The 56,658-nt window shown below is 45.8% G+C and carries 58 protein-coding genes (1 of these 58 only partly in view); 17 read left to right on the plus strand and 41 right to left on the minus strand.

Features of this window, described 5'->3' with window-relative positions; translation table 11 throughout:
• Positions 1 to 109: 109 nt before the first annotated feature.
• The 4 genes from MTN95_RS06835 to MTN95_RS06850 form a co-directional block, all read right to left on the minus strand.
• On the minus strand, positions 110 to 1,621 hold the full coding sequence (locus tag MTN95_RS06835; protein WP_105991486.1) for a class I adenylate-forming enzyme family protein: 1,512 nt from the start codon (positions 1,619 to 1,621) through the stop codon (positions 110 to 112).
• A 210-nt stretch (positions 1,622 to 1,831) separates the two neighbouring features.
• Complete coding sequence (locus MTN95_RS06840) at positions 1,832 to 3,916, minus strand: BglG family transcription antiterminator (RefSeq protein ID WP_105955187.1); 2,085 nt, start codon at positions 3,914 to 3,916, stop codon at positions 1,832 to 1,834.
• Between the two features lie 190 nt (positions 3,917 to 4,106).
• A complete protein-coding gene (locus MTN95_RS06845; protein WP_095714100.1) occupies positions 4,107 to 5,009 on the minus strand; it encodes an aldo/keto reductase in 903 nt (300 codons plus the stop codon).
• A gap of 97 nt (positions 5,010 to 5,106) precedes the next feature.
• Positions 5,107 to 7,113, minus strand: coding sequence for a penicillin-binding transpeptidase domain-containing protein (locus MTN95_RS06850; RefSeq protein WP_227598991.1), 2,007 nt, complete (start codon positions 7,111 to 7,113; stop codon positions 5,107 to 5,109).
• Between the two features lie 150 nt (positions 7,114 to 7,263).
• Here MTN95_RS06850 and MTN95_RS06855 point away from each other — a divergent pair, with 150 nt between their 5' ends.
• Positions 7,264 to 7,554 (plus strand): antibiotic biosynthesis monooxygenase family protein, encoded by a 291-nt coding sequence (locus MTN95_RS06855; RefSeq protein ID WP_024120249.1) that lies wholly within the window; start codon positions 7,264 to 7,266, stop codon positions 7,552 to 7,554.
• A gap of 2 nt (positions 7,555 to 7,556) precedes the next feature.
• Here MTN95_RS06855 and MTN95_RS06860 read toward each other — a convergent pair whose 3' ends face one another.
• The 9 genes from MTN95_RS06860 to MTN95_RS06900 form a co-directional block, all read right to left on the minus strand.
• Positions 7,557 to 7,802 (minus strand): YczI family protein, encoded by a 246-nt coding sequence (locus tag MTN95_RS06860; RefSeq protein ID WP_010333057.1) that lies wholly within the window; start codon positions 7,800 to 7,802, stop codon positions 7,557 to 7,559.
• Between the two features lie 171 nt (positions 7,803 to 7,973).
• Positions 7,974 to 8,615, minus strand: coding sequence for a spore germination lipase LipC (lipC, locus tag MTN95_RS06865; protein ID WP_248337478.1), 642 nt, complete (start codon positions 8,613 to 8,615; stop codon positions 7,974 to 7,976).
• A 63-nt stretch (positions 8,616 to 8,678) separates the two neighbouring features.
• Positions 8,679 to 9,431, minus strand: a complete 753-nt coding sequence (locus MTN95_RS06870; RefSeq protein ID WP_248337691.1) for an IclR family transcriptional regulator — start codon at positions 9,429 to 9,431, stop codon at positions 8,679 to 8,681.
• A 16-nt stretch (positions 9,432 to 9,447) separates the two neighbouring features.
• Positions 9,448 to 10,455, minus strand: a complete 1,008-nt coding sequence (locus tag MTN95_RS06875) for a 5-oxoprolinase subunit C family protein (protein WP_105955233.1) — start codon at positions 10,453 to 10,455, stop codon at positions 9,448 to 9,450.
• A 2-nt stretch (positions 10,456 to 10,457) separates the two neighbouring features.
• Positions 10,458 to 11,180, minus strand: coding sequence for a 5-oxoprolinase subunit PxpB (pxpB, locus tag MTN95_RS06880; RefSeq protein ID WP_248337480.1), 723 nt, complete (start codon positions 11,178 to 11,180; stop codon positions 10,458 to 10,460).
• Between the two features lie 44 nt (positions 11,181 to 11,224).
• Positions 11,225 to 12,016, minus strand: a complete 792-nt coding sequence (locus MTN95_RS06885) for a putative hydro-lyase (RefSeq protein WP_312842972.1) — start codon at positions 12,014 to 12,016, stop codon at positions 11,225 to 11,227.
• A gap of 5 nt (positions 12,017 to 12,021) precedes the next feature.
• Positions 12,022 to 13,236, minus strand: a complete 1,215-nt coding sequence (locus MTN95_RS06890) for an NRAMP family divalent metal transporter (RefSeq protein ID WP_095714098.1) — start codon at positions 13,234 to 13,236, stop codon at positions 12,022 to 12,024.
• An 18-nt stretch (positions 13,237 to 13,254) separates the two neighbouring features.
• On the minus strand, positions 13,255 to 14,022 hold the full coding sequence (pxpA, locus tag MTN95_RS06895) for a 5-oxoprolinase subunit PpxA (RefSeq protein ID WP_105991491.1): 768 nt from the start codon (positions 14,020 to 14,022) through the stop codon (positions 13,255 to 13,257).
• Positions 14,023 to 14,227: 205 nt separating this feature from the next.
• Positions 14,228 to 14,977, minus strand: coding sequence for a Cof-type HAD-IIB family hydrolase (locus tag MTN95_RS06900; RefSeq protein WP_024120241.1), 750 nt, complete (start codon positions 14,975 to 14,977; stop codon positions 14,228 to 14,230).
• A 132-nt stretch (positions 14,978 to 15,109) separates the two neighbouring features.
• On the opposite strand from MTN95_RS06900, the gene MTN95_RS06905 reads away from it, so the two are divergent.
• Positions 15,110 to 15,274, plus strand: a complete 165-nt coding sequence (locus MTN95_RS06905) for a hypothetical protein (RefSeq protein WP_024120240.1) — start codon at positions 15,110 to 15,112, stop codon at positions 15,272 to 15,274.
• A gap of 35 nt (positions 15,275 to 15,309) precedes the next feature.
• Here the strand turns inward: MTN95_RS06905 and MTN95_RS06910 are convergent, their stop codons facing one another.
• The 7 genes from MTN95_RS06910 to MTN95_RS06940 form a co-directional block, all read right to left on the minus strand.
• A complete protein-coding gene (locus tag MTN95_RS06910; RefSeq protein WP_024120239.1) occupies positions 15,310 to 15,702 on the minus strand; it encodes a 3-hydroxyacyl-ACP dehydratase FabZ family protein in 393 nt (130 codons plus the stop codon).
• Between the two features lie 48 nt (positions 15,703 to 15,750).
• On the minus strand, positions 15,751 to 16,311 hold the full coding sequence (gene sipU, locus MTN95_RS06915; protein WP_105991492.1) for a signal peptidase I sipU: 561 nt from the start codon (positions 16,309 to 16,311) through the stop codon (positions 15,751 to 15,753).
• Positions 16,312 to 16,435: 124 nt separating this feature from the next.
• On the minus strand, positions 16,436 to 17,500 hold the full coding sequence (locus MTN95_RS06920; protein ID WP_248337482.1) for a tartrate dehydrogenase: 1,065 nt from the start codon (positions 17,498 to 17,500) through the stop codon (positions 16,436 to 16,438).
• A gap of 88 nt (positions 17,501 to 17,588) precedes the next feature.
• On the minus strand, positions 17,589 to 18,710 hold the full coding sequence (locus tag MTN95_RS06925) for a mannitol-1-phosphate 5-dehydrogenase (RefSeq protein ID WP_248337484.1): 1,122 nt from the start codon (positions 18,708 to 18,710) through the stop codon (positions 17,589 to 17,591).
• A 1-nt stretch (position 18,711) separates the two neighbouring features.
• A complete protein-coding gene (locus tag MTN95_RS06930) occupies positions 18,712 to 19,143 on the minus strand; it encodes a PTS mannitol transporter subunit IIA (RefSeq protein ID WP_059291950.1) in 432 nt (143 codons plus the stop codon).
• A 24-nt stretch (positions 19,144 to 19,167) separates the two neighbouring features.
• On the minus strand, positions 19,168 to 20,601 hold the full coding sequence (locus MTN95_RS06935) for a PTS mannitol transporter subunit IIBC (protein WP_024120234.1): 1,434 nt from the start codon (positions 20,599 to 20,601) through the stop codon (positions 19,168 to 19,170).
• Between the two features lie 167 nt (positions 20,602 to 20,768).
• Entirely contained in the window at positions 20,769 to 21,122 is a 354-nt protein-coding gene (locus MTN95_RS06940; RefSeq protein WP_105955197.1) for a hypothetical protein, read from the minus strand.
• Positions 21,123 to 21,284: 162 nt separating this feature from the next.
• On the opposite strand from MTN95_RS06940, the gene cutR reads away from it, so the two are divergent.
• From cutR to MTN95_RS06955, 3 genes are read left to right on the plus strand one after another with little or no spacing between them, the layout of a single operon-like run.
• Entirely contained in the window at positions 21,285 to 21,857 is a 573-nt protein-coding gene (gene cutR, locus MTN95_RS06945; RefSeq protein ID WP_227598998.1) for a copper uptake transcriptional regulator CutR, read from the plus strand.
• A 34-nt stretch (positions 21,858 to 21,891) separates the two neighbouring features.
• Positions 21,892 to 23,517 (plus strand): copper resistance CopC/CopD family protein, encoded by a 1,626-nt coding sequence (locus tag MTN95_RS06950; protein WP_248337486.1) that lies wholly within the window; start codon positions 21,892 to 21,894, stop codon positions 23,515 to 23,517.
• A gap of 13 nt (positions 23,518 to 23,530) precedes the next feature.
• Entirely contained in the window at positions 23,531 to 24,151 is a 621-nt protein-coding gene (locus MTN95_RS06955; protein WP_248337488.1) for a YcnI family copper-binding membrane protein, read from the plus strand.
• Between the two features lie 42 nt (positions 24,152 to 24,193).
• On the opposite strand, the gene gdh is transcribed toward MTN95_RS06955, so the two are convergent.
• The 4 genes from gdh to gabT all read right to left on the minus strand — a co-directional run bounded on the left by gdh (position 24,194) and on the right by gabT (position 28,759).
• Positions 24,194 to 24,979, minus strand: a complete 786-nt coding sequence (gene gdh / locus MTN95_RS06960; RefSeq protein ID WP_105991496.1) for a glucose 1-dehydrogenase — start codon at positions 24,977 to 24,979, stop codon at positions 24,194 to 24,196.
• An 18-nt stretch (positions 24,980 to 24,997) separates the two neighbouring features.
• Positions 24,998 to 25,861, minus strand: coding sequence for a glucose uptake protein GlcU (gene glcU, locus MTN95_RS06965; protein ID WP_024120228.1), 864 nt, complete (start codon positions 25,859 to 25,861; stop codon positions 24,998 to 25,000).
• Between the two features lie 125 nt (positions 25,862 to 25,986).
• Positions 25,987 to 27,375: a succinate-semialdehyde dehydrogenase gene (gabD, locus tag MTN95_RS06970; RefSeq protein ID WP_248337490.1), complete on the minus strand. Its 1,389-nt coding sequence runs from the start codon at positions 27,373 to 27,375 to the stop codon at positions 25,987 to 25,989.
• A 70-nt stretch (positions 27,376 to 27,445) separates the two neighbouring features.
• Complete coding sequence (gene gabT, locus MTN95_RS06975) at positions 27,446 to 28,759, minus strand: 4-aminobutyrate--2-oxoglutarate transaminase (RefSeq protein WP_248337492.1); 1,314 nt, start codon at positions 28,757 to 28,759, stop codon at positions 27,446 to 27,448.
• 105 nt (positions 28,760 to 28,864) lie between these two features.
• On the opposite strand from gabT, the gene gabR reads away from it, so the two are divergent.
• Positions 28,865 to 30,304: a MocR-like transcriptional regulator GabR gene (gabR, locus tag MTN95_RS06980; protein WP_248337494.1), complete on the plus strand. Its 1,440-nt coding sequence runs from the start codon at positions 28,865 to 28,867 to the stop codon at positions 30,302 to 30,304.
• A 1-nt stretch (position 30,305) separates the two neighbouring features.
• On the opposite strand, the gene MTN95_RS06985 is transcribed toward gabR, so the two are convergent.
• Entirely contained in the window at positions 30,306 to 30,620 is a 315-nt protein-coding gene (locus tag MTN95_RS06985) for an ArsR/SmtB family transcription factor (protein WP_024120224.1), read from the minus strand.
• Positions 30,621 to 30,760: 140 nt separating this feature from the next.
• Between MTN95_RS06985 and MTN95_RS06990 the strand changes: the two genes are divergently transcribed.
• From MTN95_RS06990 to MTN95_RS07005, 4 genes are all read left to right on the plus strand, one after another.
• Positions 30,761 to 31,048 carry a putative quinol monooxygenase gene (locus MTN95_RS06990; protein ID WP_024120223.1) on the plus strand — a complete coding sequence of 96 codons (288 nt, stop codon included), beginning with the start codon at positions 30,761 to 30,763 and terminating at the stop codon, positions 31,046 to 31,048.
• Positions 31,049 to 31,064: 16 nt separating this feature from the next.
• Positions 31,065 to 31,814, plus strand: coding sequence for an NADPH-dependent oxidoreductase (locus tag MTN95_RS06995; protein ID WP_202853236.1), 750 nt, complete (start codon positions 31,065 to 31,067; stop codon positions 31,812 to 31,814).
• 162 nt (positions 31,815 to 31,976) lie between these two features.
• Positions 31,977 to 32,855 carry a TetR/AcrR family transcriptional regulator gene (locus MTN95_RS07000; RefSeq protein WP_105955205.1) on the plus strand — a complete coding sequence of 293 codons (879 nt, stop codon included), beginning with the start codon at positions 31,977 to 31,979 and terminating at the stop codon, positions 32,853 to 32,855.
• A gap of 18 nt (positions 32,856 to 32,873) precedes the next feature.
• Positions 32,874 to 34,292: an MDR family MFS transporter gene (locus tag MTN95_RS07005; RefSeq protein WP_248337496.1), complete on the plus strand. Its 1,419-nt coding sequence runs from the start codon at positions 32,874 to 32,876 to the stop codon at positions 34,290 to 34,292.
• Between the two features lie 48 nt (positions 34,293 to 34,340).
• On the opposite strand, the gene MTN95_RS07010 is transcribed toward MTN95_RS07005, so the two are convergent.
• Genes MTN95_RS07010 through yclN form a run of 4 tightly spaced genes read right to left on the minus strand, consistent with a single transcriptional unit; the run spans position 34,341 to position 37,958 of the window.
• Positions 34,341 to 35,294 carry a siderophore ABC transporter substrate-binding protein gene (locus MTN95_RS07010; RefSeq protein ID WP_248337498.1) on the minus strand — a complete coding sequence of 318 codons (954 nt, stop codon included), beginning with the start codon at positions 35,292 to 35,294 and terminating at the stop codon, positions 34,341 to 34,343.
• 21 nt (positions 35,295 to 35,315) lie between these two features.
• Positions 35,316 to 36,074 carry an iron ABC transporter ATP-binding protein gene (yclP, locus tag MTN95_RS07015; protein WP_248337500.1) on the minus strand — a complete coding sequence of 253 codons (759 nt, stop codon included), beginning with the start codon at positions 36,072 to 36,074 and terminating at the stop codon, positions 35,316 to 35,318.
• Positions 36,068 to 37,015: a petrobactin ABC transporter permease YclO gene (gene yclO, locus MTN95_RS07020; RefSeq protein ID WP_024120217.1), complete on the minus strand. Its 948-nt coding sequence runs from the start codon at positions 37,013 to 37,015 to the stop codon at positions 36,068 to 36,070. The genes yclP and yclO overlap by 7 nt, the downstream gene beginning before the upstream one ends.
• Positions 37,008 to 37,958 carry a petrobactin ABC transporter permease YclN gene (yclN, locus tag MTN95_RS07025; protein WP_010333025.1) on the minus strand — a complete coding sequence of 317 codons (951 nt, stop codon included), beginning with the start codon at positions 37,956 to 37,958 and terminating at the stop codon, positions 37,008 to 37,010. Before yclN ends, yclO begins: the two co-directional genes overlap by 8 nt.
• Positions 37,959 to 38,342: 384 nt before the next feature.
• Here yclN and MTN95_RS07030 point away from each other — a divergent pair, with 384 nt between their 5' ends.
• The 3 genes from MTN95_RS07030 (at position 38,343) to MTN95_RS07040 (ending at position 40,208) form a co-directional block, all read left to right on the plus strand.
• Complete coding sequence (locus MTN95_RS07030; protein WP_105955209.1) at positions 38,343 to 39,707, plus strand: aspartate kinase; 1,365 nt, start codon at positions 38,343 to 38,345, stop codon at positions 39,705 to 39,707.
• Positions 39,708 to 39,858: 151 nt separating this feature from the next.
• Positions 39,859 to 39,969, plus strand: a complete 111-nt coding sequence (locus MTN95_RS07035) for a YjcZ family sporulation protein (protein WP_069684662.1) — start codon at positions 39,859 to 39,861, stop codon at positions 39,967 to 39,969.
• Positions 39,970 to 40,115: 146 nt separating this feature from the next.
• Positions 40,116 to 40,208 (plus strand): YjcZ family sporulation protein, encoded by a 93-nt coding sequence (locus MTN95_RS07040; protein WP_083504413.1) that lies wholly within the window; start codon positions 40,116 to 40,118, stop codon positions 40,206 to 40,208.
• A 105-nt stretch (positions 40,209 to 40,313) separates the two neighbouring features.
• Here the strand turns inward: MTN95_RS07040 and phrC are convergent, their stop codons facing one another.
• The 4 genes from phrC to yclJ all read right to left on the minus strand — a co-directional run bounded on the left by phrC (position 40,314) and on the right by yclJ (position 43,834).
• Positions 40,314 to 40,436, minus strand: coding sequence for a phosphatase RapC inhibitor PhrC (gene phrC, locus MTN95_RS07045; RefSeq protein ID WP_024120213.1), 123 nt, complete (start codon positions 40,434 to 40,436; stop codon positions 40,314 to 40,316).
• Entirely contained in the window at positions 40,420 to 41,568 is a 1,149-nt protein-coding gene (gene rapC, locus MTN95_RS07050; protein WP_024120212.1) for a response regulator aspartate phosphatase RapC, read from the minus strand. The genes phrC and rapC overlap by 17 nt, the downstream gene beginning before the upstream one ends.
• A gap of 180 nt (positions 41,569 to 41,748) precedes the next feature.
• Positions 41,749 to 43,164, minus strand: coding sequence for a two-component system sensor histidine kinase YclK (yclK, locus tag MTN95_RS07055; RefSeq protein WP_248337503.1), 1,416 nt, complete (start codon positions 43,162 to 43,164; stop codon positions 41,749 to 41,751).
• Positions 43,151 to 43,834 carry a two-component system response regulator YclJ gene (gene yclJ, locus MTN95_RS07060; RefSeq protein WP_024120210.1) on the minus strand — a complete coding sequence of 228 codons (684 nt, stop codon included), beginning with the start codon at positions 43,832 to 43,834 and terminating at the stop codon, positions 43,151 to 43,153. Before yclJ ends, yclK begins: the two co-directional genes overlap by 14 nt.
• Before the next feature lie 211 nt (positions 43,835 to 44,045).
• Here yclJ and MTN95_RS07065 point away from each other — a divergent pair, with 211 nt between their 5' ends.
• Both MTN95_RS07065 and MTN95_RS07070 read left to right on the plus strand, forming a co-directional pair.
• A complete protein-coding gene (locus tag MTN95_RS07065; RefSeq protein WP_248337505.1) occupies positions 44,046 to 45,500 on the plus strand; it encodes an ABC transporter permease in 1,455 nt (484 codons plus the stop codon).
• A gap of 15 nt (positions 45,501 to 45,515) precedes the next feature.
• Positions 45,516 to 46,196 (plus strand): ABC transporter ATP-binding protein, encoded by a 681-nt coding sequence (locus MTN95_RS07070; RefSeq protein ID WP_105955212.1) that lies wholly within the window; start codon positions 45,516 to 45,518, stop codon positions 46,194 to 46,196.
• Between the two features lie 102 nt (positions 46,197 to 46,298).
• On the opposite strand, the gene MTN95_RS07075 is transcribed toward MTN95_RS07070, so the two are convergent.
• The 3 genes from MTN95_RS07075 to gerKA are packed head-to-tail and all read right to left on the minus strand — an operon-like array spanning position 46,299 to position 50,287.
• Positions 46,299 to 47,423: an endospore germination permease GerKB gene (locus MTN95_RS07075; RefSeq protein WP_024120207.1), complete on the minus strand. Its 1,125-nt coding sequence runs from the start codon at positions 47,421 to 47,423 to the stop codon at positions 46,299 to 46,301.
• 22 nt (positions 47,424 to 47,445) lie between these two features.
• A complete protein-coding gene (locus MTN95_RS07080; protein ID WP_248337507.1) occupies positions 47,446 to 48,669 on the minus strand; it encodes a Ger(x)C family spore germination protein in 1,224 nt (407 codons plus the stop codon).
• A complete protein-coding gene (gene gerKA / locus MTN95_RS07085) occupies positions 48,659 to 50,287 on the minus strand; it encodes a spore germination protein GerKA (RefSeq protein ID WP_248337509.1) in 1,629 nt (542 codons plus the stop codon). Before gerKA ends, MTN95_RS07080 begins: the two co-directional genes overlap by 11 nt.
• A gap of 126 nt (positions 50,288 to 50,413) precedes the next feature.
• Here gerKA and MTN95_RS07090 point away from each other — a divergent pair, with 126 nt between their 5' ends.
• Entirely contained in the window at positions 50,414 to 50,635 is a 222-nt protein-coding gene (locus tag MTN95_RS07090) for a YczF family membrane protein (RefSeq protein WP_105955215.1), read from the plus strand.
• A gap of 16 nt (positions 50,636 to 50,651) precedes the next feature.
• Here the strand turns inward: MTN95_RS07090 and MTN95_RS07095 are convergent, their stop codons facing one another.
• Complete coding sequence (locus MTN95_RS07095; protein WP_105955216.1) at positions 50,652 to 52,406, minus strand: right-handed parallel beta-helix repeat-containing protein; 1,755 nt, start codon at positions 52,404 to 52,406, stop codon at positions 50,652 to 50,654.
• Positions 52,407 to 52,685: 279 nt separating this feature from the next.
• On the opposite strand from MTN95_RS07095, the gene MTN95_RS07100 reads away from it, so the two are divergent.
• Positions 52,686 to 54,164: a peptide MFS transporter gene (locus MTN95_RS07100; RefSeq protein ID WP_105955217.1), complete on the plus strand. Its 1,479-nt coding sequence runs from the start codon at positions 52,686 to 52,688 to the stop codon at positions 54,162 to 54,164.
• A 35-nt stretch (positions 54,165 to 54,199) separates the two neighbouring features.
• Here the strand turns inward: MTN95_RS07100 and MTN95_RS07105 are convergent, their stop codons facing one another.
• The 4 genes from MTN95_RS07105 to bsdC all read right to left on the minus strand — a co-directional run.
• Positions 54,200 to 55,045, minus strand: coding sequence for an alpha/beta fold hydrolase (locus MTN95_RS07105; RefSeq protein ID WP_105955218.1), 846 nt, complete (start codon positions 55,043 to 55,045; stop codon positions 54,200 to 54,202).
• Positions 55,046 to 55,120: 75 nt separating this feature from the next.
• Positions 55,121 to 55,585 carry a pyridoxamine 5'-phosphate oxidase family protein gene (locus MTN95_RS07110; RefSeq protein ID WP_024120200.1) on the minus strand — a complete coding sequence of 155 codons (465 nt, stop codon included), beginning with the start codon at positions 55,583 to 55,585 and terminating at the stop codon, positions 55,121 to 55,123.
• Positions 55,582 to 55,809 (minus strand): phenolic acid decarboxylase subunit BsdD, encoded by a 228-nt coding sequence (gene bsdD, locus MTN95_RS07115; protein ID WP_044161900.1) that lies wholly within the window; start codon positions 55,807 to 55,809, stop codon positions 55,582 to 55,584. Before bsdD ends, MTN95_RS07110 begins: the two co-directional genes overlap by 4 nt.
• A gap of 17 nt (positions 55,810 to 55,826) precedes the next feature.
• On the minus strand, positions 55,827 to 56,658 hold the 3' portion of the coding sequence (gene bsdC, locus MTN95_RS07120; protein ID WP_024120198.1) for a phenolic acid decarboxylase BsdC. Its footprint extends 590 nt past the window's final position; the window shows 832 of its 1,422 coding nt (coding positions 591-1,422); its start codon lies beyond the right edge, outside the window; its stop codon occupies positions 55,827 to 55,829.

Below are 56,658 nucleotides of genomic sequence, written 5' to 3' on the forward strand. Positions count from 1 at the left end.
GAAACTAAACAGCCAATCACCGATAAGCTATCGGCAATTGGCTGTATAAAAGGTGTTTTGATCCCTGTCTCAAAAACGGGGGTCAGTCCCTAAATGACGGGCTTTTCTTTTATGAATGTACGGCTTGCTTGCGCAAGACGTCTTTTTTCACTTTGCCGAGATTATTTTTCGGAAGTTCCTTTACGAATTCGATTTCAGGAATTTTGTAAGCGGACAAGCGTTCTTTACAGAATGCAATGACATCCGCTTCTGTTATTTCCTGAGTTCCGTTAGTGACGATAAAGGCTTTTGGTTTTTCTCCGTACAGCGGGTCTGGTATCCCGACCACTGCTGTTTCAAGGATGCCCGGGATCTGCTGGATGACTTCTTCCACCTGATCAGGATAGACATTGTCGCCTCCGTAAATAATGACATCCTTGTAGCGTCCGGTGATGAAGATAAAGCCGTCCTCATCCACGTAGCCTGAATCTCCGGTTCTGAACCAGCCGTTTTGCAGCACTTTTGCTGTCGCTTCAGGGTTTTCCTCATAGCCTTTAAATAAGAATGGGCTGTGCACAACGATTTCTCCGATTTCACCTTGCGGCAGCTCTTCTCTCGTCTCAGGATCTTCTACCTTGACTTGAACATCAGCAACGGGTTTACCGGCAGAGGCCGCTTTATCCATTCCCATTTCAGGAACCCATGTGCTGATTCCCCAAGCCTCTGTGCTTCCGTAACCGTGAGCGAGCTGGATGCCGATATCAAGATACCGCTGAATCAGGCTGCTAGGCACTTTTGTTCCGCCTGTCATCAAAATGATGAGCGAGGACAGATCGGTTTGATGTTCTTCCCACGCCTCAAGCAAATATGTGTAAAACACAGGAAGGGCCATAATCGTTTGAATTTTTTCTTCTTCAATGACCTTCAGCATACGAACGGGATCTTGATCCTTTGTAAAAATAAACGTGGTCCCCGCAAACGTTCCAAGCATGATACAAATAAGCGCGCTTGTATGATAAATCGGATGGCACGCAAGAAAACGCAGATTTTTCATTCGTGCGCTTGAGCTATTTGACTTTGATACGTAATTGTATATACCGCCATGGGTGATCATGCATCTTTTCGGGTTTCCTGTTGTCCCTGACGTAAACATCAGAAGCGCTGTATCATCCGGAGAAACCGTTTCTGCTTCCGGCAAATGATCAGGTCCTGCAAAAAGCGCTTCAAACACTGGAGACGTCTCATACGCTGTTCCTGTTTCCATGATCAAACGGACAGAAGACAGCTCAGGCAGCACTTCATCCATTATCTCTTTAAATTCCGTTCCGTAAAACAATGCTTTCGGTTTACTTGCTTTTAAAATGCCTGTCATCTCGTATGGTTTCAGCTGCCAGCTGACGGGCACTACAACGGCCCCGATTTCAAGTGCGGCAAACATAATGGTTGATGCGGGGTGGCCATTTTTGCAAAGCAAAGCCACATGGTCGCCTTTTTGAATTCCTTTTTGAAGCAGAGCATTCGCCAGCTGATTGATCCGTTTGTGATATGCTGCATATGTCAGTGTGTGGGCTCCGCTTTTTACAGCTTCTATTTCTTCGCTATCCGGCATGTCATGCAGAATCAGATGCTGTAATGTTTCCATATTGTCATCTCCTATATTCTCTTGAATCTTCAATAATTTGTTAGATTGTCTTCCTTACCTCACCCATTTTAACCCAAAAAAGATAACTTGTAAAACTATTTCATTTTGGAATTATTCCATTACAGAATGATAAAATAGTCCCGCATTTTTTTATTTTGTGCTGCATCCATACAAAAACACACGCCTTTTTTTGGCGTGTGAATTGGGTGATTACGGGATGTTTTTTTCTTTCATCCATGTGAAAAAGATGCGGTTTAAACGCTGATACAGTTCTCGTTCCCCTTCCTCCTGAAAGCCCGCCATGCTTTCTCCGCTTTCAATAATGGCAGAGCTGATCGCACTCAAAATCTCTGATCCTTCAGCTGATAATGTGGCCGGCGCCATCATGACGAGAATTCTTGTCATATCGAGGGTATTTCCGTCCATGCCATTGACTTCAAAAGATGTGCTGAGGTCATACATTTTGAAAAAAGGCAGGACGATATGATCATTTTTGAGATGATAAAGCGCCATGTTTGTACCCGGTATGCCCAATCCCCCTTGTTTTTCGCGTTCTGCAAGGCAATCCGCCGCTTTTTTCGGATCTCGGATGAGGCCATCCTTTTTCAGCTGTTGAAAAAGCTCAAACAGCAGCATGCCGTGATCCGGCTTTGTTTTCATTTCAGTGAGTGAAAAATGGCGCAAGACGTCTTGAATCACCGCCATATATCGTCCCACGCTTTCCGCCGCTGCCAGCATGTCAGGGATGTCGGCTTGCCGCGTTTCTTCCTTCGGGCTTCTTTTTTTCTCAAGAATGAGCGGGATTTTCCGCTTGATATACTGCTTTACCTGGTTTGCGTCTTCCTCATTTAAAAGCGGGCTGACCATAATATAGTCGATGTTTTGATAAGGGATCGGCACAGTGGAGACAATCATATCATAGGCATGAGTGTCGCGGTCCTTCAGCTCGATCAGTGATGACATATCAAACGATTCAATTTCAGGCAGCTCTTTCTTCAATCTCGAAGCAAGCATTTTCGAAGAACCGATTCCGCTTGAGCAGACAACAAGCGCTTTCACTTTTGCTTCTTCTTTTTTGATTTCAAGCGCTGAACCGAAGTGAAGAACGATAAAGGCGATTTCATCATCAGAAAAGGACATGTCCGGGAAAAATTTTTCCACGCCCTCTTCTATCGCCATATACAGCAGAAAATAATCGCGCTTGATCTGTTCCTTCATTGGATTATAGATGTCGATGTTTTCTTTCATGCGGCTGATGGCCGGCTCCAAATGGGCAATCAAGCCTTCATATAAAGAGTAGTTTTTCGTCAGATCCATTCTGATTTTTTCTGAAATAAAAGCGATCAGCCGTTTTGTTTGCAGGGCTGTTTCAAGCTCTATTTCCTGCGCTCTGTATTCTGTTTTGTATTTGCGGTTGGCGCTTCGCAGGTGGATCGTAATATAGCCGACCTCCGCTTCCGGGATCGTCACGCCGAAAGCACGTTCAAGCTCGCCCGCGATTTCCAGAGCTGAGCTGTATTCTTTAGCACTCTTGAGTTCATCAAGCTCGCTCTCTTCCATGCTGATCGTCTCACCCAGTTTAATGCGTTCGATCGCAAACGTCAGATGAACGACAAGCGCTATATAGGAGCTGTCAGATAGAGAAAATGCGATTTTTTCTTTCAGCTGGAATAAAATCCGCTCCATTTTTAACAGCTCGCCTTTGCTGACAACCCCGAACATCTTCTCGGAGGAATCGGCTTTTCCTTTAATGTTTAATTCAACCGCTTCCAAAAACATTTGGATATCGAGGCGGTTCACAATCAGATTGCCGACAATTTTTCGTTTCGCGTTCTCCGGCCCCATGAGCTGGATGCCAAAGCCTCTTTTTCGGATCAGTGTTAACCCGAACGGAGAAATCCATTTCTCCAGCTCATCTAAATCGTAGCTGACCGTAGCATTGGTGACCTGCAGATCATGAGCGAGCGTGTACAGTTTCACCGGTTCTTGGGACTCTAATAGCGAACAGAGAATCAGCAGTTTTCGTTCGTCGGCGCTGTATTCATGCTGTTCATGTGACAGCTCGGTGAGCAGCTTTTGTTTATCTTCGGGACTTCCTACCGCCTTCAAGCCTTTGCCGGGCTGTTTATCGAGCTTGAGCCCCACAGTCTCCATCAGCGGCTTGATTGATTTCAGCTCCCTGTGAATGGTTCTGGTGCTCACTTCCATCAGCTCAGCCAGCTCCGTTACGGTTACATATCGGTTCAGTAATAATAAATGCTTTAAAAGCTTTTGTTCTCTTGCAGTCATATACATAAAAAGGCCTCCAGACATTCGTGATGTGCGGATGAAGTCGCATGGAGATATAGGAAGAGGAAAAAAAGAGGTTTTCTTTATTAATATAAAACGCTTTCAAACAGGATTCAATCACTTATAAATGGGAATTTGGCACTAATCGGTGTGACAATATTGAAAAAGCATCAGCCGTTATGCTGATGCTTTTTCTTTATGGTATATCGTGGCCTTGTACGGCTGTATAAATACGGAACCACTGATCCTGATCAAGCTTATACGCCAAGGCGTTTACCGCGGCGGAAATACGCTCGCGTTTTCCGCTTCCGACAATCGGCATGATGCCGGCCGGATGCGTGAACAGCCATGCGTACATCACCTCGTCCAATGAGGCAGCACCGATTTCAGCCTGAACAGTTTCAAGCGCCGTGCGAATGCGCCGGTCTTTTTCCGTGTTTCCGGCGAATACTTTACCGCCTGCAAGCGGCGACCAGGCCATCGGGGAAATCCGTTTTTCCTGACACAGGTTCAATGTGCCGTCCTGAATATTTTCTAATTCATATGCGGATAGCTCAATCTGATTGGTGACAAGCTTTTCAGGCAGATACGATTCCAGCATCCGATATTGATGGCCTTTAAAGTTCGACACACCGAAATATCTGACCTTCCCGGAGCTTTTCAGCGCATGAAACGCCTCAGCCACTCCTTCCGGGTCCATGAGCGGGTCCGGTCTGTGAATCAGCAGCACATCGATATAATCCGTTCTGAGATTCAAAAGCGACTGTTCAACAGACGCGAGAATGTGTGTTTTGCTTGTATTATAATGGTGCGATCTGTGAGCAGGGCGCTCAGGTGATTCAAGAACGATGCCGCATTTTGTGACCAGTTCTATGTTTTCCCTTAATCCGGGTGAAAGAGCAAGAGCATTTCCAAACCCTTTTTCGCACGTGTAGCCCCCGTAAATATCCGCATGATCAAAGGTGGTGATGCCTTGATCGACACACCACTCAATGAGACTGAGCAGCTCAGCGTCTGAATAGTTCCATTCATTCAGACGCCAAAGCCCGTGTATCACTCTTGAAAATTGAAGATCCTCCGCCAAATGAATACGCTGCATGCAAAATCCCTCTTTTCTTTATAAACCGGGTTTTTGCCCCTTACTAGATCATTCGGCCTCAGACGCCCTTTTTCCTTTCACTCCCGTTAAAAAGGTTTTATTTCGATTGAAATTGCTTTTTTGCTTTTTCGACTACGTAGTGACTGCCGCCGTGATCTTGAACATTTTGAATCATCATCGCGACAAGCAGGTCTTTGTTTTTATAGTCATAGCCGACGAACCAGCCATTTTCGGTGCCGTCTTTATCATCTTTTGATTTTTTCAGCTCGGCTGTTCCCGTTTTTCCAGCCACAGTGATTCCTTTTACGACAGGCTGATACGCTGACCCGCGCTCATCTTCGACTACGCCTTTCAATCCTTTTGTAATATCGGCGGCTCCTTCTTTCGTGAGCACTTGTTTGTGCCAGACATCAGCGGTTTGTGAGTCTTTCTTGATAAGCGTCGGTTTCACGAGGTCTCCATTATCGACAAATGGCGTGTAAGCTGCCGCTAGGTGAAGCGGAGACATTTGCATTTGTCCCTGTCCGTACCCTGTATCCGCAAGCAAAATGTCTGAGTCAAGCTTGTCGTTTGCGATTGACGATTGCTGGACTGGGAATTCAAATGGAATATCCTCTGCAAACCCAAATGTTTTCATGCCTTTTGTAAAGGTGTCCGCTCCCATATCAAGCGCGTTTTGCGCAAAGTAAATATTGTCTGACGTGATCAGGGCATGTTCCAAATCCACTTGCTCTAGGCTGTCAGACACACGTGTAACAGAGTAGCCGCCCCAGCTTGAATCTTTCTGCCACTGTTTCCCTTTGATTGTTTTCTTCTCTGCGGCTTTAAGCGTGCCGTTTTTCAGGCCGATAGCAGCAGCGATCGGTTTAATCGTGGATCCTGGTGCATATGTTTTGTTGAATTTCGCAGAAAACGGATTGTTTTTGTCTTCGTTTAGTTTTTTCCATTCTTTATCGCTCCATCCGAAGATAAATCCGTTTGGATCGTAAGAAGGCGCGCTGACAAGAGCCAGTGTTTCACCTGTCTGCGGCTGCAGTGCGACTGCCGCCCCGCTGTCATCCTTCAGCTCGTCATAAAGATTTGTTTGCGTTTTGATATCAATTGTGAGATGTAGATCCTCACCGTCTTTCGCTTTCGTTTCAGCGATGACTTCGCCGGTTTGCGGAACGTAGATTTTCCATCCTGTTTTGCCTCTGAGCTTGTCTTCATACACATTTTCAAGACCTGCGATTCCGATGTTTGACGTATCGCTGTATGTTCCGTCTTTCTTTTTCTTCAGTTCTTCCGCCGTAATCGCGCGAACGTAGCCTGTCAGATGGGCTGTTTTTTCGCCATACGGATAATAGCGCGAGCTGACATTTGTTCTTGTGACGCCTTTTAATGCCGTCACTTCAGACACTAACTTTTCTTCGTCCGGTTTTACTTTTTTGACCGGCACGAATGAATCATCTTTGACCCAGCTTTGTTTCAGCTTCTGGTTGATGTCATCTTCAGTTACATCCAGTTTTTTCGCGAGCTCTTTTATGACTTTCTCTTTTTTATCGCCAAGTTCTCCGGGAATAATTCCGATTTCCGGAACATCTGTGTTGACGGCTAAGCCTTTCCCGTTTTTATCGTAGATTTGGCCGCGTTTCGGTTCAATGCTGGCGATTTGAACGGTTTTGTCATCAGCCAGCTGCTTGAAAATAAACGATGGGTCCCAATCTATATTCCATGACTCCTCGTCATCTGTTTTTTCTTTTTTCAGCACAGCGGTATTTTTAAAGCTGACTTTGCCCGCATTTGTGTCCATGCTGACTTTGTATGGGATGTGCTTCATCGTTTTATTGTCTTTATCATCCTCGTCCACTTTTCCCGCAGTGACTTTCAGATTTTTTACGCCTGCCTGCTCATAGATGGTTTTATATCTGCTGACGAAATCCTTTTTGGAGATTTCTTTTTTTACATCTTTGGTCAGGCTTTGATACATGTCATCGAATTGCTGATCGTTCCACTGTTTTACGAATGCTTCCATCCGGTCCTCTGGTGAATCTGTTTTGGAGCATCCGATTAATCCGATCAGCCCGATACATAGAAATAATAGTAGAATACACTTTTTACACATGACTTTCCCCTGCCTTCCACTTGTTATTTTCTCTTAAATGAATTAGTACGTGCAAGATTTTTTTGAAAATGAAGGAAAAGGTTCATCGTTTTTGCAGAAATCTCCTTTCGTTTCCTGTAAACTATTTGAAAAGAGGAAAGAAGGGATCACATGGTCAGAGAAGCAGCTATGCTTCATATTAAAGAGGGGCTTGAACAAGAATTTGAGGACGCGTTCCGGCTGGCGGCGCCGATCATTGCCGGAATGAAGGGCTATATCACACATTCTTTATCAAAATGTATGGAAGAAACACATAAGTACCTGCTGCTCGTAGAGTGGGAAACGCTTGAGGACCACACTGAAGGCTTTCGCGGGTCTTCCGAGTACAAAGAGTGGAAAGCCTTGCTGCATCGGTTCTATACGCCGTTCCCGACGGTTGAGCATTTTCTGGATGTATCATAGATTTATATCATATAAAGCGTAAAACCGATGAGAGAAACAGACCAAACGAAAACGGCAGTATAGATGTTAAATGCTCCTGAGCTGTCGTTTTCTTTTTTGCGTTCTTCAAGCCCCTGAATAAACATGACAGCGCCCAGGAAAACGAGCATGACAGATTGGATAACAGAGGTGTGTTCCGTATAGTTAAAAGCGATAAGCGCCAGTATGATAATGATAACCGCAAAAGACATTTTAAAAATGCGAAACAAAAGGACCATCCTTCCTTATATACGAAATATTGAGCGTTATGCCTATATTTGCCTTTGCCCTCCATTATTCTAGCGCACTTTTTTTGTATATAGAACATGAGACGGGGAAATTTAAGTTTCTTTTAATATTTGAATTCATATAAAAAACGCGCCAGTGATCAGGCGCGTTTTCTATGAAACTGATAATTCTCGATAACCTATTCCTCGGAGCACTTCGGCCATTGCCTGATAGCCATTGCTATTCGGATGGACACCGTCGAAAGACAGGTATTCCTGCTCTTTCCCTTTAAAGACACTGTAAACGTCAGCGATTTTAACATGAGGTGCTGTTGCCAGCGTTTTCAAATGCGAATTAAATGAAGTAATCCATTGATCAGCAATGCCAATGTCGGGAAACGGGTTGTATAAATTAAAAACACGGATGGCGTAAGGTGATGGATCTGACCCTTTGATATTGGCGATTTGGGCAATCATCTTTTCAAAATTCTCATGACAATGCGCGGACGCACGGCTGAAAATCGTTTCATCCTGAGAAGATTGATAGGATAATACAGATTCAATGAGATCATTTCCGCACCCTGTGATCGTAATCATATCAGCGGCTTGAATTTGTTTTTGCACATAGGGATATGACAGGAGCCCGAGGATTTCCTCTGTATCAAGACCGGATTTGGCGAAAACCGATACGGCTGTTTTTGATTTCAGATCGGCTGCCATCATGTCTCTGAAGCGCTGGACAAATCCTGCAGAAAACAGCCCAGAGCCTCTCCCCGTCGTTAAAGAATCTCCGAGCGCTGTATACTGAAGCACCATGATCTTTCCTCCACTCATGAACGTCGATACGTTAATGTACGCAGCAGAGAAAAGATCGGCTACTTATGGATACCCTATTTTTCTGGAAATCTGCAAAGCGGCTTGTTTTACCCTTTCCGTTAAATACGGCAGCCTGTCTTCTGTAAATCTCGCTTCAAACCCTGCAATACTGATGCCGGCCGCCACCTGGTGATGATGGTTAAAAATCGGCGCGCCAATAGCGGCCGTATAGTTTTCGAGTTCTGAATAGCTGACGGTATAGCCGTTTTGCACCGAGGTCTCAATCGCCTCAAGAAGCTTTGACGGATCTGTAATGGTCCCTGAACCGATCGGAATGAGCTCTGTCTGTTTGATGTACGCTTCAATTTCTTCACGGGGCAGAAAGGACAAAATGCTCCGGGCACATGCCCCGGCATACAGAGGAGAACGCCGGCCGATTGCAGTGTACAGGCGAACGGTCTGTGTCCCTTCAATCTTCTCCACGTAGATCGCTTCATTTCCGTCCCTCATGATCAAATGAACGGCTTCATCTACTTCACGGCAAAGCTCTTCCATCACAGGCTTGGCTATTTTTCTGATATCGAGTCTGTCCGCGACAAGCTGTCCGAATTCCAAAAACACCAGTCCAAGCGTATAAACGCCGGATGGGTCTCGATTGAGGAACCCCATTTCTTCCAGTGAGCTGACCATTCGGTGAACAGAGGTTTTCGGCATTCCTGACAGGGAAACGAGTTCGCTTAAAGTCAGGCTTGGTTCATGCAAAAACAAATTGAGCAGCGCCATAGATTTCACTACGGTTTTGTTTTTATTCTGCATCATTCCATCCCCTTTGTTATGTCAGCCATTCCATTTTCATTCTTGTTTTCAGTTCTTTGAGATGCGCTTCCCGTTCAATGAAAAGCGCTTCCGCTTCCTGAAGGGATACAGGCTCAAATTGGACGTGCTCACCCGGCATGATTTGCGAGGCAATCGGAAGATCAGCTGAAATGATGTGAGCGATCCTCGGATAACCTCCCGTCGTCTGCCGGTCTGCAAGCAGGATAATCGGATTGCCGTCAGGCGGCACCTGAACTGTTCCAAATGTCACCGCCTCTGACACCATCTCAAGCGGCGCCTTCAATTCAAGCGGTTCCCCTTTGAGCCTGTAGCCCATACGATCGGACTGCGGAGTGACACGAAACGTTTCTTCGTAAAACCGCGTTTGCGATTCTTCTGTGAAAAAAGAGAATTGTTTTCCTTCCAGCACTCGGATCACCGGATTCTTTTTTAACGGCAGAAATCTGTATCGGCTGACTGACCAGTTCGGCGCCGCAAACCCTCGCTGGCCAAGGTGTTGGCTCAAGCGGGAGACGATGGTTTTCGAAAGAGATGACATCTCTCCGATCGGCAGTTCATCTTCCTTCTGAAGCGCTCTTCCGCGAAATCCGCCGATGCCCGCTCTGACATACGTGCTTTTGCTTTCCATCACAGCAGGTACATTGAAGCCGCCGGCTGTCGCCAAATAAGCGCGGCTGCCGAGTTTGCAGGGGCCGAAGGTGACCGTGCTGTTTCCCTTAACGAGTACAGGTTTCCAAAGAGGCGCTTCCTCATCATTCACACGCAGGGTAAAGTCCGCTCCTGTTACGGCAATCAGCATTGGTTCTGACACATAAAGCGACGGGCCGGGACCCATCAGCGTAATTTCAAGGCCGGCTTCTTTTTCGCTGTTTCCGATCAGCAGATTGGCAATTCGAAGCGACACCGTGTCCATGGCGCCGCTAGCCAGCACGCCGTATTTTTGATACCCCGTTCTGCCTATATCCTGAACCGTTGTGAGCAGTCCGGGCTTTAACACTTTCATGCTCAATTGGACTCCTCCTTATAGGCGTGATAGTCATCCTCTGAGATGCGGACAAATGTAACCATATCTCCTGCTCTTAATAACGTTGGCGGGTTTTCCTGCGGCCGGAATAGAGCCAGCGGCGTTTTGCCGATCAGCTGCCAGCCGCCCGGTGTCGAAATCGGATAAACGCCTGTTTGCAGTCCCGCAATTCCGACTGAACCGGCGGGAATCGATGGTCTTGGCGATGATTTCCTTGGAGCTGCAATGCGTTTGGACATCCCGCCTAGGAAAGGAAACCCCGGTGCAAAGCCCAGCATATACACCACATATTCGCCGCCTGTATGAATCTCAATGACTTCTTCGGGTGTGAGATGATTGATCTTCGCCACCTCTTCTAAATCAGGCCCGAAATCACCGCCATAGCAGACGGGAATTTCAACGACGCGGCGGCTGCTTTCATAATCAGCCGTTAATTCTCCGAGCCGCTCATGAACATCGCGTTTCACCTTCTCAAAAGGCGAGCTGATGCCTTGAGGCAAATGCTTATACACTTCATACATATCATAAAATACGGTAAGACTCGTAAAAGCCGGGATACATTCAATGAATCCCGGAAACGGCTGTTCTTCTATATAAGCGGCAGCGGCATGGACAAGACCGTTTACTTGCTCGCTTATTTCTTCTCCAAATCGGATCATCATTGCAGAATCACCGAGCTGTTCGATTTGTAATCGTTCAGTCATCTTTCTCACCTCGTTTATTTCTCGTTCATCAAGAGGACGAGAGGTTACAGCACCGCAAGCGACTCGTCTCGAATATCTGTGATGAGCATATGCCCCGGCGCATGTGTGATGACCATTTCAGGTTTTACATTCATAGTCACAGCTTGCGGAGTTACCCCGCATGCCCAAAATAGAGGAACCTCGCCTTCACGAACAGAAACGGCATCTCCGAAATCTGGATTGCTCAAATCCTGTATGCCGATCGCTTTTGGATTGCCGATATGAATCGGTCCTCCGTGCACAGCCGGAAAACGCGAGGTCACCTGTGCGGCGCGTACAGCGAGCCGTTCAGGAACCGGTCTCATACTGACAACCAACTGTCCATGAAACGGCCCCGCCGGAACACAATCTATATTCGTTTTGTACATTGGAACGTTCGTCCCCTCGTCGATATGTCTGACGGGTATTCCATTATTGATCAGCGCTTGTTCAAAAGAGAAACTGCATCCGATCAGAAAGCCGACAAAATCGTCCTCCCAATATGGCGTAATATCAGATACCTCATCTGTCAAAACACCGTGCCTGTATACACGGTATTTTGGAAAATCCGTTCTGATATCCGCATCTGGCGCTGCAAGCGACGGCACAGGCGAACCGGATTCCGTCACATCCAGCACCGGACAGGGTTTTGGATTCCGCTGGCAAAACAGCAGAAAGTCAAATGCCAGATCTTTTTTCAAAATCACAAGGTTCGCTTGAGCATAGCCGCCGGACATTCCGGCGGTCGGCCCGTTTATTTTCCCCTCTCGTATAAGCGCGCGTACATCTCTTGGCGCCATCTTGTTCAAATGATCCACTCTTATCAGCTCCACAATTGAGGAAGTTGTGTAAATAACGTGTAGACGCCCATAATCGCCATGACGATGACAACCAGTGCACCTGAGCCTGTCAGCCAAAGCGGATGCTTATAATCACCGACAATGTTTTTCTTATATGCGGCAATAAGCAGCGTTCCAAGCGCAATCGGCAGAATCAAACCGTTCAGAGATCCGACAAGCACAAGAATTTTCGCCGGCTGGCCGATAGTGACGAAAGCTAATGTAGAAACGACAATAAATCCGATAATAATGCCGCGTGAATTCTTTTCAATTTTTGGAGAAAAGGTTTTAAAAAATGAAACAGATGTATAAGCGGCCCCGATAACAGACGTAATGGCCGCTGACCACATGATCAATCCGAAGATTTTATAACCGACATTTCCCGCTGCCAGCTGGAACACAGAGGCCGCCGGGTTGCTTTCGTCAATGTGCAGGCCTTTTGAAACAACGCCGAGCACAGCTAAGAAAAGGGCGATCCGCATGATGGATGTAATTAAAATGCCGATAACTGAGCTTTTTGTCACCTGGGGGATGGATTCCTTGCCTTTAATCCCTGCATCAAGCAAACGATGTCCGCCGGCAAATGTGATATATCCCCCGACGGTTCCGCCAACTAATGTGACAATTGCAAATATACTGATATGTTCAGGGACAAACGTGTTAGCCACAGCCTGTCCGACCGGCGGCGCTGTGGTGACCGCAACAAAGACAGTTAAAATAATCATGACAAAACCCGCGATTTGCGTAAAACGGTCCATCGCTTTTCCTGCTTCCTTAATGACAAAAATCAGAATGGCGATGACGGCGCTGATTAAGGCGCCTGTTTCTGGTGTAATGCCGAACAAGACTTGAAGTCCGAGCCCAGCCCCTCCGATATTCCCGATATTAAAGGCAAGTCCGCCAAGCACGACGAGAATTGCGATAAAATATCCCAGTCCGGGAAGCACCATATTCGCAATCTCCTGACCCCTTTTTCCTGAGACCGCAATGATGCGCCATACGTTGGTTTGAGCGAAGATATCCAAAATAATAGAAATTAAAATAACAAAACCGAAGCTTGCTGCGAGTGTGTTTGTGAATGTTGCGGTTTGTGTCAGGAATCCCGGGCCGATTGCTGATGTCGCCATTAAGAAGGCGGCCCCCATCAGCAATGACCAGCTGCCCGTTTTTTTCCCTGCTGTTTTTTTCTGCTGCTCCATCTATTTTCCTCCTTCTGATTACTTCTGCGCTGAAATAGCAGTCACTTCGATTCCGGCCGCTTTAAGCTCTTTTCGTATTTTTTGCGCAAACGTCAGCGCATGGGCACCGTCTCCGTGAATGCAAACCGTATCTGCTTTTAAGGACACATCATGCCCTTGCTGGGATTTGACCGCTCCCTCTTTTACCATTTTGATCACCTGGCTGACAGCGGCATCGTCGCTTTCAATCAGCGCATCAGGCTGAGAACGCGGTGTCAGTGTGCCGTCCGCTTGGTATGTTCTGTCGGCGAACACTTCACTTGCTGTTTGAAGCCCGATCCGTTCTCCTGCTTTTACAAGCTCGCTCTCAGCAAGGCCGAAAAGAATCAGTCCTGGATCGACCTTGTAGACAGCTTTTGCAATGGCGTCCGATAGCTTCTGATCGACTGCGGCCATATTGTACAAAGCGCCGTGCGGCTTGACGTGCTGCATGTGAAGTCCTTCCGCTTTTAAAAACCCTGACAAGGCGCCAATTTGATAAACCACAAGATCATATGCTTCCTCTGGAGAAATCGCTATATTTCGGCGGCCGAAGCCGAGCAAATCCGGTAGTCCCGGGTGAGCGCCGATTTTCACGCCTTTTTCAGCAGCAAGGGCAACTGTTTTCCGCATGACACTTGGATCCCCTGCATGAAATCCGCATGCGACATTCGCTGAAGTGACAAACGCTAAAATATCTTGATCAAGACCTATCGTATAGGCTCCGAAGCTTTCCCCTAAATCACAATTTAAATCAACTTGAAACACAGAATCCCTCCTGCCAAGCAAACGATTGCTTTATGTATTTTATTGTTCCGAAATTCGGAACGACTATTCCGAATTTTTGAACTTTATTTCATTATATTCAATCATATCAGTTTGTGAAATAACTTTGTTAGAAAACCTACCATGGTCCTAGAAGAAAATCTCCCTGATAAAAAAAGAAAAGAGTCCTTATCTCAGGACTCTTTTCTTATAGTACCCAATGGCGTATCGCTTTAGCGACGCCATCTTCTATATTTGTATCAGTGATCCAATCAGCCGTTTCCTTCACGACGTCTTGAGCATTGCCCATCGCTACGCCCAGCCCGGCTTCTTTGATCATCGCGATATCATTCAGGCTGTCGCCCATCGCCATGACATTTTCCATCGTAAAGCCGAGTTTTTCAGAAACCTTCGCAAGGGCTGCGGCTTTGTTGATGCCGAGCGCGTTGACCTCGATGTTTGTCGGGCTTGAGTTTGTGATTTCGAGCTCTTTATTTTTTCTGAGCTCTGCCAGCACTTCGTTTCGGATGTCGTCATCCTCTATGTCAAATCCGAATTTGAGCCATTCATGATCAGTGATGTTTTCCGGGAACTCGCCTCTCCACACTTTGTTAACAGTTGAAGCCCAGAAATTAGTGTTGTGCTTATTCCGCAAATCCCACATCATTTTGATGTGATCCGTGTGGAGCAGCTTGCGTTCCACTAAATTAAAATTCGAATCCCAGATTTCACTTCCGTTAGCCGTGATTAAAAAAGACGACAGCTTCAGCGACTCAGCCAGCTCCCGGCACGTCATCAGCGTCCGGCCCGTACTGATGACCACGTAAACGCCTTTATCCTCCGCCTCACGAATCGCGTTGCGGTTTTCGTCTGAAATCAGCTGCTCGTCATTCAGCAGTGTTCCGTCCATATCAATAGCAATCAGCTTGATATTCACATCTTCTCTTTGAACAGACATATATGTACCTCTCTTTATCTTTTAGTTGTTCTGATTCTATTCTAATACATTATACCCAGCGGAACAAAACAGCCATTTCACATGTTTCAAGTGGAGACATTAGAGGAAAACAAATGGTGAGGTGATAAAAACATGAAAGAAAGAAAACAGCAGAACCGCCCAAATGAAAACCCCGAACATAATGACTTGACCGATCCGATACCGAATGAAGAGCTGAAGGAAAACATGAATGATGAAAAACAAAAGCGGCAGCAACGAGATGACTCACAAAGCGAACGGGATTACGATACGAAATAATAGAACCCCTCACAAATCGTAGTGAAGGGTTTTTTTCATTTTTCAATATAGATGCCGATTTCAGCTTCAGCAACAGGCTGCCCGCCCACTGACGCCTTGGCATGTCCAAACACAAACCCGCGCCGGTTGCGCGTGACTTCAAACGTAAGATCAAGCCGGTCACCGGGTATGGCCGCGCCCAGCTTTTCCGCTTTCTTCACGGAAGACAATAAGCCCAAGCTGTTCTCATCTGTAATTCCTGTAAAAGCCGCGGTTTGCGCAAGTGCTTCAATCACAAGTGAAAACGGCATTTCCGTTTGCGTGTCAGTGATAAACCAGTCGTTCTCACTGACCAGCTTATAAGCAGCCGCATGCTTGCCGGGCTCACTTTCCGTCACGCCGTCAATCAATAAAAATGGGTAGCGGTGAGGCAGCATATATGGTTTCATCATTCTCCACCCTTTCTTTCAAGCATTATCTCTTTTTTGCGTATGTATTCATTTTGCTACTCTTATCTCACTGAACGGATAAAAGACAAGAGACTCCGTACCAATGATATCTTCATCAGAAGGCATCCCCATTCCGTTTCTGCTGTCCACCGAATTGAGACGGTTATCTCCCATTACAAAATATTTGCCGGCAGGAACATCAGCTTCAAAATCACTCGTGAGATTTTCCCCTGACGCCTGCATTTCTTGTTTATGTTCCTTTAGATACGGTTCGTCGACTTTCTTACCGTTTATGTATAGCTGATCATCCTTCATGATAATTGAGTCGCCAGGCAAACCGATTAACCGTTTTATAAATGAACGGCCGCTCTTTTCGTCATGAATCACGATGATGTCGCCTCTATGAAACCCGCCTGTATATTTGGCTGCTTTGTCAACCAACATTCGTTCTGAGTCTTTTAGCGTCGGAGCCATTGATGAACCTTCAACGAGATAGGGCATATAAAACGCCATTCTGATCATGAAAATGAAAGCTAGAATACATGCAGTACTGAGTACAATCCATTTGGTTTTTAATTTTTTCTTTAATGTGATCGTTTTTGCGTTCAACTTCTTCCACCTGATACTTTCCTAAGAATTCCATGTCATTATACAGCATTTGGATCTTCTTGGTTAGTGATCTGTTGAAATTTTTGTAAACGGCCGGGGCAACCATTCGTCCCGGCCTGCATGTTTATAAGTTTCTTATACGCACACAAATTTCGTCAGTAACCTCAGCCGTCGTGCTTTGTCCGCCAATGTCGCGTGTTTTAATGCCGTCAGCCGTGACTCGCTCCATCACATTGAGGATCTTTGCCCCCAGTTCTTCCTCTCCAAAATGGTCAAGCATCAGCTTCGCTGTCCAAATCTGGCCGATTGGGTTGGCAAGACCTTTGCCGGCAATATCCGGAGCTGAGCCATGAACCGGTTCGAACATGGATGGGTACTTGCCGGACGGGTTAATGTTCGCAGACGGCGCAATGCCAATGCTTCCCATCAGGCTCGAGCTGATGTCGGTTAAAATATCACCGAACAGGTTGCTCGCCACAATGACATCAAACGTTTCCGGACGTGTCACAAAAAAAGCGGCCAACGCATCAATATGCTGGGATGACGTTTCAATCTCGCTGTAATCAGCCGCAGTCTGCTGAAAGACTTCATCCCAAAACGGCATCGCGTGATAAATGCCATTAGATTTTGTCGCACTTGTCACATGGCCGCTCCGTTTTTTCGCCAATTCGAAGGCAAAACGCATGACACGTTCTGTTGCTTTTCTCGTAAACACGGCATTTTGGATGGCGATTTCATCGTCACCCCTGTGAATGCGTCCGCCGACTTCACTGTATTCACCTTCACTGTTCTCGCGAATCACCACTAGATCAAAATCGTTCGGATGCCGCAGCGGCGACGTGATGCCGGCCATTTGTTTGGCCGGTCTCATATTAATAGAAAGCTCAAGCTCTCTCCGGATCTTCAGCAGCAGCCCCCATAAGGAAATATGGTCGGGAACCAGTTTCGGATTTCCGACCGCTCCCAAGAAAACCGCTTCAAATTGAGTAAGCGTATGTATTCCGTTCTCAGGCATCATTTCGCCGTGCTCCATGTAATAGTCACAGCTCCATGGAAATGACGTAAATGAGAATGACAACCCTCCGTGAACCTCAGCTGCTGTGTGAAGCACTTTCTCAGCAGCGGCTACAACTTCTTTTCCTACTCCGTCTCCCGGTATTGCCGCAATCTCGAATTGTTTCATCGCCATTCTCCTCCCCCTGTTATCGTAAGCGTTTTCTATTATACTAGATTGCGAGATGGTAAAAAAAGCCCGTGACGTATAGTCACGGGTCCGGTTATTGATTCAGTTTTTTTAAAATGATGGCATGCAGCGGTTCATGAGACGGAATACCGCACACCTCCTGAAGCACTCCGCTGTATCCTTTTTCCGCGATCAGCGCTTGCAGTTCGACCGCTTCCGGATCACCGGCAAAGTCGAATCGCAGCGCCGCAGCAATGCCTTCAGCCAGCGCATTCGGCTCTTTGATTTTCTTCGCCGGACCTACAAGCCTGTCATTTTCTCCAAGCTTTCTGAGCGGCGATCTCGCCACACGGGTCACATCGTCGGTGATGAATTCATTTTCAAAGCGGCCGATGATTTTTTTAATATATTGCTCGTGTTCTGATTGCTTAAAATGATACGTTTTGATGAGATAATCACCGGTTTCAAGCAGCGCTGAGTGAACAACACGGCGGATTTCCGGATGATCGATCGCTTCTTTTATCGTTTTTAATCCGCGCTGATAGCCGACATAGGCCGTTACAGCATGGCCGGTATTAACGGTAAACAGCTTTCGTTCGATATACGGCGTTAAATCATCAACAAACAGCGCGCCTTTTATTGCCGGTGTTTCCCCTATAAAGCCTGATTCGTCGATGACCCATTCAAAGAACGGCTCAACCGACACTTTGAGCGGATCTTCATGATGCTGAATCGGCACGATCCGGTCAACCGCGGAATTCGGGAATCCGACAGTGTTGCCGACAGCCTCCTGTTCCGCCTCTGTTAAGTGGCTGTATACTTCTTTTTTTAAGAAACTGCTTCCGCCAATCATATTTTCACAGGCAATGATATTCAGTGTGTCAGCAGAGCTTCTTCGTCTTAAGCCTTCTGCGATAGACGGGGCAATCAGCTTCAATACATTCGGGCCGACAGCCGTCGTGATGAGCGCCGCCTCATTGATCAGCCGATACAGCTCCTCCGGCTGGCTGCCGCTGTTGATGGCGCTGACCGGGCCGATCACCTCTGACGAACGTCCTTCTTCTGCGAGTTCAACAGTGTATGCCCGTTTATCATTAAGGCGGCCGACCATCGTGTCATTTACATCCGCAAACACCACTTCATAGCCGGAGTGGTGAAGCAGCGCACCGATAAAGCCCCTCCCGATATTTCCCGCACCGAAATGTAAGGCAATCATGCTAGTTCACCTCGTTGAAAATCGCGATCAAATCTTCTTCGCTTTTCGCAGAAATCAGGCGTTCAATGTTTTCTTCTTCTGAGCAGATGATGGCGATGTTAGACAAAATGTCTAAATGCTCGTTATTTTTTCCGGCAATGCCGAATACGACTTTGGCTGTGTTTCCTTCTCCATACTCTACTCCGCCAGGAATTTGAATGATTGAAATCCCTGAGTGAAGCACTTCGCTTTTGGCATCTTCTGTGCCGTGGGGGATGGCAATAAAATTCCCCATAAAGGTAGAAGATGTTTCTTCCCGTTCAAACATTTTTTCAATATAATCGTCTGTCACGTAGCCGTTGTCAATCAGCGTTTGGCCCGCCAATCTGATCGCTTCTTCTTTTGTTGCAACCGTTTGATTGAGTTTGATGTTTTCTTTTGCGAGTACTTGCATGAGTATCACTCTCTTTCTATGAGATTACTTTTTTAGCTTTTCAATAAGCTCGTCATATTTCGGACTGTTTAAGAAGTTCTCCACTGATATGTGCGTCGCATTTGGCAGCTTTGCCTTTGCTCGATCTGTTAAGTCTTTGTGGGTAATGACAATATCCGCATCGCTCGGCAGATTGTTAATCGCCGTGTTGGTCACGCTGATATCCAGGTCAGCTTTTTTGACTTTGTTTCTTAAAATTGAAGCCCCCATCGCGCTCGAGCCCATTCCGGCGTCACATGCGAAAATAATTTTATTGACGCTTTCAGGAGACAGTTCAGACGCTTCCTCCGCTTTTGCTTGTTCTGCCTCTAAAGCAGCGGCAGCTTGGCTTTTCTTCCCCTTCATGGACTGCATTTTTTCTGTTGCCGCTGCGAGGTCTTCTTCGCTTGCTTTTGAAGATTTCAGGATCACAGCTGATACGATGAACGAAACGGCTGCAGCGACCAATACGCCTGCCAGCACGCCGAAGTATCCGCCTCTTGGCGTCATGGCCATCAATGCGATAATGCTGCCTGGTGACGATGCTGCAACTAGACCCGCGTTAAAGATAGAGAACGTTAGGAGTCCGCTTGCTCCGCCTGCAATCGCTGCCAGAATCAATGCCGGCTTCATTAAAATGTACGGGAAGTAAATTTCGTGAATCCCCCCGAAGAAATGAATGATTGCTGCTCCAGGAGCCGTTGATTTTGAAGATCCTTTTCCAAAGAACATATACGCGAGCAAAATGCCAAGCCCCGGTCCAGGGTTTGCTTCTACTAAAAACAGAATTGACTTTCCAGTATTGGCTGCCTGCTCGATTCCAATCGGGCTTAAGATACCGTGGTTGATCGCGTTATTTAGGAACAAGACCTTCGCCGGTTCCACGAAAACGCTTGCAACAGGCAGCAAGTTAGCGTGTACAATGACCTCTACACCGGCTGCCAGTAATTTATTTAACGTCAGAACGACTGGGCCGATCGCATAAAACGCGAGAATCGTTAAAGCCGCGCCGACAATTCCTGCCGTAAAATTGTTAATCAGCATCTCAAAGCCTTGCTTTACTTTGTCCTTGAATAATTTATCAGTTTGCTTAATGAGATATCCGCCCAGCGGCCCCATTATCATCGCGCCTAGAAACATCGGAATATCCGACCCGACAATTACCCCGATTGCCGCCGTCGCACCGACGACTCCGCCGCGGTGGTCGTAAATCATTTTTCCGCCTGTATACGCTATCAAAAGCGGCAGTAAATACGTAATCATCGGGCTGACCAGCGTATTCAGCTGCTCATTCGGAAACCATCCCGCCGGAATAAACAAAGCGGTAATGATGCCCCACGCGATAAACGCGCCGATATTCGGCATGATCATTCCACTCAAATAACTGCCAAAGCGCTGAACTTTCACTTTCATGCCGCCTTGCTGCTGTTCTTGCTGCATATATAAACCCTCCCTGTTTTGTTTGTCGCTAAAAGAATGATAATGTCAGAGAATGATGCTTCCCTTTGACTCTATATTAAAACGCTTACAGTGTGTGCACAATTGAAAGTAAAGAGGACTTTGGCACATGGGTGTGACAATTTTTTAAAAATAAAAAGGCTCCTGTTTTAGGAGCCTTTTCTCTTTCCTCTATAAATAATCTTGCCGTTTTGAATCACATACTTCGCGATCATCCGTTCACTCACAATAAATACAGGATAGGCGCACACAAGCGCAAAAACAGCCATCGGCACATGCTGAACGGCCGGAACCATTGAGCCTGCCGCATTGCGAAGGAGCATCAAAAGATAAATAAGCAGCACAATGAGTGCCAAAGACACAATCATAATCGGAGCTGATACTTTATATTCGTAAAGCCGTTCCCGGCAGTGTCCGCAGCGAAATTGGCACGGGACATTTGACGATCTGACCATGTCGCCTGTCAAAGGTTTGCCGCAGTTCGGGCATACTGTTTCTTTCATATGGTATTTTCACTCTCCATTCATATGTCCATTATACCAGAGACCATTCTGTTTCGTTTTGTTACTGTTCAACACATTTTCACATTTTTTATCATCAGCATACTTGTCTCGGTCTTTGAAATCCTCTACGCTTAAGAAGATCTTAATGAAGGGGATGTATGAATGCTTCCGATTAATAGACAGCAGCACATACTTGAGTGGCTGAAAAAAGAAGGCGCGCTCAGAATTTCTGATATCAGTCAACGGTTCGGTGTGTCAGAAATGACAGTATACAGAGATGTCAATCAGCTTGTCCAATCAAACCAGGTGATAAAAACGGCCGGCGGCATCACGCTCCCAGCCCGTGCGCTTCAGGCTGATCACACGTGCAGCTATTGCCTAAAGCCGGCCAATCACGCTTATTCGGTCCAGCTGATCACGGTGACACAAGACATTGAACAGCTGTGCTGCGCACATTGCGCGTTTTTGCGGTATGCAGATAAAACGGAAGAGGTTTCTCATTTGATTTGCAAAGACTTTCTGTTACAAACTACGGTCAGTGCCGCTTCGGCTTATTTTGTTGTAAACGCTGAATTAAATCTGCACTGCTGCCAGCCGCAGGCCATACCGTTTGCGACTCTTGACCATGCTGAACGTTTTCAAAAAGGCTTTGGCGGAGCCGTCCGCACCTTCGATCAAGCGCTGGAAGACATGCTGAGGGACAGAAAAAAGCGCTGCACCTGCACCAAGAAATAACACAATATAATTAGCGGAAGGTGGTGTCTGAGTAATGCAACGAAACAGATGGTGGATCATACTTCTGCTTTTTCTTGTTTTCCTGCCGAAAACAAGCTTTGCTCACGCCTATATTGTCAAATCTTCGCCCGGAGAAAACAGTGAATTAAAAAGCGCTCCCGCAGAGGTGGAAATTGAATTTAATGAACCGGTTGAAGAGGGCTTTCACTACATTAAAGTCTATAATTCAGACGGCGACCGGGTGGATACGGACAAAACAGAAATCAAAAAAGACAACAATCACATCATGACCGTGAAGCTGAAAAAAAATCTGCCTCATGACGTGTACAGAGCGGAATGGAATGCCGTTTCGGCAGACGGGCACCCTGTTTCCGGCGTCATCCCGTTCAGCATCGGAAAAGCGGATGGAGGGTCCAGCAGCCAGAAAACATCAGGCTCAGCCCTGAATCCGGGAACAGCAGCAGACCGCGCCATTCTGTATACAGCCTTTTCTCTGTTTATCGGGACCGTTTTCTTCCATCTCTTCTGGTATAAAGGGGACGGAAAAAAATTCGCCAAACGGACGAAGCGTATGCTTGTCATCTCAGTCACTGTGCTGGGGCTGGCGCTCCTGCTTCAGCTTCCGATACAGACAAAAGCGAATGCAGGCGGCGGCTGGGGCAATGCCTTTCAGCCGGGGTACATGAAGGAGACGCTGTTTGAAACCGCGGGAGGCACAATTTGGATGATTCAGGCCGTGCTGTATGTACTGCTTGTCCTGTCTGCCATCCCAGTGTTACGCAAAAAGCGTTTTGCGTCCTTCGCCTATTGGACGGCGCCGCTTATTTTCTTTTTCGGTCTCCTGCTTGCCAAAGCGTTTACCGGACATGCCGCTGTTGTTGAAGAAAAGACAGTCGGTATCCTGATGGATTTCCTTCATTTATCGGCCGCCTCCATCTGGATCGGCGGAATAGCAACTATCGTTTTACTGCTGTCACAGGAGTGGAGACAGCCGGACAAAACGCTTGCTTGGGAGACGGTGAAACGGTTCTCTCCATGGGCGCTCACAGCAGTCGGTGTCATTTTGTTCTCGGGCTTGCTCAATGGATTTTTCATCATTCGGTCAATGGATTCACTGTTCCATACGGCGTATGGCCAAGCCTTGTTAGTCAAAAGCGGACTGTTTGTTTTGATGCTGATTCTGGGCGGTATTCATTTTCTGCTCATCAGAAAACGGCAGGGGTCCAAAATCACCCGCACGCTAAAAGCGGAATGGGCAATCGGCATCGCTGTCCTGATCACAGCTGCCATATTTACAAGTCTGCCAAGTCCGCCTGAGCCTGCACCGGAACCGTTTTATCAAACCAAAGCGATTGAAAACGGGCAAAGTGTTTCTCTCAGTATCAGCCCGAACCAGCCCGGCAAAAACGAGTTTGAACTCAGGGTTACCGATCATAGCGGAGACCCAGTAAAAAACATTCAGCAAATCACCTTGACCGTTTATAAAACGGGACTGTCAGGCAATAAAAACAAAAGCACGTTTCAATTGAAGGAAAAAACAGATGGCATCTTCCAGACTGAAAACCTGTCCATTAATGAAAAGGGAAACTGGAAGATCAAAGTCCACGGACTGACCGGCGACTTTAACGAAATCAATATCATGTTTACAAAGACAAATTAAAGGAGTGTTTGAGTTGTTGAAAAAAATCCTATTCACACTATGTCCAGCTGTTATCGGCTCTCTTTTATTCTTTACGGCGCCTGCCAGCGCGCACGTGTCTGTAAAACCGGCTGAATCCGCCGCAGGCTCATGGGAGACCTACACAATGAAGGTTCCTTCCGAAAAAAACCAGCCGACAACAAAGGTTGTTTTAAAAATGCCAAAGAATGTTGAGTTCCAGCAATACGAACCGGTTCCGGGGTGGAAGGTGTCTACTGCCAAACACGACGACAAATCAGTGTCCGTGACGTGGGAAGCCACTGACGGAGGCATTCAGGAAGGCCAGTTCCAGCAGTTTACCTTTGTTGCCAAAAACCCTGATAAAGCGGAGGAAGCCGCTTGGGATGCCTATCAATATTACAGAGACGGCAGCATTGTTGAATGGACAGGCGATGAAGATGCGGATACGCCTCATGCCATTACAAAAATCACCGCAGCCAAAGAAGTAACAGATGAGCATGGCGCCACTCAAACGAAAGATGATTCTGCTTCTGCAGACTCAGGTTCATCGGCTCTTGATATCACAGCGATTGTGCTGTCTGCGGCAGCCATTATTTTATCTGTTGCAGCTCTTGTAAAGAAAAAGCGCGACTAAACAAAAAGCGATCCAGATGAGTTCTGGGTCGCTTTTTTTGATTTATCCGCGTCCTGCCTGGAAGGAAGGGTATTGTGTCATACCGCCGTCCGCGAATAACGTAATGCCTGTGACGTAGCTGGCTTCCTTCGAAGCAAGCCAGGCTGCCACTGCCGCAATTTCCTCCGGTTCACCGATATATCCCATCGGAATCATGCTTTCTACATCTGCTCTCTGCTTAGGATCAGCAAATTTTTCAGCATTGATTGGCGTGTTGATCGCGCCTGGCCCGATATTGTTGACACGAATGCCTTTCGGCGCATATTCCAGCGCCAATGTTTCTGTCATCAGCTTGATTCCGCCTTTACTTGCCGCATAGTGAACAAATAATGGCCACGGAATCACTTCATGTACGCTCGACATATTAATGACATTTCCTTTTATATTGTTTTCAACAAAATATTTAATCGCTTCACGGCTTCCTAAAAAGGCGCCCGTTAAGTTCGTGCTGATGACTTTTTCCCAATCCTTGAGCGGCATTTCATGAGACGGCACGGGATTTTCAAGACCGGCATTATTAATCATAATATCGAGTGTGCCGAACTCTTTAATCGCTGTTTGAACGATGTTTTTCACATCTTCCTCTTTCGTTACGTCTCCTTGGACGACAATGGCTTCACCGCCCGCCTTGATGACCTCTTCTTTTACCTCGTTTGGATCCTGTTTATTACTGTAATAGTTGATGACCACTTTCGCCTGCTCCTTGCCGAAGCGAATGGCCATTGCCTTTCCTAATCCTGAAGCAGCTCCTGTGATAGCGACGACTTTTCCTTTTAAATCCGGATACATATTCATCCTCCTTAACTGTTATGAATTCGTTTTGGCGATCCCTAAAAATACGGCAGCCGCAATAATCAGTGCAATCCCGATCGCAATCGCAATCAGCTGGCGTTTTGATTTCTTTTCACGCAGGATGAAAATACCGCCAAGCGTCGAGATGACAATTCCCATTTGAGAGAGAGAAAAGCTTGTGGCAACGCCGACTTTCGGCTGAGAAATAAACAAAAACATATTTCCCCCTGCCCAGATTAAGCCCGGGAGAATATTTCGGATGGCATACTTATTAAAGGGCTTGTGCTTATAGGTTAAAATGACCCCTCCAATGACCATCCCGATCGCCTGCGGCAACAGGGCGGACCATCCAGATACATTAAATAATCTTGCGACAACGACATAAATCAAATAACCCAATGTCGAGACCAGAAGGATTAAAATGCCCTTTTTTAAGTTGCTCGGCTCTCCATCTTTTTTGTCTTTCTTATCTTCTAATGACGTGAGAACGATACCGACAATAATAAAGATAAGAGCGAGGACTCCAAGTGTAATCGAAATCGGTGTTGACCACTCTCGGAAAACAATGACGCCGAACAGTGAGGTGGAAACAAGCTGCATCCCTGTGGAAATCGGCATCGTTTTGGACACACCCATTAACTGAATGCTTTTGAGCTGGTTGCTCTGCCCAAGTGACCAAAATAAGCCGGATATAATTCCAACGATAAAAATGCGCATGGACAAGACGGGTTGGACAAACAAATAAATAACGATAGAAACAATTAACGCCCCGATCGTCGTTCCCAGTGTTTGGCTGTACGGCCCGCCGCCTAATTTAACATTGAAGAGAACAATGCTCCCCCAAAACAAAGCCGGGAGAAGAGCCAAAAATAAATCCATTGTTGGGGAACCTTCTTTCAAAATGTATTTGCTGTTATTTTGGCTGGAATTGATGTGTTTATTCGCTGAAACAAAAAAAGAGCTGCCGGATCTTCCGGCAGCTCTTCAGGAGCATATCGTTTCGTTTATAAACCGATGGACATATATTTTGTTTCAAGGTATGGTTCGATACCTTCTGAACCGCCTTCACGGCCGATTCCGCTTTCTTTCATTCCGCCGAAAGGAGCTTGAACCGCGGACGGTCCTCCGTCATTCCAGCCGATAATTCCGTACTCAAGGTTCTCGGAAATATAAATGCCGCGGCGGTAATTTTCTGTGAAGAAATAAGCAGCCAAGCCGTACGGTGTATCGTTGGCAAGCTCAATTGCTTCATCAATATCTGTAAAAGTGACGATTGGCGCAACAGGGCCGAATGTTTCCTCGTGCATGATATTCATGGACGTATCGACGTCAGCGAGCACTGTCGGATTGACAAAGTAGCAGCCTTTATCATCGTTTCGTTCATAAGTGCCCCCAGCGACAACCTTCGCTCCTTTTTCAACCGCATCATCAATTTGGCTGACGATTTTTTCAAAGCCCCTTTTGTTGATAATCGGACCGACGTTTACGCCTTCCTCAAGTCCGTTTCCTACCTTCAGCTTCGATACTTGCTCGCTCAGTTTCGCAGCAAATTCATCTTTGATGGATTCATGGACGATGAGCCGGTTGGCGCATACGCAAGTCTGACCCGCGTTTCGGTATTTAGACACCATTGCCTGTTCAACAGCAAGATTAATGTTTGCATCTTCATCCACAATCAGCGGGGCATGTCCGCCGAGCTCCATGGATACGTGTTTCACAGTATCAGCGCTGTTTTTCATCAGGATTTTCCCTACAGGTGTTGATCCTGTAAAGGTGATTTTGCGGATTTTCGGACTGCTTGTAAAAACGTTTCCGATCTCCTCGCCATCACCGATGACAACCTGAAGCACGTCTTTTGGAATACCTGCTTCGTATGCGAGGCGTGCAAGTTCATAGGCTGACAGCGGTGTATCAGGCGCCGGCTTGATAATAAACGTACAGCCGGCAGCAAGAGCAGGCGCCGCTTTACGTGTAATCATCGCATTTGGAAAATTCCAAGGCGTAATCGCGGCAACTGGGCCGACTGCCTGGCGCGTCACGACAATTCGTTTTCCGGTTGTCGGAGCCGGAACGGTTCTTCCGTATACACGCTTCGCTTCCTCTGCGAACCATTCGATATAACCGGCGCCGTACAGCACCTCTCCGACAGCTTCCTGGTACGGTTTTCCGTTTTCCTTCGTAATTAAATCTGCAAGTTCTTCTTTATGTTCAACGATTAGCTCATACCACTTTTTCAAAAGAGACGCTCTTTCGTTCGCTGATGTTTTAGACCATGATGTAAACGCTTGATGTGAACGTTCAATGGCTTCTTCTACTTCTTTGGCTGATTGCTGAGGAATCGTTTTGATCGCCTCGCCTGTAGCCGGGTTGTAGACCGTTAATTGATCTGGCATATTGAACATTCCTTTCTATTCTTGGATTTACTTAAAATGATAGCAGACCCGTGTGCGGTCTTTCCAATGATTAAGCTCGCAGACCTGCTTCCACAATGTGGAGCCCTTCATTCAGAAGGTCATCTGAAATAACCAGCGGCGTCAGGAAGCGGATGATGTTACCGTTGATTCCGGCTGTCAGCAGCAGCAATCCGTTTTGATTCGCGTACGCTGCGATGGCTGCCGCTTTCGCTTTATCAGGTTCACGTGTTTCAGGGTCTTTGACGATCTCGATTGCTGCCATCGCCCCAAGTCTGCGAATGTCACCGATAAACGGGTATTCTGTTTTCCATTCAAGCGCTTTTTCTTCAATGATCCTGCCGATTTCCTCAGAACGTTCATTCAGGCCTTCTTCTTCAATAATGTCCAAAACAGCCAATGCCGCCGCGCACCCAAGCGGACTTCCCGCATACGTGCCGCCGAGCTCTCCGGGCGCCGCCGCATCAAGCATTTCCGCGCGTCCGATCACACCGCTTAACGGCAGCCCGGCCGCAAGAGATTTCGAAACCGTGATCAGGTCTGGCACGACATCAAAGTGCTCGATCGCGAAATAAGTGCCCGTTCTGGCAAATCCGGTTTGAATTTCATCGGCTACAAAGACGATGCCGTGTTCTTTACAGAAGGAAGCGACGTGCTGCACAAACCGTTTAGAAGGAATAATGAATCCGCCTTCTCCCTGCACCGGCTCCATCACAACACACGCTACCGTTTCAGGAGCAACTGCTGCGATAAAGAAGTCATTGAACGCTTGAATGACCATATCGTCATATGCATCATCACTCAGTTCGGCAGGCTTCTGATAATAATACGGAAACGGCGCCTGGTATACCTCTGATGCAAATGGCCCGAAACCGAATTTGTACGGCTTCACCTTGCTTGTCATGCTCATTGTCATATTCGTGCGTCCGTGGAACCCGCGTGTAAACGAGACAACGCCTTGGCGCTTGGTATACTTTCTGGCAATTTTCACAGCGTTTTCCACCGCTTCCGCTCCGGAATTGAGGAAAATCGCTTTTTTCTCATGAGTGCCCGGCGCAATGCCGCAAAGCTTTTCAGCTAATTCAATATAAGACGGATACATCATGACGTTAAAGCCCGGATGGATCAGCTCCTCCGCCTGCCGCTTCACAGCTTCTACCACCTTCGGATGCGAGTGTCCGACGTTTAAAGTTCCAATAGCGCCTGCAAAATCAATAAATCTCCGGCCGTCCAAATCATACAGCTCTGCTCCCTCTCCTTTTACCGCCAGGCTGCGGTTTCCGTTGCTCACACCTTTTGAGACAAATCGGTCCCGTTTTTGCTGCCACTCTGCTGTAGTGAAAGTTGATGCCGTAGTTTGACTCATGTAAATTCCCCCACTGTCATTATTTTCTTACCATTCTGACTTCTTTTTGGTATGATGAAAAGTACCAATTATAACTTTTTGATGGTACCAGAAGGAGAAACCGCAATGGACATCACAATCACTCTCGATCGCTCAGAAAAAGCGGATTATATCTATCAGCAGATTTATCAAAAGCTGAAAAACGAAATCCTCAGCCGGAATCTGCTGCCCCACTCGAAGGTTCCCTCCAAACGAGAGCTGGCTGAAAAGCTGAAGGTCAGCGTAAACTCTGTGAATTCAGCCTATCAGCAGCTGCTCGCCGAAGGGTATTTGTACGCTGAAGAAAGAAAGGGTTTTTTCGTGGAACAGCTGGACACATTCTCCTCTGAGGAACAGCCCTCATCTTCACTGCCGGAGGATCTGAAAGAGGTTCATATCGATCAAAGCGATTGGATATCTTTTTCACATATGAGTGCCGATACAGATCATTTTCCAATGAAAAGCTGGTTTCGCTGTGAGCAAAAAGCGGCTGCCCGCTCATACCGCACGCTCGGCGACATGTCTCATCCGCAAGGCATATATGAGGTAAGAGCCGCCATTACAAGGCTCATCTCTCTGACGCGGGGCGTGAAATGCCGGCCGGAACAAATCGTCATCGGGGCGGGCACCCAGGTGCTGATGCAGCTGCTGACTGAGCTTTTGCCCCAGGATGCGGTGTATGCGATGGAGGAGCCTGGTTACAGGCGAATGTACCAGCTTTTGCAACATGCCGGAAAACAGGTGAAGACGATTATGCTTGATGAAAAAGGGATCTCCATTTCTGAAATCATCAGACAGAAGCCTGATGTATTAATCACTACCCCTTCGCATCAATTCCCGGCCGGAACAATTATGCCTGTGTCCCGGAGAATTCAGCTGCTGAACTGGGCAGCGGAGCAGCCGAGCCGCTATATTATTGAGGATGATTATGACAGCGAATTTAAATATGATGTAGACAGTATCCCGGCGCTCCAAAGCCTCGACCGCTTTCAAAACGTCATCTATATGGGCACCTTTTCAAAATCACTTCTCCCCGGATTGCGGGTCAGCTACATGGTTCTGCCGCCGAAGCTGTTACGGGTATACAAAAAGCGGGGCTATGACCTGCAGACCTGCTCGTCGCTCACCCAGCTCGCCCTGCAGGAATTTATCGAGTCCGGAGAATATCAGAAGCATATAAAAAAAATGAAGCAGCATTATAAAGAAAAGAGAGAACGCCTCATCAGTGCATTAGAATCAGAGTTTGGAGGGGAGATTACGGTAAAAGGGGCAAATGCGGGACTGCATTTCGTCACTGAATTTTACACCTGCCGCACAGAACAAGAGATCCTCGCGCATGCCGCCGCCCAGCAGCTTGAAATCTTTGGGATGAGCCGGTTTCGCTTAAAAGAAAGCCGTCCGCAGCCGGACAAGCCCGCGCTTATTATCGGCTTTGCACGGCTGAGGGAAGAGGACATTCAGGAAGGTGTGCAAAGACTTCGCCGCGCTGTTTATGGACATAAAAAAATCCCCGGTTCAGGGGATTGATTTACCAGCGCTCCTGGTCCACGTTCAGCACTGCTTCAAGCAGGCCCGGAAATGCCCTTTCAAGATCTTCTGTGCGAAGCGAATAATAACGGCGCTTTCCTTCTATGCGTACTTGAGCGATGCCCGATTCTCTTAATACTTTAAAATGGTGGGACAAGGTCGACTTTGCAACCTGTACATCAGCACAGGTGCTGCACGTTTTCTCTTTTGCTTCGGCCAATTGCTTCACCAGCTCTAAACGAAGCGGATCACTCAGTGCGTGAAGAACCTTTGTCAGCTGCAATGTTTCTGTTTCTGGATGGTTTGGAATGTTCATGACACAAATGTATCACACAACAATTAGAATGACAATTTTACTATTTGAGGGTTTTTCCTTTACCTGATTTTGATTACATGGTACATTTAGTTCGATCAAATTCGAACAATAAATTTTAAAGACAAACGGAGGAGATTTACATGATCGTATTACAAGCTTATATCAAAGTAAAACCCGAAAAACGTGAAGAATTCTTGAGTGAGGCACAATCCCTGGTTCAACATTCAAGAGCCGAGGAAGGCAACGCCCAATACGACCTTTTTGAAAAAGTAGGCGAAGAAAATACATTTGTCATGCTTGAAAAATGGAAAGATGAAGCCGCTATGAAATTTCATAATGAAACAGACCATTTCCAAGGATTTGTGGCAAAAGGCAAAGAATTGCTGAGCGCTCCTCTTGATGTTGTACGCACAGAGCTCAGCGAGTAAGGAAAGGATGTCTCACATGAACGAAGTAATCAAATCATTAACAGATCACCGCTCCATCCGCAGCTATACGGACGAGCCGGTGTCAGAAGAGCAGCTGGACCACATTATACAAGCGGTGCAATCAGCCCCTTCTTCTATCAACGGGCAGCAAGTAACCGTCATCGCGATTCAGGATAAAGAGCGCAAAAAGAAAATCTCCGAACTGGCAGGCGGACAGCCTTGGATTGACCAAGCTCCGGTTTTCTTGCTTTTCTGCGCAGACTTCAACCGTGCAAAAATTGCGCTTGAAGATCTGCATGACTTCAACATGGAAATCACAAACGGGCTAGAATCCGTTCTTGTCGGCGCTGTAGATGCCGGCATCGCACTTGGCACAGCGACGGCAGCGGCTGAATCACTCGGACTTGGCACTGTTCCGATCGGCGCGGTTCGCGGAAATCCAAATGAACTGATCGAGCTGCTTCAGCTTCCGAAATACGTGTTCCCTGTATCGGGTCTTGTCATCGGCCATCCTGCTGATCGTTCAGCGAAAAAACCTCGTCTTCCAAAGGCAGCGGTTTATCACAAAGAAACGTATCTGCAGCAGGACGAGCTGACATCACATATTCAGTCATATGATGAACAAATGTCCGAATACATGAAAAACCGGACCAACGGAAAAGAAACACGAAACTGGTCACAAGGCATCGCCTCATACTATGAGCGCCTGTACTATCCGCATATTCGTGAAATGCTCGAAACACAAGGATTTAAAGTTGAAAAATAAGCCTCACCCGGCCTGTCGGAATTCCGGCAGGCCCCTTTTATTGTCCGGATAAAATCCATTGACTTTCATTTTGTTTATTTGGTAAAATTTTATCAATGTTACTCATTGGTTTTCTGTGAACCAATGGGTTTTCTATTGTTCAAGAAAGAAGGAAGCCATGAGATGCTTGATAAAAAAACAGAAATCTTGTTAGCCGCGCGGAAGCTTTTTTCTGAAAAGGATTTTACGTCGGTTTCCATGCAGGCAATCGCAGAAGAATGTAAGATATCAAAAGCTTCGATATATAAGCTGTTTCAATCGAAGGAAGATTTGCTTTTGGAGCTGCTGACGTTTAACCAGAAGCAAATGGTGGCCGCGGCATCAAGACTGCAGGAAAATACCGCGCTGACACCGGAGGAGCGTTTGATTCAAAAGGTCAAAATGGAGCTGGAAGGATTCAGGCGGAATCAGCAGTTTTTTAATATGCTGACCTACGGAAACCCCAAGCTGCACAATGACCGTGTAAAACAGCATATCCATCAGACCAGATCGACGATTATCTGCTGGCACCGGGATTCGCTGATTCAGGCCTATGGAGAAACCATTCTCCCGTTTGTATGGGATTTGGTGATCATTCTTCACGGCATGATGCGTGAGTTTTTAATGCTGATCAAAATAGAGGAAAAACCGCTTGAGCTTGACCCGATCGCAGCGTTTATCATCAGCACCCTCAATCAGATTGTCAAAAACAGAGAAACACGGCAGTCCCTGCTTCCGCCTGAGACCATCGAGCTTTATATCCAATCGGCGTCCTCCTACCAGCCAAAGGATAAATCACTCCTGTTATCAGAAAGCCTGAAAGAATTACATAAAGGCATCTCTTCCCTGCCCGCCGCGGATTATGATATCGATGAGCTGACATCCGCTGCAGCCATGCTGGAAGAGGAAGCAAAAAAGGAAGCGCCCCGCGCCTTTTTACTGAAATCACTGATTGGCTATCTGGAACAAACCGGTGTTTTAACACAGCAAATTTCTATGTTAAAAACACTGTTAATTACTTAAAGAAAAGAAGGGATCTTATTGAACACAAGTATTGAAAAAAAACCGTTTAACCGTTCTGTCATTGTCGGCATTTTGTTAGCCGGGGCGTTTGTCGCCATTTTGAACCAGACACTGTTAATTACCGCTCTCCCCCATATCATGAGGGATTTTCATATAGATGCAAACCAAGCCCAATGGCTGACGACTTCATTTATGTTAACGAACGGTATTTTAATTCCGATTACTGCGTTTTTAATTGAAAAATTCACGAGCCGTACGCTTCTCATTACGGCGATGAGTATTTTCACTGCCGGAACAATCGTCGGCACGTTTGCCCCGAACTTTCCGGTTCTGCTGGCGGCCCGTATCATTCAGGCAGCCGGAGCCGGCATTATGATGCCGCTCATGCAGACAGTATTTTTAACGATCTTTCCGATTGAAAAGCGCGGCCAGGCTATGGGTATGGTCGGATTGGTCATCTCCTTCGCGCCTGCGATCGGACCGACTCTTTCAGGATGGGCAGTAGAAGCTTTCTCATGGAGATCATTGTTTTATATCATTCTTCCGTTTGCCGTGATCGATTTGCTTCTCGCTATCATTCTTATGAAAAACGTGACGACATTAAGAAAAACACAGATTGATATTTTATCAGTTATCCTGTCGACATTTGGATTTGGCGGGCTGCTCTATGGCTTCTCAAGCGTCGGCTCTTACGGATGGACCAGCTCAACGGTTCTGATTTCACTGCTAGTGGGCGTGATCGCGCTGCTCTTATTTATTACAAGACAGATGAAGCTTGAAAAACCGATGCTGGAATTCCGCGTATTTACGTTTGGTATCTTCAGCTTAACAACCCTGCTGGGAACCCTTGTCTTTGCATTATTAATTGGTACAGAAACAATTCTGCCGCTGTATACACAAAACGTCAGAGACGTCACAGCCTTTGATACAGGGCTTATGCTTCTGCCGGGAGCCATTGTGATGGGCTTCATGTCACCGATTATCGGAAGAATTTTTGACCGTGTCGGCGGAAGAGGCCTGGCGATTGCAGGTTTCTGTATCATCTTCCTGACGTCACTTCCGTTTATGCAGCTGACTGACCATACGTCACTGGCTTGGATTGTCGTTTTATATACCGTTCGTCTCTTAGGGACAGCGATGATTATGATGCCGGTGACAACAGCCGGAATCAATGCGCTGCCGCGCCACCTGATTCCGCACGGAACAGCGATGAACAATACGGTTCGCCAAGTCGGCGGCTCCATCGGAACTGCTCTCCTGGTATCCGTGATGAGCAACCAGGCAGCACATGCAGGAACCGCAAATGTAAAACACGCCGCTCTGCACGGCATGAACGCCGCTTTTATCGTGGCAGCCTGCATCGCGCTTGCCGGCTTACTTCTATCCTTTACATTAAAGAAACCTCAGCGCCCTGCCGAACAGCAGCCGGCACGCTGATCCTATAAAAAAAGAGCCCCGCTTTGAGAGCGGAGGCTCTTTTTGGTTTTACTTCTCTAAACCGTCTTTCACTTCTTTAATCATTTGCGTCATTGACTCAAGTCCGCCTCCTGATAAGTACCAAGTAGCAGAATCAAGGTAAACGACATGATTATTTTTCACGGCGTTTATGTTTTTCACATAGTCGTTTTCAACGACTTGTTTTGTAGATGATGTTTCTCCGATTGCTGTACCGCGGTCAATAACAAACAGGTAATCAGGGTTTGTTTTTGAAATGTACTCATATGAAACGCTTTGTCCGTGAGTAGACGCTTTAATATTTTTATCAGCCGGTGTCACGCCGAATACGTCGTGGATCAGGCCGTATCTTGATTTAGAACCAAAGGCGCTGATTTTGCCGTCGTTCGCCATAATCACAAGGCCGTTTTTGTTTTTCTTTTCAGCTTTTTTCTTAAGATCTGCAATTGAGTTATCAATTGTTGCGAGCTCGTCTTTTACTTCATCTTCTTTATCAAAAATTTTACCGATTGTTTGTGCATCTGATTTAAATGATTCCATGTATTTCGCTGTGTCTACGCCAAGGTAAATCGTCGGTGCAATATTAGAGAATTCTTTGTAGGACTCAGATTGTCTGCCAGAGATAATGATCAGGTCAGGGTCTAAATCTGCTACTTTTTCAAAGTCTGGCTCTTTTAAGCTTCCGACATCAGCATATTTGTCATCTTTGAATTTGGACAGATATTTAGGAAGGGCTTGTTTCGGCAGGCCCGCTACTTTATCATCAAGACCTAATTTATCTAATGTATCTAAGCTTCCTAAATCAAATACAACGACTTTTTTAGGGTTCTTTGTCACTTTTGTGCCGTTTTTGTCCAGCTGGTGTTTCACCGTCATTTGTTCTTTCTTCGTGTCAGAACCTTTGCTGCTTGAGCTTTGGTTTCCGCAAGCGGAAATGACAACAGCCGTCACCAATGCGATGAATAGAATTGCAAACTTTTTCATGCTCTTCACCTCTTCTGTATATTAAGAAAAATAAACACCTATTCTTTGGTTATCAATCGTCTGAATCGGGATGGTCATATCGTAGATTTCTTCGAGCACAGAGGTTTCAATCATCTCCTCCGGCGGCCCCTCTTTTACGATTCGGCCGTTTTTCAAAGCAACGATATGATCGGAGTAGACGGAAGCAAAGTTGATATCGTGAATGACGATCACGATTGTTTTTCCAAGCTCCTCTACCAGCCTCTTCAGAAGCTTCATAATTTCAACTGAATGTTTCATATCCAGGTTGTTCAGCGGTTCATCCAGAAAAATGTAATCGGTGTCCTGGGCAATGACCATTGCGATAAAAGCCCTTTGGCACTGTCCGCCGCTCAGCTGATCCAAGTACTTATCCTGAATCTCCTCCAGCTTCATATAACTGAGCGCCTGGTTGATATGATCCCAGTCTTCCTCTGTCAGCCGGCCCTGTGAATAAGGGAATCTGCCAAAACTGACAAGGTCTTTGATGGTCAGTCTGATATTGATTTGGTTCGCCTGCTTTAAAATACTCATTTTTTTGGCAAGCTCTTTGCTGTCGCAGGTTCCGATCTCTTCTCCGTCTATGTAAATCTCACCGGAATCCTTTTTGGTCAGGCGGCTCATAATAGACAGCAGCGTACTTTTGCCGGCGCCGTTAGGACCGATAAACGAGGTGATTTTGCCTTTTTGAATCGTGACTGACGTCTCTTCAAGGACAACTTTCCCTCCATATTGTTTGCTTACATTTTTGACCTCTACCATGATTTATTCTCCTTTAACAGCAAGTAGATAAAATAAATCCCGCCGGCAAAATTAATAATAACGCTCAGCGTCGTTGAGAAGGTGAATACTTTCTCAACCACAAACTGTCCCCCGACTAACGCAATAATGCTGATTAAAACAGAACCTGCGATTAAGTATGAATGCTTATATGTTTTCAGAAATTCTCTTGCCAGGTTGACGACGAGAAGCCCCAAGAACATAATCGGGCCGACAAGCGCTGTAGAAACAGAAACAAGGATCGCGATCACGATCAGCATCTGTTTGACAACTTTGTCGTAGTTAATGCCCAAATTGACGGCGTGTTCACGGCCGAGTGACAGCACGTCAAAAAATTTCGTGAAACGCCAGACATAGATACCGGTCAGCAGAAAGATGATGAAGGCGAGCCATAACAAATCAGTGTTGATGTTGTTAAAGCTGGCAAACATTTTGTCCTGCACAACCTGAAACTCATTCGGATCAATCAGCATCTGCATAAAGGAAGACAGGCTGCTGAACAGCGTGCCGAACACGATTCCGATGAGCAGAAGGAAGAAGATATTTTTCCCCTCACCTTTGAACATGATCTGATAGAGAACAAAAGAAAACAGCACCATCAGCAAAACAGAGATGATGAAGTTGATGTTTTTATTCATGATTACGATATTCATAGAACCGAACAAAAAGATGATGACGGTCTGAATCAGCATATAGAGAGAATCAAGGCCTAAAATGCTGGGCGTCAGGATGCGGTTATTCGAGATGGTTTGGAAGATCATCGTCGAAAACGCAATCGCTCCGCCTGTCAGCATAATGGCAGCGACTTTTTTGATTCTTCTCGGCAGTGTGTAATCCCAATTGCCTAAGTCATAAAACAGAAACAAACCGATACATACAACGGCTATACCAACGAGCAACGCAATTTTCATCTGGTTACGCATACGCTTTTCTCCTTAACAGCATAAACAGGAAAATGCCGCTGCCGATGATTCCGACCATCAGACCAATCGAGATTTCATATGGGAAGATAATGACTCTGCCCAATATATCGCAAAACAGAACAAAAACCGCTCCCAGCAGCGCAGTGTGCGGCAGGCTGTTTTTCAGGTTGTCTCCTCTGTAAATCGATACAATGTTCGGGATGATTAAACCGAGAAACGGAAGCATACCGACAGTCAAAATGACAAGTGACGTAATCAGGGATACGATAATGAGCCCGATGTTCACAACCCGTTTATACTTGAGGCCGAGGTTGACAGAAAAGCTTTCTCCCATACCCGCCACTGTAAATTTATCCGCATAAACATAGGCAATGATGACAAGCGGAATACTCAGATAAAGAAGCTCGTATCTCCCTTTCACAACTAAGGAGAAATCCCCCTGAAGCCATGATGACACGTTCTGGATCAGGTCATATTTATACGCGATAAACGTCGCGATTGAGCTGACGATATTCCCGAGCATTAAACCGACTAGCGGAATAAAGATGGTGTCGTTAAACTTGATTCTTTCAAGAATTTTCATAAACAGAAAATTGCCGACTAAAGCAAAGACAAAAGCAATCAGCATTTTCATTAAAGGACTTGCCGATGTAAACAGAAGCAAGGATATTAAGATTCCCAGCCTCGCCCAGTCCATCGTGCCGGCCGTTGTCGGTGACACGAATTTGTTTCTGGTGATCTGCTGCATAATCAGTCCGCAGATGCTCATGCTCATGCCCGCGATTAGAATGCTGATCAGCCGCGGCAAACGGCTGGCAAAGAGCGTTGACGCCTCTTCTTTGCTTAAATCAAAGAGATCAAGCGGCGACAGATCTTCTACGCCGATAAATACAGAAGTGACTGCTAATATGATAAGTAGAAAAAATAAGTAACGTAGCTTCATGCTGCCTCCTTACATCCTCACAGCAAAAAGAACGTATCTCCTACTCCGCAAGGACTCAAAACAATATGGCCATATAGTAATTGATTATCATTATCATTTACATATTACCATTTTTCTAGTGTTAGTCAATATTCTTTAAAAATATTAACTTCGTTATCTATTCAATTTTACTAATCATTCAAACCATTTTCCATCACAAATCGTTAGTCTATTTACCATATTTAACTTCATTATGCATCAGCTTCGTCATCAAACCTGACATAATTCCTCTCTATAAATACAAATGTTCATTCCACAAAGAAATTTCTCCTTGATTTACCGAACTGAAAGAGGGATAATAAATACTAAATTTGTGTGAAAATTTAAACATTAGGAGATGTAAACATGAAGGTCGTTAAATTTGGAGGCAGCTCACTCGCTTCAGGCGCACAGCTTGAAAAGGTGTTTCAAATCGTAACCTCAGATCCCGCGCGTAAAGCTGTAGTGGTTTCGGCTCCGGGCAAACGCTATTCCGAGGATACGAAAGTGACTGATCTCTTAATCGCATGCGCTGAACAGTATTTATCATCCGGCAGCGCCCCTGAACTGGCGGAAGCGGTCATTGAACGGTATGCTCTGATCGCAAATGAGCTTCAGCTTGAGCCTTGTATTATAGAAAAAATCCGTGATGATTTGTTTACGCTTTTAGAAGGAGATAAAAGCAATCCCGTACAATATTTGGACGCAGTCAAAGCAAGCGGTGAGGATAACAACGCTAAGCTGATTGCCGCCTATTTCCGCCACAAAGGCGTGAAAGCGGAATATGTGAACCCGAAGGATGCCGGCCTTTTTGTAACAAAAGAACCCGGCAACGCGCAGGTGCTGCCTGAATCGTATCAAAATCTCTTTCAGCTGAGAGAGCGGGAAGGCCTCATCATATTCCCCGGCTTTTTCGGGTTCAGCAAGGATGGCGATGTGATGACTTTCTCACGGAGCGGTTCTGATATTACAGGCTCCATTTTGGCCAACGGTCTTCAGGCCGATCTGTACGAAAACTTTACTGATGTAGATGCCGTGTACTCTGTTAATCCTTCCATTGTTGAGAACCCGAAGGAAATCCACGAGCTGACATACAGAGAGATGCGCGAGCTGTCGTACGCAGGCTTTTCAGTGTTTCATGATGAAGCGCTCATTCCGGCCTTCAGAGCGGGCATTCCCGTGCAGATCAAAAATACGAACAACCCGTCGGCGAACGGGACACGCGTCGTCAGCAAACGCGATAACACAAACGGTCCTGTCGTCGGCATTGCCAGCGATACCGGCTTTTGCAGCATTTATATCAGCAAGTATTTAATGAACAGAGAAATCGGGTTTGGCCGCAGAGCCCTTCAAATCCTAGAAGAACACGGTTTGACGTATGAGCATGTTCCATCGGGAATTGATGACATGACGATCATCTTAAGACAGGGCCAAATGGATGCTTCGGCCGAACGAAGCGTAATGAAGCAGATTAAAGAGAACCTTCATGCCGATGAAGTCATTGTCGAGCACAATCTGGCGCTGATTATGGTTGTAGGAGAAGCAATGCGCCATAATGTCGGCACAACGGCAAGAGCAGCCAAAGCCTTATCAGAGGCGAAAGTGAATATCGAAATGATTAACCAAGGATCTTCTGAAGTGAGCATGATGTTCGGCGTAAAGGAAGCCGAAGAAAGAAAAGCCGTCCAAGCATTATACCGGGAGTTTTTCGCGGGTGTGCTGGTCTTTTAATCTATACATAAAAGCGGGCGGCAGGGCCCGCTTTTTATATTGCCCGCCTTGATAGCCGAATTGTTCATTTTTTGCCTTGTCCACTATTATCCCTATCAATCCGGCCGTGTCCGCATATTTTGTAGTATCCATCATAGGGAGGTGAAGCCTTATGTCAGGATACGCTAACGGCGGCGGTTACGGCTCCGGTTCTTTCGCTTTGATCGTTGTATTGTTTATTCTATTGATTATCGTTGGTACTGCATTTACAAGAGGCTTCTAAGTCTGCGGTACAGCGCCGTAAGACAATATCATTGTCATGCGGCGTTTTTTAGTTGTTTTCTTTATTTTTCAATCTATATCCTGAAAGCCCTGTCCGCCGCGTTTATGCAGCATATCATAAAGTAATCTCACAAGGAGGTGGCACAGATGTCTGGTTACGGAAACTCTTTTGCTTTGATTGTTGTGTTATTTATCCTCTTAATTATCGTGGGAGCTGCGTTTTTTAACGGAGGCTTCTAAGAAAAAAGAAATCTCCATGAATCAGGCGGCGCCGTAAGGGCCATATCCTGCGTTGCTGTTTCTTTAAAAGAAAACCCCTTCTCTTATTGAGAAGGGGCCTGGTTCTTACGTCATTCCTCTTTCTGTGACATGAAAGTCGGATGCTTCAGCATGTTCAGAGACGCCAACCGCTGTAAAAACAGCTGCTGCAGCCAAACAAATAACAAATAACTTAGATTTCAATTTCATACAAACCTTCACTCCTTTGTATTTGTTTTCTTGCCTCTTCAACTCTAAGAAAGTAGGAAGCAGACAGTTCAAACCATTTTTGTTCATAGTAATATTTTGCTACTTCTAGGCCTAAATCCTCTATATCAGCATACATATTTTTATTTTTTAAATATCGGAAACATCGTTCGATTCCTTCTGTATTGGGCTGTGCCTGATATAGGGATTGTAAAAACTCAAATTTTACCGCGTAGTCTGCATCGTCTGTTTCTTTAGCATATTCATAGCCCCTCTTGTGATATTCCGAGGCCTTCTCATGTTTTCCACGTTTATAATAAATAAGTGTTATTAAAAAATATGCTTGAGGCAGAGAATTGGTGATTCTGCTGTTTTCAAAAGTGGAAACCGCTTTCTCAAAATGTTCAATGGCAGGGTCGAGAAGGTCTTGATTGTAATAACACAGCCCTAAATTATAAAATGCTCTTCCGACCAATTGGGCTTTTTGTTCCGCTTCCGCCATCTCCAGCGCCAATTTGAAATGCCGTGCGGCTTGTTCAAAATTTCTCTCATCCATGAGGTTAACCCCGAACACAAAATGGCATTGGATAATCCGAACATTATAGGTTTCCTGCTCTACATAAATTTCATATGCATTTTTGATATGAATCAATGAAAAGTACGTTTGCTTCATATAATAATAAGCTTCCGCGATTTTAAAATAAAATTCAGCCCGTTCAATATGATCGGAAACAAAAGAAAGTTTTTTCTCCGCCTGTTTGTAATATGTAATGGCAGAAATAAATTCCCGCTTATCAAACTCATACATTCCGCGGAAAAAATTCACATAATAATCGAGAAGCCCTTTCAGATCAGCTTGGTTGCTGTCTATATTTCGTGATAATTCAGACAGGCTTGGCTGGTCTTCGATATTTAATTTCTCCAGCGGCTCGAGATAATCAAGCATAAGCTGGTGGCGAAATTCCATTAGTGAGTAATATAACAGCAAGTTGGAATCATGCTGCATGTGTTTCAGTTCCTGCTGGATTTCAGCTTTTAGCACTTCGGCATCCGGCACGCTGAAGGTCCGGATATATTTGTACCACTCGTTAATTTTTTGACCGACCGCTGAAGAAGGAATTACCCCGCTCTTCATTCCTTCACCCTCTCCCATCAAAAACTGTTTATGTCATATTTTATCATGTTTACAGACTGTCCTAACCCGAAAAACACGCAATCTTTATTTCGGGAGCACGCAATAAAAAAAGCAATACCGAAGCGATGTTAGAAAGAAGAAGGCGGCAGCATCTGACGATATGCCGCCGCCTTACGTGATTTATTGCTGTTTTGCAGGTAAGGGAAGGCGGATAATGAATGTTGTGCCTTTCCCTTGTTCACTCTTAATGTCTATTGTGCCTTGATGCATTTCAACAAGCTGCTTGACGATGGAGAGGCCGAGGCCGTATTCTCCGTACGCCGTGTTCGTTCTTGAAATATCAGCTTTGTAGAACCGCTCCCAAATATGCTCGATATCCTCTTTTGAAATGCCGATTCCCGTATCTTCAATTTCGATAATGGTCTCTTTATATCCTTCTGTCCCCCGCAGCCAAATGTCACCGTGCTGCGTAAATTGGATGCTGTTTTTCGTAATGTTCACGAGGATTTGAATTAACCGGTCATAGTCGGCATGAACGATCACGCTGTCCTCCACCTGAATCATCAGCTTATTTTGCTTTTCTTCCGCCTGCTGTTCAAGGTGCTCTTTCATGATTTCAAATACCTCAATCAGCGGTACGTCAAGCTTGTTCAGGGTGATTTGCTGTGATCTGATTTTTTCGTAATCGAGATTTTCTTTTACGAGACGCAGCATTCGCTTCGTTTCCTCACTGATGAGCGAGAAGCATTTTTCTTTATTCTCCTCTGGAATCGTATTGCTGTTCAGCCCTTCAACCAAACCGTTAATGGTTGTCAGCGGCGTTCTTAATTCATGGGATACATCGGCAATAAACTGCCTTCTCCGCTTCTCAAGCCGGTCGATTTCATCCCTCGACTGCTTTAATTTTTTCGCCATGATATTAAAGTCAGACGCCAGCACCCCGATTTCATCCCGGTAGCCGTTTTCCAAGTGGATGTCATAGTCGCCGGAAGCTACTTTATCCGTTGCTTCTCTCAGCTTTTGAATGCGTTTCACATGGAATTTGGAAAGCAGCCAGCTGATGAGAATGGTAATGACAAGCGTGCTGATTATCGCGTAAAACATATAGAGGTTGACCTGATTAATCATTTGCTCTACGCCGCTGATTGGAGAAATCAGCAGTACCGCGCCTTTAAATTCATTGTTAACAAAAATCGGCTGTGCAACAAAGGAAACCTCATCGTTAAAACGGCCATCCGCTCTGTTCATGACCACCTGCCCTTTTTTCAGCTTCTCCCACTCCGCTTTCTTCAGCTTTTCCCGTGGGTGAAAGTCTTCAGGGTGAAAATAAGGCTGCTGTGCTTCATTAAAGATGATAAACTGTGTCTTTCTTGTGCGTAATATATCCTGATATGGGTACAGCCGGCGCATATCAACCTGGCCGGTTTGAAATTCGCTTGCAATCTGCACCGCATATGACGTCAGTTCCTCTACTTTATTTTGATAGGCAAACTCTTTCACGAAGTGAGAAAAAAGAGAAATAATGATAACAAATGCTAAAATTAATATGCTGACATGGCTCAGCAGCAGCTGATATAAATATTTAATCCTCATCAAATTTATACCCTACTCCCCATACAGTATATAGGAAAGGCCTGTCCTCACTTGCAAGCTTTTTCCGCAGCCGTTTAATATGAACATCGACAGTCCGTTCGTCTCCGTAGAACTGATAGCCCCATACCTGCTCAAGCAGCTGCTCTCTGGAAAACACCTGCCGCGGGTTCTGCACAAGGTAATAAAGCAGGTCAAATTCCTTAGGCGTGAGGTTTTCAACAGGCTCCCCATTTAAAAATACTTCTCTCGTCTTTTTATTAATTTTAAAGCATTCCGATTCAATCGTATCTTCTTCCGCTGCCGCCTTGCCCGTCGCCTGATATCTTCTGTTCACGGCTTTGATGCGGGCAACCAATGTCAGCGGGCTGAATGGCTTCGTCACATAATCGTCCGCACCCATCTCAAAGCCGATCACCTGATCTGATTCGGTGTCTCTGGCAGTCAGCATGATAATCGGAACCGTGCTTGTCTCTCTTATTTTTCTGCAGATGGTTACGCCGTCCATAGACGGAAGCATAATATCCAGAATCACCAAATCCCAATTCTCTTCCGCAAAGCGCTGATACCCCTCTAAACCGTCATGAACAAATTCAGCTTCAAAACCTTCTTTAAAAAAGAACATCTCTGTCATCGTACAAACACTAACGTTATCTTCTATCATTAAAATTTTCATTGGATCCTCCGATTGTTTTGATGCTTTTTTATATAATAGCACCATTTTATACAGAGAATTTTGGGTTTCACAATTGTTAGTTTTTATTTCATCAACTAGAAATAGATTGTTCATATTTTTTTCATACCTTTGGACTACGATAAATTTATCAACAGCGGGCCTGCCTCACAGGCGGTCTTATCTATAAAAATACCTATACGGAGGAACATAAATGAATTTTATCAAACGGGCTTTTTGGAACATGAAGGCCAAAAAAGGAAAAACGTTTTTGCAGTTATTTGTGTTTACAGTGATTTGTATATTTGTTCTGTCTGGCCTCACGATCCAGTCAGCAGCTCAAAAATCCAGCGACCTTGCCAGACAGGAGCTGGGCGGAAGCGTTACGCTTCAAGTTGACCGCCAAAAACAAATGGAGAAGCAGCAGGACAGCGGTGAAAAACGCAGCTTCGAATCTACACCGATAAAAGTGTCTGATGCCAATAAGCTGACAGCGCTTGATCAGGTGAAGAGCTACAACTTCATTACGTCAGCTTCAGCCAACGCCGGAAACTTCGATGCGATTGAAAGCTCAAGCTCTAGTGATTCGAGCACAGACTCAAGCTCAAGCGATACAAAAGGCGCTCCAATGCAAGGCGGAAAACAAATGGTTCAAGCCGATCTTTCGATTGAAGGTGTCATCAGCACGTCGCTGTTAGAGGAATTCTCTGACGGAGATTCAAAAATCACAGACGGGCGCGCGATTACAAAATCTGATGTCGGCAAAAACGTCACAGTGATCAATGAAACATTAGCGGAAGAAAATAATGTAAGCGTTGGGGATTCCATCACAATAGAATCAGCAACAGACGAAGATACAACAGTCAAACTGAAGATTGTCGGTATTTATAAAACAACGTCTTCAGGCGATGACCAAGCCCAGAATTTCTCATTCTTAAATCCTTACAATAAGCTTTACACACCTTACACAGCAACAGCAGCTCTGAAAGGTGACGATTATAAAAACACGATTGATTCAGCTGTTTATGATATGGACGATGCTGAACATATTGATGCATTCGTTACAGCAGCGAAGAAAACGTCAATCGACTTTGATACGTTTACGTTAAATACAAACGATCAGCTTTACCAGCAAATGGTCGGCCCGATCGAAAATGTAGCTTCTTTCTCTAAAAACGTTGTGTACCTTGTATCAGTGGCAGGCGCTGTCATTCTTGGCCTCATTGTCATGATGTCAATCAGAGAGCGCAAATATGAGATGGGTGTATTAATGGCTATCGGTGAAAAACGGTGGAAGCTGATTGGCCAGTTCTTAACTGAGATTCTGATCGTGGCTGTTGTGGCCATCGGCATTGCATCAGTGACTGGAAATCTGGTCGCCAACCAGCTCGGCAATCAGCTCTTATCCCAGCAGATCAGTTCATCAACTGATTCAACACAAACCGCAAGCGGCCAAATGCCCGGCGGCGGGGGCGGCATGGGCCACGGAATGTTCGGCCAAAGCTCTTCAAACGCGGACGTCATTGATTCACTGAATGTGGCAGTTTCGATGAACGATATGCTTGTTCTCGGCGGAATCGGAATGTTAATCGCTGTCATTGCAACACTGCTGCCGTCTATTTCAGTACTGCGGCTCCACCCGAAAACGATATTGACAAAACAGGAATAGAAAGAGGCGAAACGAATGAGCTTATTAGAATTTCAACAAGTCAGCTACTGGTATAAGGACAAAAGCCAGCCCTTGTTTCAGGATATCAATATCAGCTTTGAAAAAGGTAAATTTCATACAATTGTCGGCACCTCAGGGACAGGAAAAACGTCCTTCCTGTCTCTGGCAGGCGGACTTGACGAACCTAAAGAAGGACATATCCTTTATGGCGGAAAAGCTGTTTCTAAAATCGGATTGACGAATTTCAGAAATAAATACGTATCAATTGTCTTTCAGGCGTACAACCTGCTTCCATATATGACAGCTCTGCAAAATGTGACAACCGCCATGGAAATCACAGGTTCAAAGGAAAAGAACAAAGAAGCATATGCGTTGGAGATGCTGGAGAAGGTCGGCATCAATGAAAAACAAGCCCGGCAAAAGGTGCTGACATTAAGCGGCGGACAGCAGCAGCGTGTTTCCATTACAAGAGCGTTTTGCTGTGACACGGATTTGATCGTAGCCGATGAACCGACCGGAAACCTTGATGAGGATACGTCGAAAGAAATTGTGCGGCTCTTTCAGGATTTGGCGCACAAAGAAAATAAATGCATCATCATGGTGACGCATGATGAACAAATTGCAAGGGTATCTGACATTACCATCAGACTTTCACGGGGAAGCTTTACTGTGACGGAAAACGCCGCAGTCGTATAACAAAAACGTGCCTCTGCCAGTGCAGACAGGGGCGCAACCTAAATCCCCCTTTTATATAGAAGTGAACGTAAAAAGAGCGGCGGCTGCATCCCCCCGCTCTTTTTATTGTTTCTGTTTATCAGCCTGCTTTGATTTCTCTCTTCTCTTCTTTTTCCAAACAGCGAGGATAAACAGAAATAATGGAAACAGCACTTGAAAGGGCAAATGAATGTACAGCGGCACTACTTTCAGCCCTTCATTTAAATGCTCTGAAAAATTGGTGGCAATTGCGATAGAGAGGATGAGTATGCCCAGTCCCATTGGATATGCCAACTGTGAAGGATTTTTTTCCTTAAAAAGAGTGGACGCACCCACCACCACCGCATACAGATAGAGGCTGACTTTGAAGAAGCCGCCGATAATCAGTGCCAGCATAAAAAAGATATCAAGCCGGTCCAGAAATTCTTCCACTTTGATTGTCTGAATCGTACTTAAAAGCGGAAACTGCGATCGCAATGTCAGATCAACATCAAGCACACTGATATTAATCGCTACAGTAAGCGCCACAACCAATCCGCTGATGACCATAGCGAGCATCCCCACTTTTTTGACATTCTTGCGATCATTGAGATTAGGGAAAATCATTACAAATAAAACAATTTCACCGAACGGAACGTACATGGTTTGTGTAAAAACAGAATGAATAACAGGAAAAATCCCGTCTGCTAAAACCGGTTTTAAATTTTTCAGATCTATGGAACCCGATACAATGATCAGCACGAGACCGAGCGCACCCAATAGATACATTGCCCCGAAGAGAAGCTCACCCGCCCGCGCCAGCACTTCAATTCCTTTTCTGACGGCATATATGCTGACCACCATTAGTAAAGCATTCACGATGATAATTGGAGTATCATGGTAAGCAAACGTCAGCAGCATTTCTCCGAAATCACGCAGCACCCGGGCGGCAATATATGCAAAATACAAGATATAAAGAAACGAAAAGAACCAGCTCAGCTTTTTGCCGAGCATATCATCCATGTATTCTTTCGGGGAGAACTCGGGATAGCATTGATAGATCCCCTGATACAAGTAAAAAAGAAATAAACCAACTGCACAGCCTAATAGCACTGCTATCCAGGCATCCCGGCCCGCCATCGTTCCCGGTGTAATCAATAAGGAGCTGCCCAGCTCAAAAATGATCATCATGACAAACAGCTGCCTAATGCTGATTTTGGCTTTTTCCATCTGTCACTACTCCTTTCTTGACCTATTTATGATTAAGCTGGTTTCTGAGCGGGTTATTTCGCAGCCCCGTTCTTCTGATATACGTCTCCGCCTTCACATCGACAGGCAGATCAGGCAAATATTCTTTGTCCCATGTATCCCTCATTTTTTCCCACTGCTTCGGATACTTCCTGTATATCGTGTCTCCGAATCCGATAAAGTCGATTTTATGTTCCTTTATCTTTTCAACTGCATGGTTGATTTCCTTTTCCAGCTGTTTATTGAGTGCTTTTTCGATATCGGCTAACACCTTTGGGTCAGACAAATGAAATGGATACTTTACTGCGTCTATTATGCCTTCAACCGTCACGTGAACATGAATGCGGGGACGGCCGTTTCGTATTTCCGGGTTAAGCTTTGTTGTCTGATGCGTGACCTGTAAGCTTACCGCATCTTTTGTCTTGTCCCAATCGGCATTAATAAACGTATGCTGGATTTGATTCTTAAGCCAGACAACCCCAACTTTGTCCTTATCTTCAATCCAATATTTTAAATGGCCCCTTTTATCGAATACCGCCAAACCGTCCGCCTGAAGAATGGCTTGCGGGTCAGTCGCCTGTGTGTTTTCCAGGCTGACTCCTTTTTTATCGTCCCCGATCATCCTGTATCCGGGGATCACCGGTGCTTCTGTGGTGAGGGCAAGTGTTTTCAAGACATCTTGGATATTGGTTTTAATCACCCGCCCATATTGCGCTTGCGTGAAGTCGAGTGTTTTATTGACTTTATTGGACGGTATTTTATCAATCGGCGTAAGCGTTTTGACGATATTTTCGGCTTTGGTTTTATGGGCGATGACAATCGTTGCCGTGGTCCTGAATTCCGTATCGCGGTCAAGGTTATCTAACACAAAATTCAAACCTTCCTCTCTCGCCAGCTTTTCACTGATCACGACCAGGTTGGTATGAGCAAAATAAAGCCGCCTGGATACTTTCATAGAGGCTTTTCTGAGCGCTTCCGTCATGTTGTCGCCTACTATGGAATAGACGGATATAGGCGGCCTGTCTCCCGCGCCGCCGCCCTGAAGCCCTCCGGCGACGTTTCCGGGATTAATGATCTGAAAGTGCAGTACGTAATTCCCTTCATTTGTCCGATCAATGCCGATTGCCGAAATAATCGCAAGATCTGTCAGCTCACGCTTATCCCAGCAGCCGGGCAGCACAATGATGCTCAAAAGCATGATAACGGCTAGTACACGTTTACGTATCATCTTGATCTCCTTCTCTCAACTCTTTGTTCACCATTCCGCGTGAACCATCCGGCTGAGGACGCTGGTCTTTCCCCTGACGGACCTTATCTTTTTTGCTGATGGATTCAGGCCTTTTCTGGTCGGCCCACCAAGGAACACGGAACAGCGTATCCTTCACGCCTTGTGAAGAAAAGGGCGCAAGCGGCGACATATAAGGAACACCAAAGGAACGCAGACTGCATAAATGAACAAACATCATAATAATCCCTAATACCAGCCCGTAAAAACCCATTACGGCAGAAGCAATGATAAACATAAACCGAATGAGGCGGGCAGATATCGCCATGGCAAACGCCGGGGTTGCGAAGCTGGCAATGGCCGTTATGGCAACGATGATGACCATAGCCGGAGACACGATACCAGCCTGAACAGCAGCTTGGCCGATAACAAGCGCGCCTACAATCGAAACAGCCGATCCTACAACCCTCGGCAGTCGGACCCCAGCTTCCCTAAGAATCTCAAAAGCAACCTCCATTGTGATGGCTTCAACAACGGCCGGAAACGGAACGATTTCCCGCTGGGCAGCAATGACGATTAGCAGCTGTGTCGGAATCATTTCCTGATGAAACGTCGTGGCTGCCACATAAACAGCCGGTGCGACAAGTGAAATAAAAAAGATAAATATCCGCAGAATCCGTATACTTGTCGCAATGTCAAAGCGTGAATAATAATCTTCAACCGACTGAAAAAATTGAATAAATAAGGCTGGGGCAATCAGAACAAACGGTGTTCCGTCCACAACGATTGCAAATCTTCCTTCTAATAGATTTCCTGCGACGACGTCAGGGCGTTCCGTGTGATACATGGTCGGAAACGTCGTAAACGTTTCGTCTTCGATCAGCTGCTCGATGTATCCGGATTCTAAAATACTGTCAATGTCTATTTTTTTCAGGCGCTGCCTCACTTCCTTCAGCACCTTTTCATCACAAATGCCGTGAATGTACATCAGCGCGATATCCGTATTTGTAACAGAACCGATTTTCATTTTTTCGACCCATACATTGGGATTTTTAATGTATCGCCGAATCATGGAAATATTGGTTTGCAAAGACTCTGTAAACCCTTGGCGCGGGCCCCGGAATGACACCTGGGTGCTCGGCTCTTGTATGGAACGGTGCTCTCCCCCCTGGGTGCTGCAGATAAGCGCCTCATCAGAACCGTCCGCAAAAACCAGCGCATTTCCAAGCATCAATTCAGTGAACAGCTTGTCCCAGCTCTTTTCAGCTTTTACTCCGCCCAGCGGAAGCGTTTTTTCAAGGATCTGCTTAATCGCATGGGCGCTTTGGATGGTTTGATCCTGAATCAAAGGCTCGATTAACGATTCATGTATCGTGTTATTATCGACCAAACCCGCGATATAAATAATGGCCAGGTGAACTTCATCCTGTTCCCCTGCTTTCACTTCCCGAATAATAACATCAGAGCTGCTTCCGACTTTCTTCTTCATGTCCGCCACATTTTTCGCCAAACTTGAAGAAGCCAGAATCGGCCCTTCTTCTCTCTTCTGCTGATTCTTATCTTCTTGTTTCTGGCTGTCTTTCGTTTCGGTATTTTTCTTTTGCTTAAAAAATGACGGCATACACAAAATACCTTTCCTTATCGTTTTCTCATATTCTTCCTGTTAGCCTTAAGATTATGCATGTGACTGGCGGGCGGGTATAACTCTCTCATAAAGATAGACACTAAAAGCGGAGGATGATGAAGGATGAAAATATTAGGCATAACGGCTATTTTATTAATTTGTTTGTTGGTGATTTCAGTTTTCATGGACATGCTTCAAGGATTCAGTTTGGGAAAAGCCATTTATAATAATATGTCCAGCTTCAAGATGACATCGTTTGCGGAATGGATGATGCTTTTATTTTTTGTTTTGTTATTGGTGAGAGAGATATTCGTGATCTATAAATCGAACAAAAAAAGCCCCTAGAGCGAGGCGCTTTTGTTCAGACGATCATATTGCCGTTTACCTTATCTCCGCTGTTGTTGGTGATGGTTCCTTTGATGATTCGATTTCCGATGATGGTGGAATTGGTTGAGGTATCCGTTTGAATGGCCACCGCCGTGCTTGCGGAGAGGTTATTGATGGTGTTTCCTGAAATGATAGAGCCTGAGGAGCCGTTGAGATAAATCACAATCGGTCTGCCGGCTGTTCTATTGACTGAAAGAGTGTTATCAAAAATGTCATGAACGCCGGTGCTGATATAGATGGTCACTAAAAGAGGAGATCTTTCAAAGTGGTTTCCGATAATAGAGGTTTTTGCACTTGTCGTACAGTAAATCGGGTAATTTTTAAAGTTTTTAAATGTATTGTTTTTAACGATTGCGCCAGCATTGTTTGTGACAGAAACGGCATACGATTCAAGGGCCGCTTCAAACGCGTCGGGGTTAAGCGTATTTCCTTCGATCAACGCGCTTCCTTGAGCGATCCAAATGCCGCGGCTGAATTTTCTCAGCACATTGTCTTTAATGATCATATCGCCTCCTGAAATGTTCACCCCGTCGATGACTTGAATAAGACAGTTATTCAAAAATGCGGTATTATCAGACAGCACCGCTCGAAGGCCGGTACTGCGCCTTGTTTCAGACAGTCCGTTTTGAATCTGGTTGCCGTCTACCTTTACGTCGGAAGATTGATAAACCAATATCCCTGTGTTTTCAAAATTGCTGATTTTGTTGTTCGTGACAAGAACGCTCTTTCCTCTGACATCAATTCCGGTTGAAAATCCGGTAATGAGGTTGCCGGCGATCACTGCATCACTGCTTTCTTTTCCTTGTGAAACACCCAATCCGGTAATCCCGACTCTAGGCGCCGCAGCCGCGTCTTCCGCCCTTCTGAGAATATTCCCCTTAATGACCGTTTGAGTGCCGTACCCATAGCTGATCGTATTGTCTGAGTGGTTTCCTTCTATTGAAATGCCGTACCCATTAAAATTGGTCACAGAACTTGAAACGTTTCCATTAAAATAGTTATTTCGAATCGAGACATTGAGCGGTTCCTCATAATCAATATTTCCTTCACCATATCCTTCAATATCAATTCCGAATTTCGGCGCTGTACCATTTCCCGTTCCGGCACCTTCAATCACGCAGCCCTCCACCGTAACTGTGTCACATCCGGTAATCGAAATATTATTTCTCCTCGATCGCCGAACCTTACAGCGGCGGATGGTAATGTGCTCTGATGTTCGATAATCGTTATTTGTCTTTAAGCCCCGCGGACTGATAATGATCCCATCTCCGGTAAAATCAGAAATGTTAACATCATCAATGACAACATTCGAACACCCTTCAATACAAATGCCGAAGCCCCATTCATGGGTTGACCTTATCCCCGCGGACGCATACGTATGCTCGTCGCGCTCGCCGATAATTTGTCCACCGGAAATGGTTATATTCTCTTGCTTGCCTACATAAAATGCAGAATACCCCCAGGAGCTGTTCGGAATGACTTTGATGATACACTCAGGGTCCATGACGATATTAAGATTGCCGGGAACAATAATCCCAGCGTTGCGAAACACCTGGCTCGCATCCCCTCCAAGCGTCCCGTCAATTAAATATGTTCCTTTCGGGAACCAGACTGTATGGTACCCCTTTGAAGCAGCCGCGCTGAGGCATTGATTAATCAGTTCTGTCGAATCCGTTTTTCCGTCCCCTGAAATACCGAAATCTGCTGCATTCAAGATGAATTCAGCCAATGATCCAACCTCCTCCCGCATGATTGTTACCATGATATTCGCGGCAGCCCGATCTGCTTGTACATTTCTCTAAAATTTTATTAAAAAAGTATAAAGAAATACTATCGTTAGAAAATGTAACAAAATAAGACATAAGAAACAGGAAAAACTCACTATTTTCTACCTTTATAGTTTTTCCATTCTGGAACTTCTTGAAATGAGTATAATTTATATTGACACAAGTATTATATAAGAATATGATTTTTATAATACACTTTTTTAAGAAAGGGTTTGGCTGACATGGCTTCGATTGATAACGAAAGTATCATTAAAAGCGTCCCGCAAAAAGGGTTCTTTGGTCACCCGCGAGGACTATTTACACTATTTTTCACCGAATTTTGGGAGCGTTTCTCTTACTATGGAATGAGAGCAATCTTGCTTTACTATTTGTATACAGAGACGGTAAACGGAGGGCTTGGCTTTGACAAAGGCACTGCGGTTGCCATTATGTCGATTTACGGATCACTCGTATACATGTCCACTATTATTGGCGGATGGCTCGCTGACCGGGTATTCGGTACCGCAAACACCGTGTTTTACGGCGGCATATTTATTATGTTCGGCCACATTGCACTCGCCTATCCGGGCAGCGCGATAGCATTCTATATCAGCATGGTGCTTATCATTATCGGAACAGGCTTATTAAAACCAAACGTTTCGAGCGTCGTTGGAGATCTTTACACGAAAGAAGACCCGCGCCGCGACTCAGGTTTCAGTATTTTCTACATGGGGATTAACCTCGGCGGTTTACTCGCGCCGTTAATTGTCGGAACACTCGGACAGAAGTACAACTATCATCTCGGCTTCGGAGCTGCCGCGGTCGGAATGCTTCTTGGACTTATCGTATTTGCTTTGACAAGAAAGAAAAACCTCGGACCTGCAGGTTCCAATGTGCCGAATCCGCTGTCTAAAAAATCTGCAATTGGCACCGGAATCGGTGTTATCATTGTGGCGATCGCAGTGATGATCTCTGTACAAACAGGCGTGCTGACGATCAACGGTTTCATCGACCTTGTAAGTATTCTTGGTATTTTGATTCCTGTTATTTATTTCATCATCATGTTTACAAGCAAAAAAGCGGACAAAACAGAAAAATCTCGTCTTGCCGCTTACGTTCCTTTGTTTATCGGTGCTGTCATGTTCTGGGCCATTCAGGAACAAGGAGCGACCATTCTTGCGGTATACGCTGATGAACGCATAAGACTTTCATTGGGCGGAATAGAACTTCAGTCATCTTGGTTCCAATCATTAAACCCCTTGTTTATCGTCATTTTCGCACCAATTTTCGCATGGCTTTGGATGAAGCTTGGCAAACGCCAGCCGTCCACACCAGTTAAATTTGCGATTGGAATTATTTTAGCCGGATTGTCATTTATCATTATGGTATTCCCGGCTATGCAAGGGAAAGAAGCACTCGTAAGCCCGCTGTGGCTTGTTCTCAGCTTCCTGCTTGTCGTGCTTGGAGAGCTGTGCCTGTCTCCAGTCGGTTTATCCGTGACAACGAAACTGGCGCCAGCTGCATTCTCTGCACAGACAATGAGTATGTGGTTTCTGACTAACGCAGCAGCCCAAGCGATCAATGCCCAAGTAGCCGGATTGTTTGATAAAATTCCTGAAACAACTTACTTCGGCACCATCGGCTTGATTTCTATCATTCTCGGCGGCATTCTGCTGCTGATCTCACCGATCATCAAACGTGCGATGAAAGGTATCTTATAATAAAGAAAATCCCGCAGATCAGCCCTGCGGGATTTTTATTTTTCTATCCATTCCATTAAGCTTTGCCCGAAGGTCTGCGGTTCCTCCAGCATCGGCTGGTGCCCGCTCTTTTCAAAGATGACCTTCTTCACATGCGGATATATACCGTCAACGGCATCCCACAACGATACAGGAGCAACCAAATAGTCATATCTGCCTAAACCGATATAGACAGGAACATGAACGTCTGCTAACCGCTGTATGAGGTTCATCTGCGCGAATGTATGTCCCCATAATTCATCTATGATCGGCATATTGGTGTCAACACCTTCCCATAAAGCTGCCGCATCCGGCCTCTCTTTATAAAAGCTTTTCGCTTCAGCGCGAATGCACATGTGCACGAAACGCCTTTCAGGATCTTTTTCTATGTCACTTGCTAAACTTGCAATATCTTTTTCGAAACGTTTCTTTCTCTCAGGACTGGCTGTTTCCCTAAAAAATGCTTCACTGTCCCGCTGTCTCTTTTGACTGTTATCAGGCGCTGAATTGAGGAGCACGGCCTTTCGCACATGCTCAGGGTACTTTCTGGCGTATTCTAATGCCATAAACGCGTGCCCCGAATGTCCCATGATGATAAAATCCTTAAGCTGAAGATGGCGTCTTATCGCTTCAATATCGTCCAAAACTGCATCCAGGCTTTGATCTTCCGGCCGCAGCGCCCGCGCCGGCTTGGCAAAACCCCTGTGATCGGCAAATATCCATTGATATTTCTGTTTGATATCCTGATGAAATAGACGCGGGTAGTAAACCGCACTGCCGATCACGAGAATCCGCGCGCCCTCTCCTTCAATACAATAAGATAAATCAAAACCGTCTGAATGACAGATCCCCTTTGTGACCATTCCTCACGCCCCCTTTATCTTTATATGGTTCATTATACTAATAAAAGCCTGACGCATGGCGTCAGGCTCTTTCATTTATCGTTTTAATTCCTCAAGCGTTGCTTCCCATCTGTTCAGCACCTCTTCAGCATTGTGAAGCTGTATCCTGACACCGGAAGTTATATCAGCATACTTTGCAACATCCTCCTTAGCTGAAGCGATACGGCAGGCAAAGCGTTCCCTGTCATAGACCGCATCGTTCAGCGGCGGGAGCGGCTCACATTGCAGTTTTACGTAATGAGCGGCTCCTTTCCACCATGCAGTAAGCTGGGCTTGTCCCGTGCGAAGGATATTTCCCGCGGTCTCTGTGTTTTTCCACAGGGCGATCCGGATATCCGTCCGATTCAGGGCGATGATTTCTCCGGCGCTGATCATAGCGGCATGCGGCCAGCCGTCCTCCGATACCGTTTGCAGAACGAAGGCTTCATGCTGCTTTTCTTTCAGACGTTCCCCGTCAAGCAGCTCAAAGAGACGGTCTGATAGTCGGTTCACGCCGATCAGGCCTTTCGTTCCGGAACAGCGGGAACTTCAACCGCTGTTTCTGTTTCTTTTGGATCGATTTTAAAGGCCGGATTATATTTTTCCGGATTTGTAATACTTTCCGGTTCACATGATCTCCATGTAAAAAAACATGTTTGGCATTGATAGACTTCCCATGCTCCTTCTACAGGCGATTTGCTCATGACTTCTCCTTTTTTTGAATCGCATCGAGGACATGTATGCATGTCGAATCATCCTTTCCTTATTTATTCATCAAGTCCATTAGTTTTTGTTCCCATTCTTTTGTTGTTAATGGAGAATCAAGCGGCTGTGAATAATGGCCTCTTGTTTCCGGCGCAACAGGTGTTGTGGCATCAAGAATCATTTTGTGCGTGATTCCTGATGGATTTGATCCCGGGTCAAGCGGCAGGACAGATAAATCCGGTATAATGACCGCATCGTGTTTCGGGTGCATTTTTGTAGAGAGCGCCCACATGACCTGCGGCAGGTTGAATGGATCGACATCCTCGTCAACAACGATAACCATTTTGCAGTAGCCTAGTCCGTGCGGGGTTGTGAGCGCGCGCATGCCGACCGCTTTCGCAAATCCGCCATAGCGGTTTTTTGTTGATACAATCGCGATTAAACCGTGTGTGTACATGGCGTTCACAGCCACAATTTCATTCGGATACGCTTCTTTTAGCTGCTGATACAGCGGCACACAAGTATTAATGCCAATCATGTAATCACATTCTGTCCACGGCATGCCTAAGTATAAATGTTCAAAAATCGGGTTGTTTCTGTGATACACGCGGTTAATTTTGATAATCGGCATGCTGCGTCCGCCGGAATAGTGCCCTGTAAATTCACCGAATGGCCCTTCATATTCACGTTCTCCGGCAATGATTTCTCCCTCGAGCACAACTTCTGCTCCCCATGGAATATCAAGGTCAGACAGCTTTGATTTTACGATGCGGTACGGTTCTCCTTGGATTGCTCCCGCCATTTCGTATTCGGATTGATCATAGAGAAGCGGAGTGGATGCCGCGGTTGTAATGACCGGTTCACATCCGAGCGCAATGGTGACCGGAAGA

Origin of the sequence: Bacillus sp. 2CMS4F, assembly GCF_023161785.1 — a bacterium.
Taxonomy (GTDB): domain Bacteria; phylum Bacillota; class Bacilli; order Bacillales; family Bacillaceae; genus Bacillus; species Bacillus halotolerans.

What these genes read in the sequence shown, in the direction of transcription:
- MTN95_RS06835 (WP_105991486.1), bottom strand. Translation starts at nt 1,621, where the DNA reads ATGGAAACATTACAGCATCTGATTCTGCATGACATGCCGGATAGCGAA.
- MTN95_RS06840 (WP_105955187.1), bottom strand. Translation starts at nt 3,916, where the DNA reads ATGTATATGACTGCAAGAGAACAAAAGCTTTTAAAGCATTTATTATTA.
- MTN95_RS06845 (WP_095714100.1), bottom strand. Translation starts at nt 5,009, where the DNA reads ATGCAGCGTATTCATTTGGCGGAGGATCTTCAATTTTCAAGAGTGATA.
- MTN95_RS06850 (WP_227598991.1), bottom strand. Translation starts at nt 7,113, where the DNA reads ATGTGTAAAAAGTGTATTCTACTATTATTTCTATGTATCGGGCTGATC.
- MTN95_RS06855 (WP_024120249.1), top strand. Translation starts at nt 7,264, where the DNA reads ATGGTCAGAGAAGCAGCTATGCTTCATATTAAAGAGGGGCTTGAACAA.
- lipC (WP_248337478.1), bottom strand. Translation starts at nt 8,615, where the DNA reads ATGGTGCTTCAGTATACAGCGCTCGGAGATTCTTTAACGACGGGGAGA.
- MTN95_RS06870 (WP_248337691.1), bottom strand. Translation starts at nt 9,431, where the DNA reads ATGCAGAATAAAAACAAAACCGTAGTGAAATCTATGGCGCTGCTCAAT.
- MTN95_RS06875 (WP_105955233.1), bottom strand. Translation starts at nt 10,455, where the DNA reads ATGAAAGTGTTAAAGCCCGGACTGCTCACAACGGTTCAGGATATAGGC.
- pxpB (WP_248337480.1), bottom strand. Translation starts at nt 11,180, where the DNA reads ATGACTGAACGATTACAAATCGAACAGCTCGGTGATTCTGCAATGATG.
- MTN95_RS06890 (WP_095714098.1), bottom strand. Translation starts at nt 13,236, where the DNA reads ATGGAGCAGCAGAAAAAAACAGCAGGGAAAAAAACGGGCAGCTGGTCA.
- MTN95_RS06900 (WP_024120241.1), bottom strand. Translation starts at nt 14,977, where the DNA reads ATGTCTGTTCAAAGAGAAGATGTGAATATCAAGCTGATTGCTATTGAT.
- MTN95_RS06905 (WP_024120240.1), top strand. Translation starts at nt 15,110, where the DNA reads ATGAAAGAAAGAAAACAGCAGAACCGCCCAAATGAAAACCCCGAACAT.
- MTN95_RS06910 (WP_024120239.1), bottom strand. Translation starts at nt 15,702, where the DNA reads ATGAAACCATATATGCTGCCTCACCGCTACCCATTTTTATTGATTGAC.
- MTN95_RS06920 (WP_248337482.1), bottom strand. Translation starts at nt 17,500, where the DNA reads ATGGCGATGAAACAATTCGAGATTGCGGCAATACCGGGAGACGGAGTA.
- MTN95_RS06925 (WP_248337484.1), bottom strand. Translation starts at nt 18,710, where the DNA reads ATGATTGCCTTACATTTCGGTGCGGGAAATATCGGGAGGGGCTTTATC.
- MTN95_RS06930 (WP_059291950.1), bottom strand. Translation starts at nt 19,143, where the DNA reads ATGCAAGTACTCGCAAAAGAAAACATCAAACTCAATCAAACGGTTGCA.
- MTN95_RS06935 (WP_024120234.1), bottom strand. Translation starts at nt 20,601, where the DNA reads ATGCAGCAAGAACAGCAGCAAGGCGGCATGAAAGTGAAAGTTCAGCGC.
- MTN95_RS06940 (WP_105955197.1), bottom strand. Translation starts at nt 21,122, where the DNA reads ATGAAAGAAACAGTATGCCCGAACTGCGGCAAACCTTTGACAGGCGAC.
- cutR (WP_227598998.1), top strand. Translation starts at nt 21,285, where the DNA reads ATGCTTCCGATTAATAGACAGCAGCACATACTTGAGTGGCTGAAAAAA.
- MTN95_RS06950 (WP_248337486.1), top strand. Translation starts at nt 21,892, where the DNA reads ATGCAACGAAACAGATGGTGGATCATACTTCTGCTTTTTCTTGTTTTC.
- gdh (WP_105991496.1), bottom strand. Translation starts at nt 24,979, where the DNA reads ATGTATCCGGATTTAAAAGGAAAAGTCGTCGCTATCACAGGAGCTGCT.
- glcU (WP_024120228.1), bottom strand. Translation starts at nt 25,861, where the DNA reads ATGGATTTATTTTTGGCTCTTCTCCCGGCTTTGTTTTGGGGGAGCATT.
- gabD (WP_248337490.1), bottom strand. Translation starts at nt 27,375, where the DNA reads ATGCCAGATCAATTAACGGTCTACAACCCGGCTACAGGCGAGGCGATC.
- gabT (WP_248337492.1), bottom strand. Translation starts at nt 28,759, where the DNA reads ATGAGTCAAACTACGGCATCAACTTTCACTACAGCAGAGTGGCAGCAA.
- gabR (WP_248337494.1), top strand. Translation starts at nt 28,865, where the DNA reads ATGGACATCACAATCACTCTCGATCGCTCAGAAAAAGCGGATTATATC.
- MTN95_RS06985 (WP_024120224.1), bottom strand. Translation starts at nt 30,620, where the DNA reads ATGAACATTCCAAACCATCCAGAAACAGAAACATTGCAGCTGACAAAG.
- MTN95_RS06990 (WP_024120223.1), top strand. Translation starts at nt 30,761, where the DNA reads ATGATCGTATTACAAGCTTATATCAAAGTAAAACCCGAAAAACGTGAA.
- MTN95_RS06995 (WP_202853236.1), top strand. Translation starts at nt 31,065, where the DNA reads ATGAACGAAGTAATCAAATCATTAACAGATCACCGCTCCATCCGCAGC.
- MTN95_RS07000 (WP_105955205.1), top strand. Translation starts at nt 31,977, where the DNA reads ATGCTTGATAAAAAAACAGAAATCTTGTTAGCCGCGCGGAAGCTTTTT.
- MTN95_RS07010 (WP_248337498.1), bottom strand. Translation starts at nt 35,294, where the DNA reads ATGAAAAAGTTTGCAATTCTATTCATCGCATTGGTGACGGCTGTTGTC.
- yclP (WP_248337500.1), bottom strand. Translation starts at nt 36,074, where the DNA reads ATGGTAGAGGTCAAAAATGTAAGCAAACAATATGGAGGGAAAGTTGTC.
- yclO (WP_024120217.1), bottom strand. Translation starts at nt 37,015, where the DNA reads ATGCGTAACCAGATGAAAATTGCGTTGCTCGTTGGTATAGCCGTTGTA.
- yclN (WP_010333025.1), bottom strand. Translation starts at nt 37,958, where the DNA reads ATGAAGCTACGTTACTTATTTTTTCTACTTATCATATTAGCAGTCACT.
- MTN95_RS07030 (WP_105955209.1), top strand. Translation starts at nt 38,343, where the DNA reads ATGAAGGTCGTTAAATTTGGAGGCAGCTCACTCGCTTCAGGCGCACAG.
- MTN95_RS07035 (WP_069684662.1), top strand. Translation starts at nt 39,859, where the DNA reads ATGTCAGGATACGCTAACGGCGGCGGTTACGGCTCCGGTTCTTTCGCT.
- MTN95_RS07040 (WP_083504413.1), top strand. Translation starts at nt 40,116, where the DNA reads ATGTCTGGTTACGGAAACTCTTTTGCTTTGATTGTTGTGTTATTTATC.
- phrC (WP_024120213.1), bottom strand. Translation starts at nt 40,436, where the DNA reads ATGAAATTGAAATCTAAGTTATTTGTTATTTGTTTGGCTGCAGCAGCT.
- rapC (WP_024120212.1), bottom strand. Translation starts at nt 41,568, where the DNA reads ATGAAGAGCGGGGTAATTCCTTCTTCAGCGGTCGGTCAAAAAATTAAC.
- yclJ (WP_024120210.1), bottom strand. Translation starts at nt 43,834, where the DNA reads ATGAAAATTTTAATGATAGAAGATAACGTTAGTGTTTGTACGATGACA.
- MTN95_RS07065 (WP_248337505.1), top strand. Translation starts at nt 44,046, where the DNA reads ATGAATTTTATCAAACGGGCTTTTTGGAACATGAAGGCCAAAAAAGGA.
- MTN95_RS07070 (WP_105955212.1), top strand. Translation starts at nt 45,516, where the DNA reads ATGAGCTTATTAGAATTTCAACAAGTCAGCTACTGGTATAAGGACAAA.
- MTN95_RS07075 (WP_024120207.1), bottom strand. Translation starts at nt 47,423, where the DNA reads ATGGAAAAAGCCAAAATCAGCATTAGGCAGCTGTTTGTCATGATGATC.
- MTN95_RS07080 (WP_248337507.1), bottom strand. Translation starts at nt 48,669, where the DNA reads ATGATACGTAAACGTGTACTAGCCGTTATCATGCTTTTGAGCATCATT.
- gerKA (WP_248337509.1), bottom strand. Translation starts at nt 50,287, where the DNA reads ATGCCGTCATTTTTTAAGCAAAAGAAAAATACCGAAACGAAAGACAGC.
- MTN95_RS07090 (WP_105955215.1), top strand. Translation starts at nt 50,414, where the DNA reads ATGAAAATATTAGGCATAACGGCTATTTTATTAATTTGTTTGTTGGTG.
- MTN95_RS07100 (WP_105955217.1), top strand. Translation starts at nt 52,686, where the DNA reads ATGGCTTCGATTGATAACGAAAGTATCATTAAAAGCGTCCCGCAAAAA.
- MTN95_RS07105 (WP_105955218.1), bottom strand. Translation starts at nt 55,045, where the DNA reads ATGGTCACAAAGGGGATCTGTCATTCAGACGGTTTTGATTTATCTTAT.
- bsdD (WP_044161900.1), bottom strand. Translation starts at nt 55,809, where the DNA reads ATGCATACATGTCCTCGATGCGATTCAAAAAAAGGAGAAGTCATGAGC.